Raw genomic sequence first — 56832 nt, forward strand, 5'->3', positions numbered from 1 at the left:
GCACAACAGGCCTGATACATGACCGCGCCCGATCACACGTCCAAAATCGTTCGAAGAACTGCTTGCATGAACGGGGGCATCCATACATGACCCGGTAGCACAGGATATTTCCATCGAGAATTGGCTCTGACGCACATTTGCTGACGTTCCGCTTCTACGATGCGCCAATCAGTCTTGCTTGCAGCAAATCGAGCTTCGCTCTTCCGTACATCTGGCGCTTGATGAGCTTCAAGCGGGTGATCTGTCCTTCCGTTTGCCCATTTGACCACGGTGAGATGATTGCATTCCGTACTGCGTCCAGGTCCTTTTGGACGCCGCCAGCGAACGATCCAACCAGGCTGTTCATAGCGGCGTCCAACCACTCGTCGAGCTTTCGTGCTGTCTTCGAGCGGATCATGGACTGGAAGTCGCCGATGGCCGTACGGGCGACTACAAGCTCCGGGACGTTTACTTCGATTGCCGCTACGAGGATCGCTTCGGATTTTGCAAGGTCATCACGCGCGGTTGTCATGAGCCGCGCGATAACCCGTGCGGACGGCGTTCTGGCCAGCCCGCTCTGATTGGCCTTTTCCGCAAGACGTCGGCGTTGTGCCCATTGCGAGACGACGCCACTCTGCCCCGAAAAACCCTTCGTCTTCATCTCACGCCAGAGTGCCGAAGCATTCCGTGCCCCTTCCTCCCAACGGCTGTTGAGCCAGGGCAGCCAGCTATCCAGAGAGCTGGGTCGCGTTCGGAATACGTCGAGACGCTGGCCCCTTAAAACGTCGCGAACAAGCTTCCGGCTATGGCCGGTTTGCCGCACGATCTGTCGAATGGATGTTCCCTTCTTCGACAGCTCCCGGACCGCCTCGTTCGTTTCCTGGCGGCGTAGGTATCCCTCATACTGCAGCTTCTCAGCGTATGTCAGAAGCTTGGGATCAACGACATTGCTGCCGACCGCCTGCCTGATCTGCCGCATCGATTTGCCGACAGCGTCGAGGAAGGCCCGACTGGAATTCTCCATCAGGTGCCACCGATCGGCGACCTGCGCAGCATCGGGCAAAGCCTTTGCGATGGCCTCACCATAGCCACCGCCGCGATCACGGGCGACAATCGATATCGACGGATGCTCTGCAAGCCATGTTCGAGATGTATCCAGCGCACGATCCGGCATAAGGGTAACGGGTCTGCGCCGTTCAAGGTCACAAACAATCGTGCCGTAGGTTTGCCCTCGCCTGAAGGCAAAGTCGTCGATGCCTATAACCTTGAGGTCTTCGTTCCGATGACCAATACGGCGGCGAACCACCCGCAATAACGTGTCGTTGCTCACCGGCACCATCAGGCGATTGGCAAATTCTGCGGCCGGTCTACCGCCGAGCGCCAGGCCGAGATGGTGAACAATCGTCTCCAGCCTCTGGGTGCGTCGACCATAGCGAGCCAGCACGTTGTCACCGAATTGTTCGCAGAAGATACGCCGGCCGCACAGTACGGCATCGCACCAGAACCGACGCGTCACGACCGTCAGCTCTACCCGCCGGCCACCGAGAGGTAAGTCAGTGGGTCGCCGCTCATATCGGCTTTGAATTCGCCGGCTTGCTCGCCCGCAGGCTGGACAAGCTGCTGATGGATTGCGCGATCGAAGCCGAACTTGAACACATTCCCCAACGATCTTCACTGCTTCCACTGCAAAGCCGAACGGCGCGAGACTCGCATGCGGCAATCGATGGCCCATTGCTGATCCTCCGGTGAATCAGCAGAAACCTCATTCACGACAGCAGCAAATTTGAGTCAGAGCCAGTTCTCAGCGAAAATCAACAGATTGAACCCGTCTCAGCACGTAGTCAGGCCCGACGGGAACATGAAAAGCGGGACTGTCGGCAAGATAGGATGTCGCACTGGTGAGCAAGACATTGGGACCGCGCCGGATGCCCTCGTGTTTCAGTATCTCGTGCAGCCGGTAGAGGAGAAGCCTTGGAGCACTTGCGAACGTCACATAGTGAAGGATCAGGCTGTTGCGCCTGTTCCTAACCTGGAACATGAACCTGACGCCAGCAAGTGTTCCGATTACGGCGTCCGGAACCATCCTGGAAAAATCAGCGCTCAAACCGTCGCGGAAAATCGGTGAACGGTGCACACCTTCCGCCATCATCACGTGCTGAGCGGGGAGCAGCGAAAGAAACTGCATGACGACGGACGAAACGTTGACGAGGAAGGAGAATAACGCATGCGATCTGGGAATGTTGAGATCCGCATTAGGTGGGGCAAAGCCGAACATCACTTCCCGGAGGCGTTCCACAGCTTCGCTTTTCTGAAGGCTCGAAGAATACGAAATCCAGTCGAGAAGATGTTCTACGCATTGGCTGAATGTATTTTGGACAACTTCATCCGTCCTAGAAAGAGCGATGGATGTGCGGCGAACGTCGAAGTCGCGTTCGTCCGTTGGAGCATCGCCGGAACGGAAGAGAGCCTGTCGCACGCATGCATCCCAGAATGCCATCAGAGCGCCGAGACGTTCGTCCTCCACAGCCCGCTGGGCATCGCTCATCGTGAGCCTGCTCGCGTTCCCGAACAGATCGGCCATAACCCTATTGCCCGTGACAAACGCATCGTCGTATTCAGCGAGAAAACGTGAGCCATTCGCGGCCCTGTCGTTCTGCAGTTGGCGGATGAGTGATCTGTTGAGGTCGATGAACCGCGTGGCTTTGTTGGCGTAGTCGCTGATATTGCTCCCTGTTCTATCGTTCTCGCCAAGGGCGAAAGGCTTCAGAAGGTCGTCTAACAGACGACTTTCATAGGATGACTTCGCTCCCGTGATACTGATCTCTGAAACTGCCTGTCTGTCCAGTACGGCTTGTATACCATCGACCTCGTCGGCTATGACAACATCGGCTGTTCGCGCAACCGCTTCTACGTGTCTGATGTGTTCCTCAACGAAGTGAGCCGGTATTTTGGTATCGAGGGACATGACGTGCCCGAGCCAGACATGGCGTTCGGCCAACTGTCTAGCCGCCTTCATACGGCCAGACCAGCCGGCGGCTGGGCAAAGGCAAGTACTTTCGGCGGCTTTCTCCTCGCCGCCTACCTTGAGCTGCCGCTGCAGGACAGTCGTGCAGGGAGGAGTCAAATGGGGGAACGGCTGCTCCTCGTCATGTGCATCATCGAACCCGGCCAATGCGCAGTTGACCGAGAGCAAATCGGCGAAATCCACCGATCTACCGAAGCCGCGCGCGTCATCGACAGCACCTATCCTTTCGGCGAGTTTACGGGCATGTCGCAAACGCGTTTCGGGCGCTTGCCCCATGAGCAGCCCGATCTGCACGCCATATGCAGAGAGTTCGGACATCAGATTGAAGCAGACTTCGATCGAAGGAAGAAGCACGACGGTCTTCAATCCCCGCTCATGAAGCCATGCTACCATGAGCGTGACGAGGGTCGTCTTACCCGTTCCCGGCAGCCCAATCAGATGTTTAAGACCGTCCAGGCGAATTTCGCTGACAGGGCCAAGTCGAGTTCGGTCAGTAGTGGGTGCCAGGACTTCGACCTTGCGGGAGCCCATGGCGTCCACAAACCGCCGGGCCCATCCCTTGGAAGCACGATTGGCATCTGCCGCATCGATCGCGTCGAAGCGCTCCGCGATCTCCTGGAGTTCTCGGAGCTGTATGATCACCGGAAGGCGCTCGACGCTCTCGGACGAGTGCCGCGGTCGTCGGAATATCCCCGCCGGGACCTCTGAAAGATCCAGATTGATCTTCCGGCCGTTCACGTCTTGCCCAAACGCGGCAATCGGTCTTTCGGGGTTGGCAACCTTCTGACCGTGCTTCCCGATTGGAAGATCAGTTGACAATGCCGCGGCCCATCGTGCGATCCGCGGATCATCTCCGGCTGCACGCGAAAATGTAATGCGGCGCGACCGTGGATCGATCAAAAACGGCTGGTCCACATAATGGTCGTCGCTTTCGCGCTTGTTCTCCTCCCACGTCAGGAAATCGTAGACCGCCTGCCGCAGGTCACTTTCCGATGTGTAGTGGACACCGAGCTGGCGCAAAGAATGGGCCGCCTTCGCGAAGCGCGAAATTCCCGGATGGTCATCGATCGAAGCAAATCCGGTTAACAGGGAAGGCACGTCCGCTAGGTCGGTGAGACCAAGAAACTGATCAACTGCTGCGCAAAGCCACTGCACCGCGATCACATTGGAGAATCCTTCCGGTTTCTCCTTCATGTAGTAAATTCCCTCAGTACGGAACTCACCGATAGAAACTCGATCGATTCCGGAAGCCCAGACACCCTGGATGCGGTTCGTATGTAGTCTCTGTCGATGGATATCCAAAAGTCCGGTATCGCAACGATCCGACGCTGGAATGCCCGCAGCCCTCCAATATCACGCGCGATCTTCTGTCCGAGAACGGCCGCGCTCGAATAAGACTTCAGATCGATTCCAACCGCGAGCCCTCCGATACCAATGTCTGCCATGTCAGACATTGGATACAGTTCAACGTCGCGTCGCTTCGCGCAAAGGTCGTCATACAGCTTTATCTCGGGTAAACCTGGGCCGACCCAGTAGGTCATTATAGCAGCGTCGGCGAGACGCCATTCCGCTGCGACATGCACTTCATGGGTGCTACCCGCGGCCGGTTCCGGGTTTGCCATCCGGCATTCCCGTAGAGCGCATCTGCCTATAGGATAGGTTCGACACTGCTTGGAGGGGAACAGCGGTGACCGGCAATACGCGCATAGCCTGAGCATATGGCCGTCCAGCGCCGATGCGGGCAACGGGCGATAGAAGCCCGGAAGATCGGTAGCCATCTCGGGAAACTCCTGCGCGAAGCGCAAGAGGTCAACGCGTGCGCGCACGGGGTTTCGGACAATGCTCTCGCGAATTTGCCGATAGAGAGCGGCTCCGTCCTCGGGGGCTAGGCTCGAAAGACCTGATCGCAATCGATCGTGGAAGATGTCCTCGGCTACGTCTGCTTCTGTCGCAAGCCCGGCCAACTCAAAGCAATCGGGCGTCGGTACGCCGTAGCCTAGATCCACTAAGATCGCCTCCCGCTCGTCGCAATCCGCAAACGAGCCCGGCCCCCACGACTTGACAGGCGACCCGGCCAATACGGTGAATGCGTTAGCCTGGGAAGCGATGTCAGTTGGATAGCCATCGCGCATCGCAACCGCAGAAACGAGCGCCATGCCGCGGCGGAGGGAAGGGGCCATTTCCGGCCCCTGTGATAGTACATCTCGCGAGAGCTGAAGATTTCGATATGTCTCGACTAGTCCGCGGGCGGTAAGCCGGACTGCAATACGTGCTCGATGCATGCCGGCTCCCCCACAGCCAGAAGCCTCTAAAAACTGTTTATATTCCCTTTAAAGTTTATAGAGCACATTCGAAACAAGAAAGAAAGACTTCGATCCAGACAGTTGATACCCCATAAGCTCGGTTCACGAGAAAATATGCTTAAACGCTTGATTTTGACAGGCAAAAAATGATGTGCAAGTAGAGGCACACTGGAGAGTTCCAAAATCTGCTTGCGCATTCGTATTTTATCTCGCCGCTGGGGTTTGTCTTGACGGCGAAAGTCAAGGTGACGATCTCGCAATGGATAAGTTCCTGAGAGCGAGACATCCCTAACTAAGGTAAACCACTGGCGCGATCTGCGGCATCCCTTGCGCAACCCAGACCTTCACGGGGTTTGAGAAACATCTGCCTCGCCGAAGGAACTGCACACTGGCGACTTTGTCCCAAGTCGCGCCCGAAAATCGTTGTTCGTTACCGGTCCCATGTCGGAAATTCAATCCGAGAAACCCATGTTTGCGATGGAGTTTTTTCAGATGGATAGCGTTCCTAATTATACGGTGGCCGGTTCATATCCCATCAAGGCGTAAAGGAGACGCGAGTGAGCGGCCACGGCCGAAACGCTATTGCCTCTGTCATTCATTTGCATTACCATTTCATGGAAACCGGAGATAGCTATGCCTGCAAACGCACTCGTCCAAACTCGCATTGATGCCGAAGTTCGGGATCGTGCTTCCGCTGTGCTCGAAAACATGGGCCTCACGGTATCAGATGCCGTCCGTATCTTGCTCACCCGTACGGCTAATGAGGGTGCTTTGCCCCTCGAACTCCTTTCAGGCAGCGAGGCCTATGATGCCTGGTTCCGAACCAAGGTACTTGAAGCTCTGAACGATACTCGACCGGACGTCTCGGATGATGAGGTCGAGGCGCATTTTGCTGGGCGTCGAGCGATGGCACGCCTCAAAACAGATGCAGGTAAAGCGTGAAGATTACCTGGTCTGCGTTCGCCTTATCGGATCGCGATGCCATATTCACATATATCGAAGCAGATAATCCTTCAGCCGCCGTTATGATCGATGAACGGATCATCGCTGCCGTCCGTCGCCTCAGTGACTTTCCCGTAAGCGGTCGTGTTGGCAGGATTGCTGGCACACGCGAACTGGTAATCGGCGGCACACCGTACGTCGCAGCATATGCGGTAACGGAAATATCGGTTCGAATTCTTCGTATCCTCCACGGCGCGCAGGAATGGCCAGACACTCTACCAGCTAGCTAACTCGACCTCGATCCTGAATCAGCGGGGACCGTGGTTCGAAATGGTTCAAGGCGGAACGACGATGTCGGCTCGGACGCAGACTGTCATCACTATCCGAGCCGAATATCTCATTCGACCTTACGCAGCTTCCCAAACTTGATTGAGGATTTTGGCAGCTAAGGCCGCCCTGTCTTGCGGTAGGAAGCGCCCGTAGTGCTGTTGCACGACATCGGGCGTATCTTGAATGGCATAGCTCGCCTGCTCGTAGGATCCGGTCTGCTTCAGAATATGGGTCGCAAGAATGTCCCGCAGGTTATGCGGTCCATGCGGTGCCAATACCACGCCGAAACACAAACACCTTGATATTTTAATCGCACATGGCAATGCGGCCGGCTGAAAACCAACACTAGACACCGATATTTTTAGCCTTCGCCCATTGAGGGGAAATATCGGCATTTACTAAATTGCGACCTGTTCGCCGATCTCGATAACGCGGTTGGGTGGAAGCTTGAAGTACGCCGATGGGTCAATTCCGAAACCCGCCAAAGCAATGTAGAGATCTTCCTGCCAACGTGGCAGTCCCATGTTCGGCGTAGCAATGAGGTTGCGGCGGCCAAGATAAAACGAGGTTTGCATGATCTCGAACTTGAACCCCTTTTTCTTGCAAAGTGGCAGGGCCTTGATGACGTTCGGCTCATCCATAAAACCGAAATTAATCTCAAGGCGCATGAAGTGTTTCGATATCCGGGTTATCTCCACGCGATCGATGTCCGCAACATAGGGTTTGTCGTGCGTCCAGATCGTCAGAATGACATTTTGCTCATGAAGCACGTGATTGTGCTTGAGATTGTGAAGCAGAACACCTGGGGCTTTGTCAGGCACGCTGGTTAGAAAGACTGCTGTTCCAGGAACCACCACCGGAGCGCTCCGAGAGCCGCCCGTGATGGAGCGTTCGATTGACGCGATGAACGTGTCAAGAGATATGTCATTTCGCGATATCTTGTCCCTTAGATAGTGGGATCCTTTTGTCCATGTCCACATCACAAGGATGATCACACCCGCGAGAGCCAGGGGTACCCAGCCTCCATCATGAACTTTGAGCAAGTTTGCTGCGAGGAAGACGGCTTCAATCGAAAACAGCGGCGTCAACAAGAGAGCGGCTGTGAGTGCCGATTTACCTCTAACCGACCGAAGGAATTGGAATGCCATCAAGGTCGTAACAACCATCGCGCCTGTGACGGAGATCCCGTATGCGGTGGCAAGAGATTCCGAATCCCCGAACGAGAAAATCAGCACAAGGACACCAATGAACAAAACCATGTTCACGGCAGGCACATAAATCTGTCCGGTATTGGTCTCCGATGTAAAACGGATCATCAACTTCGGCAAGAAACCGAGATGCACAGCCTGACGCGCCAGTGAAAAGGCTCCGGTGATAACAGCCTGACTGGCAATCACGGTTGCCATTGTCGCCAGGATGACCATCGGAAGTAACGCCCACTCCGGATAGAGCAGGTAAAAGGGATTCTCGATCGCTGCCGGGTTGCTTAGGACAAGAGCGCCTTGGCCGAGGTAGTTGAGCGCGAGCGCTGGGAACACCAGGATAAACCATGCGGCGCTGATTGGCTTTCGACCGAAGTGCCCCAGGTCAGCGTAAAGCGCTTCAGCCCCAGTCACAGTCAGGAAGACCGCTCCGAGCACGATGAGGCCAGCCCAACCTGCATGGGTTATAAACCACAAGGCGTTTATCGGATTGAGCGCTTCCAGAATTGTCCAGTCATCACCGATATGGATCAGGCCACCCCAGGCCATAGCAAGAAACCAGACGACTGTGATGGGGCCAAAGAAGACGGCTACGGCCCCAGTGCCCTTGGACTGAACAGCGAAGAGCCCGACCATGATCGCCGCCGAGAGCGGCAACACGTAGTCGGAAAAAGCAGGCGTGACCAGTTTCATACCTTCCAGAGCCGACATCACCGAAAGTGCAGGAGTGATCATCGCATCGCCGATGAAAAGTGCCGAGCCTATAAGGCCTGCAAAAAACAGGACGGGCATATAGCTGCCGGTCTTCTTCATGAGGAGTGCGAGCAGTGAGAGTGTACCGCCTTCACCATCATTGTCTGCTCGGAGTAGGAAAAGTACGTACTTGAACGTCACGATAATCGTCAGCGTCCAGATCATCAGCGAGATCAGGCCGACAACATGCTCGTGCTGGACGCCATTTGCCGTAAAAGGGCGCAACGATTCCCGGAAGGCGTATAAGGGGCTGGTGCCGATGTCTCCGTAGACGACCCCTATCGAACCAAGGAGAAGAACAAGAAGCTTTTTGGTTTCAGACCGGCTGTCGGAAACAGTTGAGCTCGAAGATGTCATCATGTCTCCAGTCGATTTGTCGCAGAGATATCACGACTGCGCTGCAGTACGTCAATATCCCAGGGAAGCGAAGACAAAGAGTAAAACAAAATCGCGTGAAATTTTTTCGTCAATCCTGGGCATTGCGGTCTAGGACGGCTGAGACGTTGAGGGCGTTTTGGAAATGCGCGTCCTTGACCTTGAATGCCAGTCGGTGACCGCCCAAATGATGGGTCTACCCGCTGGTCCGGGCCCCTCTGGTGAAAGTCGCGGTGCTTTTACGATGTCGGACCTTAAACCGACATTTTTGCCGTACCAGAAGGACCAACCATGATTGCAGACGTCGCTGCGTGGATTTTCACCCTGTTTGTTGTAGACCCGCTTCAGGCCGAGATGCAGAAGACGCTCGAGCGTGCAAATCTTCCCATCGAGGCTTTGCAACAATCTCAGCAGTGCCTGACGATGCAAGTGCCGCGCCTCATCGAGAAGGCCGGAAACGAGCCCGGCTGGGCCATCGCCACGGCTGTCGGCATCTCAGTTGGATGGACGCCTCCGGAACAACTGCTTGACGCAACCGACCCGACATGTGGCGCATTGCGCGGTCTGATGGGCGCGCAGAGCGCACGCGAAGCTGAGGGTTAAGCCGAGCACGAGCCCTTGGCAAGCATCTATGGACTTTGGCCGGTTGCGCTTGACCACACGCGTGGCTCCCTCGCAATCTGTGTGCGGTTTGCTCACTCGAAAGTCCGCCGTTTGGCCGGTTTTTACTCCGCCGTTGACACTTGTCGGCAGATCGATCATTTCGCACGCCCGTCGGACGGAACAAGACGAGGATCAGTGGTCCAGTCCGAGGTGTTCACTCCAAAACCGACTCATTCCGCTCGGAAACCAGCGTTATATCTTCTTAAAGTAGAATTTTATCGACTAGAAACTATCCTAACTCGGGTTGCAAGGGGACGGCGCGGGCGGATTGCAAACTGCTTCTTCGGCTTTAGCTTCCTCAGTTTTTTGTGAGATAGCGTCCGGTTTGTGCAAAAAGAATATATCATGCCGTCTCGTTGTAAGCAGAGGTTGGAGGCCCTGCTCTTTATTCGCGAGGGGGCGCCTCGTCGTATAGCTTCATGCGGCCATTTGGCTCAGCGCTACGCCGTTCAACCAGGTCATCTCTACCGAGGAGACTATGAACGTACTTCCATGATCATCGTCCTTCCAGACGATATACGCAGATAGCGAAGGTGCGGATGGAAGAAAACCAACATGTGGCTCGACAAGGAAATCGCCCTTGGATCCCATGCTTCGGGCCAGGTCGATTGCCTGCCCATAAAAGCTCTCGAAATCCTCGATATCCCTCAACCTAGCCGATCGTGCTGGTCGTTCCTCCGCCGTGCAGAACCGCGTGGACAACCAGGTACGGTATTGTCTGCAACTTGTAAGCAGAGGCCATTCGATCTCGCTGTTTTCAAGGCAGTAGCCAAAAAGACATGTCTTCATGACCAAGCTTCCTTACCTTACAGCGAGGTAAATCGTTGGCGCAGAAATCAAGATGATTGCGACAACCGTTATTATGTTGAGCAACAGCAACTCTAACAAGTTACGTGCTGGCGTTCTTTGACCTGGCAAGGTGTGCAACTTTCGAAACATGGCGTGGACCCTAATTTTGTTTGCCGAACGGAGTCTCATTGGGACCGATCCCGGACCGTTTTTCCGGCGGCAAATAAATCACCAAGTTCCAGTTGGCCTACTTCAACGAAAAGTCGCATTTCATCGGTGTGGCCTGCGCTTTCCGTTTTTGCAAAGCGTAGCGCTGCACTTCGATCAACGAACAGGCCACCTGCCAGGCCAAGGCTGTCGACTACGATCCAGCGACCGGTCCTACTTCGACCTATGGCGAACCGAAAGCGGTTCCGGAAACCTCGATTTACTATTCGCGGGAGACGATCCATGAAGGAATCCTCAAGTTAAAGATTTCAGCTATTTACGTGACTGGCCCTTCACTGGGCTGACTGCATGATCAATGACACCGCGATCAGCAATCCAGCCATAACCGCTATCAGGCGGATGAACATTATTGTGTCCGTTGCAGGTCTTGTTCTGGGCGGTGTGACCCTGGATGAAGCGCTATCGGATGCGATTTTCCTTCGTAGCTCTGCCTGAAGGCGATAGTAGAGTCCAAGTGGCTGGCTCATGTTTGACCTCTCAAGAATTATGAAAACGGTTGTGAATGGTGTGGTGAAACGAGATCATTGCGGAGGAGGGGAACTGGGAGACGTGTTTCGTGCCGCCTGCGCTTCCAGGATCAATGCGTTGCGCTGCGGGCACCGCGTGCAGGTCCTTGTTTTCTTCAATGCACGCCGGATGGTTTTTGCTGTTTCCGGGGAAACTGGCGTTCCGGGAAGTCGGACCTCATGACAAATGCCCCGCACACATGAGAGAGCATATTTCAGAGCAGCTGGATCGCTTTCGTCATTGAGCGCGGCTAGCAGGGCTTTTATCTTTGGGTACACGTGCTCAACGCCACTAAAATCCTCTGAGGCAATCGCCCGGTCCAAGGCTACGACGAGGTCGGGCACTATGTTTGCCAACGCCGATATAGAACCGTGGAACCGCTGGCCCAAGCATGGTTCCAAACGCTCGTTTCGCGATAACCGAACTCCTGTTTCTGCACCCACATCATCGGAATATTCCCGCGCTGGAATATTTGAGTTCCCCAAAACGCCTACGATGTTCGGCGTCTCCAACAGTGTCCGAAACGTCTCAGGTGTTATTGCAACGCCGGCATGTTGCGGGTCGTTATCAAGGATGATCGGCAGGTCGACGGATCGGGCGATCTGCTCGAAATGATGGATGATGCCCTTCTGCGTCGGGCGGTTGTAGTAGGGCTGCACGATCAGAGCAAAGTCAGCACCGAGTTCGCGCGCCTCCGCAGTCTGTCTGAGCGTCGTTTCGGTAGAGCAGGTGCCGGTTGCCACGATAATTGCCACGCGTCCACGAGAGATGTGCACCGTGCGGCTGATCAAACTACGTCTTTCAAGCGCGGACAGTGTTGGTCCTTCGCCGATCAGCGAATTGAGCACAATGCCGCTGACACCTTGCTCGATCTGCCACGTGACAAGATGGTCAAAAGCGCGATAATCGATCTCCCCATTGCGAAAAGGGGTAACGATTGCTGTCATCACGCCATGAAGCTTATCGGTCTTGTGTATCACTGGAAACCTGCCTGTTACTGCTGGTGCGGGAAGTAGCGCGTATGCCTGAAAGCTTAAGAAGCGTCAGCAGCACAGCACCTTCCAGATACTGATGGACGGCGGTGAAGGCACGGATAGAGTTTGGTCTCACTGCCGCGCATCTCCAGCCTGACTTGGTTCGATGGAAAGCGCGAAAGTTTGCGGGAGGGTTTTGCGACGCAGCAACAACGAGCAGAGCGTCAAGAATGGCGTTCGCTTCCAGCAGAGTCCGAAACCGTCTCGCTAGAGCATCGTCTGGAGAGCACAAGTGATCTGCAGCTTGTTTCACATATGACCACACATGATCTTCCCGGACTTTCGTTCCGCAAAGAACGCGCTCATAAAGACTATTCAAGGTAACGTTATCGTGGGTCATAAAGATCGCTTCGATTGAACCGATCACGATCTAAGTCCGGTCTGCATAGGATTTCAATTGGTGTTCAAACCATCAAAATAAGGAAATCATAAATGAGCAATATCAGCTAAGAGGGGCGTAACCTGCTTATGCGCTGTCACCGAAAGCTTACGTTCGGACACTATCCCGGATGTCCGCTTGGGCCGAAGGGGGGAGCAATCACTCGGCCGCCTCCATTCGAGCAAGAGCTTTTGGCCTCAAGCACGCGTTATAGCCAGCCGCTCTTCCTGAATCGATAGTAGAGGATGGAACACAGCATGAGGATTGCCCCGATGACGACATAGTAGCCGTATTCAGTTTGCAGTTCCGGCATATGTTCGAAGTTCATACCGTATATGCCTGCGATAGCAGTTGGGACCGCCAGGATTGCTGCCCATGCTGCGAGTTGCCGTGTGATTGTGCCTTGTCGTTGCTGTTCAAGCAGATTTGAAGCTTCGAATACGGAGGTTATGACTTCACGGAGCCCTGAAATCATGGATTCGATACGTCTGACGTGATCGAGAACATCTCGGAAGTAGGCTTTTGCGTTGTCATCGATGCAGGGAAGCTCCAGATTGGTCAACTTGCCGACAACTTCGGCCATCGGACCAACAATACGCTGAAAACGGATCACCTGGCGCCGCATCCTGAACAGTCGCCTGATTTGTTCGCGTTCCATGAACGAGATTAGCATGTGCTTTTCCATCTCAAGCACCGTATCTTCCAAGGTTGCGACCACCGGCAGATAGCCATCAACGACGAAGTCAAGTATGCCGTGCAGCACGTAGTCAGGGCCGTTAGCCAGCAAGCGCGGCGACTGCTCAAGCTGCTTTCTAAGCTCGATATGAGACACCGCGGATCCATGGCGAACGGAAACAACGTGGTGACGGCCAACAAAAATGCAGGTTTCGCCATAAGCAATCTTGTCGCCTTCAAGATGTGCAGTTTTGGCGACGACAAACAGCTGATCCCCATAGATCTCCACTTTTGGAACCTGTTTGCCGTTCAGCGCATCCTCGACCGCCAAGGGATGAAGGCCGAACATGGATTTGATTCTGGCCATTTCGTCCGCGGTGGGATCGGTGATGCCGATCCACGCGAATTCGCCATCGACAGGCGTGATGAGGCCATCGGCGAGAGGAAGTTCTTCCGCGCGTTTTCCGGCGCGGTAGATGTAGGATGCGACGACTGTCATGGAGATCTTTCTGAAGCTAGTTTGAAGAAAATCAAGGCAAGTAGCAGCTGATCAGTCGTTCCAGCAGTATGACCTGCACAGGTGTTTTACGTTTTTGATTGCTGTCAAGACTGGTGGACTGCGGCTGCGACATGAAGAACTCGGCTTTTGATCGCAGAGATCCGAATCGATTCGGATGCCAGGTCCAGCGATAGGAAGCGTCACCATCAGGAAGCGTCATCAGACGGACCTCTTTTCGATCACGAGAAATCATCCGGGGAGTCTAAGGCTGTCCGCCATTCTGACTAGATCAGCAACGGTCCCCGCTTGCATCTTGCGCATGACCTGGCCACGATGGACCTTCACGGTGATCTCGCTCAAGCCTAGTTCAGCGGCGACCTGCTTGTTAAGGCGCCCGCGAGCGACGAGCGCCATCACCTCCCGTTCCCGCGTCGACAGCGTCGCGAAGCGCTCCAGGAGATCGGCGGTGGAGGCATCCTGCCGGAGCCGGACCCGATCCTTCTCGAGAGCCTCGCGGATGGCGTCGAGGAGATCCTGCTCTCGGAAAGGTTTCAGGAGAAACTCAACCGCGCCGGCCTTCATCGCCCTGACGGACATCGGCACGTCGCCGTGGCCGGTGAGGAACACGATCGGAATGGAATTACCGGTCCGTGCCAGCTCGGCCTGAAGATCAAGTCCGCTGGCATCCGGCATCCTGACGTCGAGAACCAGGCAGGCAGGACCGGCTGACCGCGCCTGAAGCAGGAATTCCGGGGGAGACGCAAAGCAGCGGACCTCATATCCGACCGAGCGGAAAAGGCTGTCCAGCCCATCGCGGACGGACGGATCGTCATCGACGACATAAACGGTGGAGCGGTGTTCCTGCACGTCGCTATCCTCCTGTTCTGGCGTTCAATGGCAAGGTGAATCCGAACACTGTACCATGTGGGAAGTTAGGCGCCGCGTAGACCGTACCACCGTGGGCCTCGACGATCGAGCGGCTGATCGCCAGCCCCATGCCCATCCCTCCCGGCTTCGTGGTATAGAAGGTGTCGAATATCCGATCTGACGCAGCAGGCGGCACGCCGACGCCCGAATCGCGAACGCTAACCGTTATCTTTTTCTCGTCGACTGCCGCGCTGACAAGCAACTCCCGCGCTCCCGCATCGACGCCGGCCATCGCCTCGATTGCGTTGATGACAAAGTTCAAGATCACCTGCTGGAGTTGAACCCGGTCCCCCAAAACGCTTGGCAGGTCGCCTGCGAGTTCCATGCGCAGCAGGATGCCGTTTCTCCTGATTTCGTTGCGGACGAGCGCCAGCGCTTCTGCAATGGCGTCGGTAAGATCGACTTTGTCCCAAGAAGGAGAAGCGTGGGTCACAAGGCGGCGGACGCGGTCAATCACCTCGCCGGCGCGGCCTGCATCCTTTACAATCCTGTCGATGGCGCGCTGGGCTTCCTCTTGGTTGGGAGGTGATGCGGATAGCCAGCGAAGGGCGGCGTTTCCATTGGCTGTGATGGCCGTGATCGGCTGGCTGACCTCATGGGCGATCGACGTGCCCAACTCGCCGATGATCATGACACGCGACATGCGCGTCAGTTCTGACTGCGCCTGCCGCGCCTTTGCTTCGACAGCCTCGATCCTGATTGCGAGATAAGTCGTCGCTCCGATCGCAAGCAGGCTCAAGACGCAGTTCACCAGCCCGGATTCCGCATCCCCTCGTTGCGTCAGGACGTAGCTCGTTATCGTCAGAAGCGTGCAGAATATCCCTACGGCCATGACCGCCTGAGGCCGGTTGGTTCGCGCGGAAATCAGGATCACCGACACGTAGAGGACGGCGAACGCGATCTCCAGATCGGTCACCGTATCCGCGATGAAGATGGCGCAGGCCAGCCCGACCAGTCCCAGCCACAGGAGGGGTGTCTCCATCAGATACCGGAAAAACTCACGCCTCATATGGCATCTTCTCTTCCACACGGGTTTCATTGTAACTGCCGCAGGGTGCATCACGAAACGAATGGTGACAACATCGTTGTCACCATTCGCCACACCCAAGGGGCCGTCCCCGTGATACGTGGACGACCGTTCCTCGGTGACGATCTATTGTCGAGCCCCTTGTCGTTTCAGCTCGGGTTTTCCAGCGTGAACAAATCGGCGTGCTCATCGTAGGCGAAGTACTCCGCGTAGCGGGCCCAGTTCGTCACCGCCTTCAGCGTGGTGTCGGCGTAGTCCTCGGACATGTAGTCCTCGAGTTCGTCGCGGAAGCGACGTGCGGGCGCCTTGTGCATCGGGCGTTCGTCGAGGACACGGCGGATATGGGCGGCGAGCGGCACGTAAGTCGCAAGGTGCTGCTCGAACAGGCGCTTGCGATCGTCGACGTCGCTGTCGGCGAAGCGCAGCCCCGGCACCGTCAAACGGATGTCGCCTCCTTCCAGATCGGCGAAACGCAGGAGCTGAAGCGTCTCCGCCACAGGAAAGAGGTCGTCGATGCCGAGATGCAGATGCGTTGCAAGCGGCGGCAGGTCCGCCTGCCCGCGATAGGGATCGGCCGCGACCGTTTCGATCAGGCCGGACATCAGGTTGGTGGACACCCGCGGCAGCGCCATGGCAATGCCGGTGCCCGGAAACAGTCCGTCGCGTGCCGGTACGCCGGTTCTTGCCGTCATCCTCGCATAGATGTCTTCGACCAGCATCCGGAAGGCCGGGTCGAGACGGTTGCGCGGTTGCGGCAGGTCCACGCGGATCTCGGCGATCATCCGTCCAGGGTTCGACCCGAAGATCAGGATGCGGTCGCACATCAGCACCGCCTCCTCGATATTGTGCGTCACCATGAGGATGGATTCGATCGGCATGCGGCCTTCGCACCAGAGGTCGAGAAGATCTGTGCGCAGCGTCTCAGCCGTCAACACGTCGAGCGCGGAAAACGGCTCGTCCATCAGCAACACCTTGGGATGCACCACCAAGGCACGGGCAAGACCGACGCGCTGGCGCATGCCGCCCGACAGCTCCTTCGGATAGGCGCTTTCGAAACCGTCGAGGCCGATGAGGTCGATGGCGGCGAGTGCCCGTTTGCGCCGCTCCCGAGGTTCGACGCCCTTTGCCTCGAGACCGAGCTCGACATTCTGCAGGACGGTGAGCCAGGGGAACAGCGCGAAGCTCTGAAAGACGACGGCGATGCCGGAACTGGGGCCGGTGACCGGTGATCCTTCGAAGGTGATGTCGCCCTTGCTCGGGCGGATCAGGCCGGCGATGGCGCGCAGCAGTGTCGACTTACCGGAGCCGGACCTGCCGAGCAGGCCGACGATTTCGGCCGGACGCAGCTCGAGATCGACGTTCTCGAGCACGACAAGCGGCCCGGATGCGCCTTTGTCGTAGGTCTGGCAGATCTGCTTCGCGGAGACCAGGACCTTGTCGTTGGCAGGTCCGGACTTGTTGGTGACGATGGTGGTTTCCATACTTGGTCCTCCAGTGATCTGGTTAGTCGAGACGCAGGCGGCGTTCCGCGTAGACGTAGAGCGGACGCCAGAGCGTGCGGTTGAAGAGGGTGACGAAGAGCGACATGACGGCGATGCCGAGGATGACACGCGGGAAGTCGCCCGCCTCGGTCGCCTTGGCGATGTAGGAGCCGAGACCGAAGGCTTCGAGCTTCGTGTCGCCCCAGCTTACCATTTCCGCCACAATGCTGGCGTTCCAGGAGCCGCCGGAGGCAGTCAAAGCGCCGGTCACGTAATAGGGAAATATCCCCGGCAGGATGGCGCGCCGCCACCAGGTCCAGGAGCGTAGCTGGTAGACCGAGGAGACCTCTCTGAGATCGGTCGGAAAGGCGCTCGCCCCTGCGATGACGTTGAAGAGGATGTACCACTGCGTGCCGAGCACCATGAGGGGTGAAAGCCAGATGTTGGGGCTGGCTCCGGTCGCGACGATTGCCACCACCGCGACAGGAAACAGGACGTTCGCCGGAAAGGCTGCGAGGAACTGCGCCACAGGCTGGACGCGTTCGGCGACAGCCGGCCGGAGACCAATCCATACGCCGAGCGGCACCCAGATCAGGCTGGCGATCACGATAAGCACGGTGACGCGAATAAGAGTGACGAACCCGCCGCTGAAAGCTTCCCACACGTCATTCCCGGAGAGTGTCTGGCCGAGATAGGACACGACCGTCCATGCTCCCCAGATGCCGAGAGCGGCAACAAGCGCGAACCAGGCATAGTCGAAGGCCCGTGTCGAAGCCTGCCGAGCGGGCTGCCTCATGGCGACGGCGGGACGTGAAGACCGGAAGCGCATGAGGAGCAGTCTGCCCCAGATCGCTGCAAGCGGCGCGGTCAGACGCTTCAGGAGACGAGTATGCCGGATCAGGGAATAAACCCATGAGCGCGGCTTCTGCTGACCTGCGGTTTGCTCGAAGCGGAACTTGTCGGCCCAGGCGACGATCGGCCGGAACAGAAGCTGGTCGTAGAGAACGATGACCACGGCCATCGCCAGCACGGCCCAGGCCACCGCCGTCAGGTCCTGTCTGTCGATCGCGAGCGCAAGCCAGGAGCCGAGGCCGGGAAGCTGGACGGTCGTGTTGCCGACGGTGATCGCCTCCGAAGCGACGACGAAGAACCAGCCGCCGGACATCGACATCATCGTATTCCAGACCAGGCCGGGCGCCGCGAATGGCGCCTCCAGCCGCCAGAAGCGCTGCCAGGCAGAGAGACCGAACCCGCGGCTGACCTCATCGAGATCGCGCGGTACCGTCCGCAGCGACTGGTAGAAGGAGAAGGTCATGTTCCAGGCCTGGCTGGTGAAGATTGCGAAGATCGAGGCGCATTCGGCACCGAGCTGGCTTCCGGGAAACAGACCCATGAAGAAGGTGACCGTGAAGGTCAGGAAGCCGAGGACCGGTACGGACTGCAGGATGTCGAGCGCCGGAATGATGATTGTCTCCGCCCGACGGCTCTTTGCCGCAAGCGTCGCGACGACAAAGGTGAAGACGAGCGAGGCGATTATGGCGGCGAGCATGCGCAACGTCGTGCGCAATGCGTATTCCGGCAGCCGGGCGGGATCGAGCGAGAGCGGGCTACTTGCCAGTCCCTCAAGCGGTTGGTGCATCTCGGCTATGCCGTGCAACGTGAGAACGGTCGCGGCGGCGAGGAATGCGAATGCGGCGAGATCGTAGCCGTTAGGCAGAATGCGGGTGCGCACCAGTTCGGTAACGGAGCTATGCCCGCGGCGATCATTGGGAAGGAAAACCATCTGGAACCTCATCGGAAATGGGCCGTCCGGCGCCGCCCATGCGTGGCGCCGGTTGAAATGCGTTCAGGAAAGGTTCTGAAATGAAGGGCTAGGCCGCCCGGCGTTCGCAGGCATCACGACTGTGATCCTCGTCGGCGGTCGCCCGCGTGCCGGTGGTCCAGAGGCATTCCAATTTTCCACTGAAGGGATTGGTATGCCATACGGCGACAAGCGCCGGGCGCCGGGCGTCGGCCATGCGCTGCGCCTGAGCCGCGACGGATTCAATCCGAGCGGTGGAAATGGTGGCCGCGGTGGAGCGGCCGCGGAAAAAGACGATGTTGTTGTTCATGGCTCACCTCTTCGGCCCGCAATCGGCGGATCCGGGGCGGCGAGCCGGACAGGCTTAGGCCCGGCCGGCGCTCGCCCGACGAATTCTGCCGGGAGCGGTCCTGCTTGTTGCGATGACCATCCGGCAGCGGGCTGATGCCGCCACCGGACAGCGACTAGGGTAGCTGTCCATTTGCTTCCGGATCTATTGTTTCGATAGGCTCTGCGACGTTTGGCGTCGTAGAGACGATGCCGTCTTTTCACAGGCCAGACGGGCGGTCAACGAAGCATTGGTGCACTGCCGTTATACCTAGGTATAGCCTTTGTCCGGCACGGCTTTTTCATTCAGCAAGTTCTGAGTTTGCGCGTGGTTGGCAGGGGGCTACCGTGATCGCAATGGCGAATGAATCTTCGGTTCGGACGATTTACGCCAAGTCGTTCCTTCGTCAGCATACCCACTGCAAAAATTGACCGGTCTTTGGTTCAAGTCCCTTCAAGGAGAAGAACGCAGCGGCGTGGCGCGTACGGAAATCTTCTATAGACGTTGTAATTCATATGCATTACAACTGGTCTTTCAGTTGGAGATAACTATGGCTTTGAACGCACTCGTTCAAACTCGCATTGATGCTGAAGTTCGAGATCGTGCCTCTGCGGTGCTTGAAAGCATGGGTCTTACGGTGTCGGACGCAGTTCGTATCTTACTCACCCGGACGGCGAACGAGGGAGCATTACCGCTCGAACTTATATCAGGCAGCGAAGCTCATGATGCTTGGTTTCGCAGCAAGGTCTTTGAAGCGCTGAACGACAGGCGACCAGACGTTCCGGATGATGAAGTCGAGGCTCATTTCGAAAAACGGCGAGCGGCAGCGCGCCTTAAAGCAGCGGCGCGCAAGTCGTGAAGCTTACTTGGTCAGCGTTTGCGTTATCAGATCGAGATGCCATCTTCACCTTTATCGAGGCGGATAATCCCTCAGCTGCCATCATGATCGACGAACGGATCGTCGCGGCTGCTCGTAGCTTAGTTGATTTTCCGGCGAGTGGTCGTGTTGGCAGAATTGCCGGGACGCGCGAACTGGTGATCAACGGTACTCCATACGTCGCGGCTTATGCTGTAACGCAATCGGCGGTTCGTATTCTCCGCGTACTTCATGGCGCACAGGAATGGCCAGACACTATTCCTACCAGCTAGGCTTCGAACTTCATGTCTGGGATCAACGGGTCGCCAATTCGATTCCGTTCAAGAGCAATTGGATGAGAGCTCGTTCATCCCACCGGCGACTTGCTCTCTGACATGATGGGCACGCTGATGCTGTTCGGCATGCGCAGCGCCTACTACGAGATCATGGCCTCCGGCATCAAGCGGCAGCACGAACCGCCACGCATCGTCGGTGACCTGCTTCAGTCGGAGATCGCTGAGAAGCAGGCGCGCTCCATCAAATACCAGATCACCGTCGCCAAGCTGCCGCTGGCCAAGGACATCGTCTATCCGGACTATCCAAGCATCAATGGTAAACGGTATTACACTGTTCGATACCGCCGCTGTCGGACAAAGATCGGTGAGAGTGGGCCTGGGAATGCATCCGGGCCAGTGAGGCGAGAGCTCGTAGGACTGATTTGCAACAGATCCGCGTAGCTCTATACCGGCCAGCGGTCGTACTCGAGCCGCTTCGAAAGGCCTGATACACGACCGCACCCGATCGCACGTTTAAAAACGCTTGCATGAACGGGGCAATCCAAGCATGCCAGCCTTGAGAATGAGTGCCGCTAGCATGAGCGCGATGACGCCGATGGTCGTCCCAGAGACGCCCGATTCCATCCAATACGGCCGCAGCCACGATGTAAAGCATCTGAGATAGTGACACCGCAGTCGGACTTACAGTTCTGCAGTACGATGAAGCTTGAGTAACGTGGTCGCGCCGTCAGGGCTCGCGCTCCTAATCTGCCACCCGGACGCCTATGAGTTTATACTTATCGATCAGCGAGGTGATAACGCCGCTACTTTTCGAATCGCGCAGAAACGCATTCAATTCCGGTACTATCGCGGCACTCTGGAGGGGGACTCCAATTCCGTGGGGTATTGCCATCACATGTGGCTCCAGCACAACGCTGCCCTCCCAGCCTTTGCTGAACTCCAGTAGAGTCTTCTGACCCGCGGCCATTACATCGGCATCGCCTCGCCGCAATAACTCTAATATTTCTTGTTCACTTCGCAGATCCCGCACCAAGTGCGCCTTAAGCAGGTGGCGGGACAAGAAAAGATCGGTTGCGTTCTTACCCTGAACTACGACTCTTACGCCTTTTTGGTCAACATCCTCTACGCTGCGAATTGGCGATCCCGGTGGCACCAGGTAGCTATTGAGAATTTCAATGTATGGCTTGGTGAACGCGATGGTTGATGCTCTTGAGGCATCAACGGCCATGAAGCCGATGTCCCATTCACCGGCCACTGCTGCTTCCACTAGTTTGCCAGCCGATGGATAAGCCACTATTTCAACATCCTTGCCCAAAGAATGTGCGATAGCCTGGCCAAGTTCGACTGCGATTCCGCGCAGCTCGCCAGAAGCGGGGTCCTTCGTCACCGTGAGAACGTTTGTTAGGTTCACACCGACACGTAATTTGCCTTCCCCTGTAGGCGCCCCGCTTTTGCCCCCTGCGCCGTCTTGCGCGAATACAGGCGAACCAAGAAACATGAGAACAAAAAGAAGCATCGAAAAATTTTTGAGCAATACAAACATGCTGTTCCTATTGCTTTTCCTTACATTTCTCATGGAGATAGCTTTCATGTTGCTTTCGGAAATCCTTTCTGGATCAAAGCGTAATGCAAGTCAAGCGCAGCGCCCTCGTCCGGGGCCTATCGCATTTGGCCGATGAAGGAACGCGCGAAGGTGTCGGACCATCCGACTCGTTTTCCCGGAGAAGGGAGTCTTAGGTGGGCGGATCTGAGCAGGTTGAGGGTGCGGTCCTCGTCTACCGAAGTCGACGGCGCGGTGGGTGACATACATGTCCAACTCCTCAAAGGAGCCCTCGTCCAGCAGCACGTCGATACACTCGCGCGCCGTCAGTTTGCCTTTGGCACTTGCGCCGAAAGGGCGCCAGCGCGTTCAATGGTTCAAGAAATCGATCACCATGCGATTGAACTTCGCATGATGTTCCCACTGCGCCCAATGTCCGCAATTATTGAAGACGTGCAGTTCTGACTTGGGAATGCCCGATATGAGGCGCAGGCCGATATCGAGAGACACGAAGCGGTCGTTTCTGCCCCAGATAATGAGGGTCTCGGCTGAGATTTCCCCGAGCCGGTGGCCAACATCGGGGAATTGCCGCGGGTTGGCAGCGGTACTCTTGACGAAGTTCTCCAGGTGATCCCGACTCGCCAGGAGATTGTTGAGACGTGTCTCGAACAGGTCTTCCGTCAATTCGCTCGGATCGAAGACGAAGACGTTCATCATCCGCTTCAGGTTTTCGATCGTCGGGTCCCGGTAAAGCTCCTGCACAAGCTTGATGCCTTCGGTGGGCATCGGCACAAAAGCGCTGACGCCCCCGGTTCCTCCTCCCATCAGCACCAGCTTTCCAACATTGCCGGGGTTCGCCAGGGCAAAAGCCACGGTGCTGTGAGCACCCATGGAGTTGCCGATGATGTGGATCTTGTCGAGTCCAAGACCGTCGATCAACCCCTTGAGAATTCGGCCATTTAGCTCCGAACGCGAGCCCGTGCAGACGATCGTGTCGCTCTTGCTCCAGCCAGGGCAATCGAGCAGGATTACCCGGAAGCCGGCATCGGTCAGCGGCGTGACATTGCGGTTGAAGTTCGCCCAGCCGCTTGCTCCAGGGCCGGAGCCGTGCAGCATGACAACCACATCCCCGCCAACACCAGGGTCGCAATCGTTGTAGTGGATGTTCAGGTCGCTTTCACCTTCGCGGACGCTGATAAAGCGGCTCGTGCTGGACTCGCTGTATTCCTGGCTCATCATAGGCTCCCGCAGTTCTTCAATTGCACAAATAGCGGGAGGAGCAGCGCACGAGCTTCGACAAGCAGCGGGCGCAAAACTGAGCAATCCAACCATGCACCCTCAAGCCGTTCGCCTCCCTGCTTGAGATAGCGCGGGCCTGCTAACCTGCGCTTTGATAATTGCTACAGGTGGCGGATGCGTCGAAGCAAATATTCTCAGCGCAATGTGCGCTAGGTGAACAGATGGGCGATCATCACTTGGAGGCAAACCATGTTGGTATGGCCGACATACCGATCAGAGCTCTGTGCACACGGTGAACAGCCGCAAATTGTTCGTTGTAAGCCTGCCATCTCAATTGTTAGCAGTTTCCTCGTTCAGAAGCGTGAGGAATTTACGGGCAACGCACTGGTTGCATGCCATCTCTCGCGTCACGTTTGCAATTATTCTCTGGAGGAGACTGCATGTCCAAACTGTCAGACCGCTATGATCCGGGACCGCAGTTGGCCCAGTGTGGAACCATCAATCTCGGGACAAAGAATCTTGAAAAATCGCTGTTCTTCTTCCGTGACACACTTGGCATGGAAGAGGTGGAGCGCGACGGCAATGTTTCCTATCTGCGCTGCTATCAGGAGCTTGGCCACCATTCCCTGGTGTTGACCGAGCAGGAAGAAAATATCGTCAATTCCTACAGTTTTCGGGTGAAACGCCCGCAGGACGTCGAGCTCTTCTACGAAGAGTTGAAGCGACAGGAGATCGAGGTTCTCGAAATTCCGGCGGGTTCGGAAACCGGTCGCGGCACCGCAATCCGGTTTCTGCTGCCGGGCGGCGATCATCCCCTCGAACTCTATTACGACATCGAAAAACCGCTGGCGCCCGAACATATGCGTTCGCGCCTGCCATCGAACTCATCGAAGCGTCGTGGGCTTGGGGTGCGCCGGATCGACCATTTCAATCTCCAGACATCACCCGCGACGATCAATCAGGCGGAGCAGTGGGCGCGAGACACGCTCGGTTTCAAGCGGCGCGAGTTTGCCTATTTGCCTGACCGGCCGGATACGCTTCTCGCATCGTGGATGTCGGTCACGCCGCAGGTGCATGATCTTGCGATCGTCGCCAACGGAATGGACAAGACGGCCCAACTTCATCACGTCGCCTTCAATGCCCAGGATTTCTCGGATGTGCTGACCGCCGCCGATGTGCTGCGCGACCTCGACGTTTCCTATGGTGTCGGTCCCGGCAAACATGGCATCGGACAGGCCATGTACCTCTATATTTTCGATCCGGGATCAGACCACCGCGTGGAAATCTATGCGGGTGGATACATGATCTTCGATCCGGACTGGGAAGCAATAGAATGGAAGAAGGAAAACTTCCCCGACGGGCTGACTTGGTATGGCGATCCGATTGACGTGAAGCCGGGGAGTCGAGGGCGTGACACGACGGGGTCTGCTGGCCTCCATCGTTAAGGGATGCCGATATGTGAATCGGGAACGGGACCGATAGATCGGTCCCTTTTCAGCTCTACCGAGCGACAGAAGGACAATCCTGACCTTCTGTCGACCGAGATCGAGATGAGCAATTAGCTATGAACCCACAGCTCGGCCCGGCAAAGATGCCGACGCAATCGTGGCGGCAATCAACAAGGCTATCGGTGACTAATGGCCGGATGCCGCGGTTGCCGAAAAGCTGCACCACCCTGAGGACGTTCCCGCTCACCAGCACGCCGACGAAATATCGGGGCGTGGTCGCCATTGAGGTCACAACGAAGTGGGAAATCAACAAGACCGCAGCCATTCCTAAGATTTAGTTTGCGGGTGCCGCTTTGGGGCGTCCTGCATACGAGTACCATGATACCAGTTTGTTAGGCGGTGCATCATCGATGTGCCGCCTTTCTGTCTGGCGCAGCCACCACCTCAGCAGGCATTCATCTCCAAGGAGAATCCCGTTGCTCTTACTGCTAAATGTGATATTAATTCGAATAACGAACATATAAGTTCGTTATTCGAACTGGAGGAATTATGAAAACGCGTGTTTCTAAATTGGGTCACGTCGGTCTGACTGTCCGGGATATCGATCGTACCGTCGAGTTTTACAGCACGTATCTCGGGATGCGACTGACCGAGAAGTTCGAGTATCCGAAGGAAAAGGTAGGGCACGGCGTGGCTGTCGCCGCTGGCGCATTCATCCGCTGCGACGCGACTCATCACGAGCTTTCGATTTTCAGGATGCGCGACGATATCCTTGGGCCTGATGCACCAGATGCACCGCGTTTCGGCTTTGGCCTTCACCACATCGCATTCGAACTGGCCTCTCCCGAAGATCTCCTCAGCCTCTTCCGTGATATGCGCGACGGTGGCGTGGAGATCGTCAATTGCCGCAAGGGTGGGCCGGGTAACCAGCCGCGCTTCTACGCCCGCGACCCGGATGGCAACCTGCTCGAGTTCTACTGGGGCATCGATCAGATCGGCTGGCATGGCACGGCGCGTCCGTATGATCCGATCGAGGAGATCGACCTTCTCGCCTTTGACTTCGATGCATTCGAAGCCCGGCGCGAGGCGGACAGCGCGGTTGTCCAGACCAAGATCAACGCCTAACGCGCCACATTCACGGCCAGAAAATCTATCGTGATTTTCGGGCTGTGGTTTGAGACGGTGATGGATAAGAATAAAGCAAAACAGCAAACCCGCGAGCGATTGTGGGTTTGCTGTGTGCTGTAGGAAGCGGATGCCTCTTCAGGCCTTGTCGATCTCGGCAAAGACTTCGCGGGCAAGGCGGAAAGCCTCTACGCCCGCCGGGATGCCCGCATAGATCGCAAGCTGCATCAGCGTATCCTTGATTTCCTCACGGGTGCAGCCGTTCGTCAAAGCGCCCTTCAGGTGCAGCTTGAACTCGGAGCTGCGGTTTAGGGTTCCGAGCATGACGAGGTTGAGCAGGCTCTTTTCACGGAGGGTCAGCGCGGATCTTCCCCAACCTGCGCCCCAGCAATATTCGGTCACGAGGTTCTGAAAGTCGCGGGAGAAGTCATCTGCCGCGTGCAGCGACTTCTCCACGTATTCGGCGCCTAGGACTTCCTTGCGGATCTTCAGCCCGCGCTCGAACATCTCATCGGACATTAGTCTTTCCCTTCCTTGATGACGGGGTTGCTGAGTGAGCCGATACCGGGGATCTCGACAGTTATCGTATCGCCATCCTTCAGGAAGATCGGGGGCTTGCGCTTGAAGCCGACGCCTGCAGGCGTGCCGGTCGGGATGACGTCACCTGCTTCCAGATCGACGAATTCGGAGATGTTTTCCAGAATTGTCGGGATGTCGTAGATCATCGTATCTGTGTTGGCGAACTGCATCTGTTCATCGTTCAGCGTCGTCTTAATGTCGAGCTTGTGAGGATCGGCGATCTCGTCTGCGGTGACAATAACGGGGCCGAACGGACCCGAGGCGCGAAAGTTCTTGCCGGCAGTGTATTGCGTAACGCGGAATTGGTAGTCACGGACCGTGACATCGTTGAAGATCGAGTAGCCGAAGACATAGTCCATTGCCTCGTCCCTGGTGAGGCGCTTGCCATTCGTATTCTTGCCGATGATGACAGCCAGTTCGCCTTCCCAATCGAGGTCGTCCGAGACTGTCGGGACATATACCGGATCTCCATTGGCCACGAAGGTTGTGGAAAAACGCGCAAAGAGGATCGGGATCGGAGAGATTTCAAGACCGGCTTCCTTGGCGTGTTCGGCATAGTTGCGCGCCACGCAGATGGTCTTCGGCGGGCGGCGGATAGGAGCAAGAAGCTTGACTTCAGATAGTGGCTTGCTTGCCCGCGCACCCTTTTTGCCGCTTGCCGCAAATGCGCCGACGACGGCTTTAAGTGATGCCTGCAGGCGGTCGATCTCCTCAAAAAAATCCTCGATCTTGACCGGGAGTTCGAGAACGGAGGAGTCCGCCTTTGCGCACTCGGCGCTCCAAAGCGTGAGATCGATGACGCGATCGCCAACGATTGCACCGAAGTGTGGTTTGCCCTGTTGTTCATAACTGACAAGCTTCATGGTTATATCCCGTTTATCGAACTACCATGTTCGTATATAGACCACGCGGTGAGATCAAGGTCAACGTGAAGATGGAATGGAACTGGCATCTGCAGGCCGGTTCACGGTAAGAAGGCAGGCATTCGGAAATGGAGACGGACGTTGGTTGAAATATCGCAGACAGGTGACCAGATGCTGACCGTTCTGGAATGCGTGGCGCGCGACGGGCCGGTGAGTGCAGCCGATGTCGCGCGCATATGCGATATCAATCGGACGGTGGCCCATCGGCTTTTGACGACGCTGTCGCAACGCGCCTATATCCGCCGTAATGTGGGTGGCGGTTACATGGTTGGACCGGCGCTTTTGCAACTCACGCGCGGCATGGAAACCGACTTGCGCACCAAGGCCAAGCCAGTGATGCAGAAGCTGGCCGTCGAAACCGGCGAGACCGTCGTGCTGCATGGCATAGCCAATGCGGATGCAGTGGTTATCGATCAGGCGTTGGGCCAGAAGCATCTCGTAAGGGTAGAACACCGTCCCGGCTCCCGCCACTCTCTCCTGCAGGGTGCCAGCGGCTGGTCGATGCTTGCCTTTCAGAACCCGAAATATGTCGAGCGGGTCTTGAAAAATGCCAGCGACCCGGCCGGAGCACGGGAACGGATCGCGCTGACCCACGAAGCAGGATATGCGATTTCCTACGATGAGCTTCAGCTTGGGGTTCATGGAGTTGCCGTTCCGATCATTGAAGCACGAGGACGCTGCGAGGCGAGCCTCGCGATTCTGGTTCCCGCAGCCCGAAGCAGCCTCCTGCCATCCTTCGTCGGATTGCTGGTCAGCGCCTCGCGAGAGATTGCGAAGCAACTGGCTTGATGCATGAAACAGGGCCGCGTGCGCTGCGGCCCTGCCGGAGATTTCTCAATCCTCGACAAACACCCTGTCGCGCTTGCCGTAGAGCGATGGAAACGAGACTGCGACGAGGACGCAGGCCGAGAGCAGCAGCAGTGTCGCGCTGACCGGTTGACTGACGAATATCGTCAGATCACCGGCAGAAAGGATCATCGCCCTGCGGAAATGCTCTTCCAGAAGAGGACCGAGCACAAAACCCAAAAGCAAGGGTGCGGGTTCGAAATCCAGTTTGATAAGCAGATATCCCGCGAGTCCGAAGATCGCGACCAGCCAAAGATCCAGCGGAGCGCTGGAGATGCTGTATACACCGACCGAGCAGAAGACGATGATGACCGGGATCAACGCGTGATAGGGGACACGCAACAGCTTCACCCAGATGCCGACCAGCGGCAGGTTGAGTATGACCAGCATCGCATTGCCGACCCACATTGAAGCGATAATGCCCCAGAAAAGGTTCGGATGCTGGCTGATGACATTTGGCCCGGGCACGACGCCTTGCATGATCATCGCACCGATCATCAGCGCCATCACCGGGTTGGAAGGGATGCCCAGCGTCAGCATCGGAATAAAGGATGTCTGGGCACTCGCATTGTTGGCGCTTTCAGGAGCAGCCACGCCCTCGATCGCGCCCTTTCCAAACTCGGCTTTGTTTTTGGAAACACTCTTTTCGATCGTATAGGCGGCGAAGGATGAAAGTACTGCCATTCCTCCGGGAAGAGTTCCGAGTATTGACCCGATGGCAGTGCCGCGCATGACCGGTGCGATCATGCGTTTGAAATCATCCATCGACAACCATAGCTTGCCGATGGGAAAGACTTCGGCAGTTTTTCCGTTTTCGGCCTGAAGGTTGCGAAAGATTTCAGAAATCCCGAAGAAGCCGACGGCCACAGCGGTAAAATTGACACCGTCTGAGAGTTCGGTGAATCCCATCGTGAAGCGCGCAACGCCAGTGTACAGATCGCTGCCAACCAGCCCCAGCAGAAGTCCGATAAGGATCATCGCGATTGCCTTCGGCATTGAGCCGGACGCTAAGACGACCGAGGACACGAGGCCAAGAAGAACAAGCGAGAAATATTCAGCGGGTCCGAATTCAAGTGCTACGCGCGTCAGCGGTATTGCCACCACGGCAATCAAAACGGTGGCGGCGCAGCCGGCGAAAAAGGAGCCGAGGGCCGCCGCAGAAAGTGCAGGACCTGCCCTTCCGCGCTTGGCCATTTGATAGCCATCGATGGTCGTGACTGCGGCCGAGGATTCGCCAGGCATATTGATCAGGATCGCGGTGGTGGAGCCGCCATATTGAGCGCCATAGTAGATGCCGGCCAGCATGATCAGCGATGCGGTTGGGTCCAGATTAAATGTGATCGGCATCAGCATCGCCATGGTGGCGACGGGTCCGAGGCCGGGTAAAACGCCGATCGCCGTGCCGACGACGACACCAACGAAACAGTAAAGCAGGTTCTGAGCCGACAGGGCGACGGAGAAGCCCATGGCAAGGTGTGATAGAGTTTCCATGACACTTTTCCCTATACGCTAAGCCACGGACCGATGACGGGTATCGGAAGCTTCAGGATCATGCCGAAGATGAAGACGCAGAAAAGGGTGAGGGCGATGCTGACGAGGAAGGCCATCTTCACGGTCTGAGCCTTGCTGGCAAAAGCCGAAATCATCGCGGTCAGGAAAATAGAGGGAGCCAGTCCCATGCCGCGAATGGTCAGACTCAGAATGATCGGCGACACACAAATCAACAGCGTCCCTCGCCACGGTATGGCGCCGATATCGAAGTGAAAGCTGCCGTTTTCTTCCTTTGTGGATCGGACGGCGATGTAAACGCCGACACCGATCAGGATGATGGCCAAAGACAGCGGGAAGTAACCGGGACCCATATTGGTCGATGAGCCGATCTTGAGCGAGGTCAATGCGGACACGCTGAAAAAACCGCCTATCAAAATGCATACACCGCCCGAGACGATGGATTTGGTATTCATGAAATCCTCCCATAAGCCGGCCGTCAGCCGGACATCGAAAACGAACACCGTCTTTCTCCCGAAGACGGTTTCTGGTTCAAGACGAGGCCATATCCCGGAACTCCTGAAGATCGAGAAGACGAACGGCGTCGAGCAGCGCCTCGGTTTCCTGGTCCGAGATGCCCTTGCGGGGTTGCCGTAGCATGCCTCCCGGCAGGCCCAGTCGGTCGAGCAACGGCTTCATGCCGCGTCCACCGGAGCCACCATGACGGTTGAGCGCAAGATGCAGCGAGACTAATTCGCAATAACGATCCCGAAGGCCATGCATGTCGCCAGAACGGAATGCGTCCATCACGGATGTCACCAGTACCGGCGCGACGTTGGCCTCGGTCGTCATGACCGTGTCGGCGCCAAGAAGAAGAGCAGGAAGCATGGCGCGAACGCCGACTGCCGAGATTTCCACGCTCCCACCCAGGCTCGAGACGAGATCGGCGAGATAACCGAGATCACCGCTCGATTCGCGTATGCCAATGACTTGGGGGAACCGTTCGGCGAGTTTTGTGAGCAAGTCCACTGGCACAACATAACCGAGCTTCGGATAGTTGGAGAGGATTACCGGCAGATCGCAATGGTCCAAAATCTGGCAATAGAAGCGCTCGAGTTCGCCGGTATCCGGTTTGCTGCTGCCGTGCCCGACATCGAGCTGGAAGAGATGGATCGCTTCGACGCCGGCCTCCTGTGCAATGCGTATCGTGGCGAGTGCCTCACCTGCGCTCCGTGCCTCGCGTCCGCCAGCTCGTATGCCGGTCCGACCTTTGAGGGTCTCGGCTGAGATCGCGAGAACGTTACGAAGCTCCTTGTCATCCAGCGAGAAGCCTTCGCCGATATTGGTGCTGCCTGCGTAGACGTTCTGGCCCGCATCGGCGAGGCGCCGCAGATGCCTGCGCATCGCCGGTTCGTCCAGCGCGCCGTCGCGATCGAAATGCGTTAGGCTGACGACCCATGCGTTGTGAGATGTCTTACCCATTTGCTTTAGCCGAACCTCCTCGGTCGCCTTGTTGCAACCGGCAAAACTTCAACCCCTTGGTTCCGGACCTTGAGGCTGCGGCGTTGCATCAGGGCTTACGCACAGTGACGGACAAATATGTGACGGGTTTTCCACTCAGGTTTCGAATGGCATGTGTGACGCCATTGGTCATCGAAACCACCTGTCCCGGTCCATAGTGGGTCTCAACGCCTTCGCGACTGTCGGTAAAGACGCCGTCGAGGACGTAAATCAGTTCGGGGCGACCTTCATGGGAATGTGGCGCGTAACCTCCGTCCGGGGCAATCGTGGTCCTGCTCATCCGCAGGACGTGCCCATCGATCGCGCCGATTTCTGCAGCAAGATCAGCAAGGGCTAGGCGCTCCGTGGTGAAGCCGACGGGCTCTGATTCTTCTCCCAAACCAGTCATCGTTTCCTCCCGACGTTTGGTTTACCGTTTTGGTATCCAATATAAGATACCAAATATACTCGTACTTTCGGTCTGTCAACGATAATGCCGCCAAGTCTGAAAAGAGCTGGGCAAAACAACGTAAAAGTCACGGCAAATCTGCCGCAGGACAAAAAAATATCTGCGCCGATGAAAACATTGAAACTGGTCGGTCGGATGACTGGAGAGGCCGCTTCGAGGGCGTTAGCTGACGACCTTCAAACCTCTCATACGAAAGCCCTGAGCCTGCGATTTGATGGCGGAAAGCAGCCTGTCGCGAGAATGGGCCACATGCTTTTCCATCATCGCTACGGCTTGATCGATTTTTCCAGCTTCCACCAGGTCGATGATTGCATTGTGTTCGCGCGATCCCACGTCGTCCTTGTCCGCCTTGAGGTCAAGCCAACGCGCACGATAAACGACACGCATGATGTCGGCCAGTGCTCTGATGGTGAAGACGTTCCCGGCAATCCGGGCGAATTCCAGATGAAATTCCTCGGCTTTCGGCGCCCGCACCTCAACCTCGTGAGAACTTGCCGACGATTCCATCGCCAAAGCTCTCAGGCGGGAAATATCGTTCGGCGTTGCGACCGCCGCTGCTTCGCGTACGGCGGAACATTCAAGCAGCGCGCGGAACGCGAAAGCCTGTTCGAGTTCGTCAAGCTCGATAGGTGCGACCGAATAGCTGCGATCACCCTTGCGAACCAGGCCCTCTGTTTCCAGTTTCACCAGAGCGGCACGGATTGGCGTGCGCGACGAGTCCAAAAGGCTTTCGAGGCTTCGTTCCGCCAGAGACTGGCCGGGCAGGAGCTCAAGTGATAGGATCGCTTTCTTGAGGCGCTCATAGGTTATGGTAGTCGCTGATTTGCCAGCATCTGAGTCGTGTTGCATTTTGCCCTCGCGGTATCCAGCAATGAATACCAATTCATGACATTTCGGTCAATTATCCTGCGCAGCAGGTAGAACTCATTTTGCTATTGCGCGAACGTCCGTCATGAATATATACCAAATTGGTATCCAATGAGGTGGTATATGAAAGTCACAGCTCTATGCGGCAGTCTTCGCGACGGCTCGTTCAATATGCTTGCGTTGCAGGCGGCTCAAAAACTTGCGCCCGAAGGCATGGAAATATCGATCGAAAGCATAGCGGATATCCCGCTTTACAATGACGATGTCCGAAAGCGCGGTTTGCCTGCGGCCGTCGCACAGTTGAGGCAAAAAATTGCCGAAGCCGATGCGATCCTCATTTCGTCTCCCGAATATAATTATTCCGTATCCGGCGTGTTGAAGAACACGCTCGACTGGGTTTCTCGTGCGCCGGAACCGCCGATGGAAGACAAGCCCGTGGCCATCATTGGCGCAAGCATCGGCATGCTCGGAACGGCACGGGCCCAATATCATCTGCGCCAGATTCTGGTCTACATGAACTGTTTCGCCGTCAACAAGCCAGAGGTTTTCATCGGCATGGCGGATAAGAAGTTCGACGAAAACGGTGAACTGACGGATCCCGTCGCGATCAAGCTGATTGGCGACCAGTTGATCGCTCTGCAAAAACTCACTATTCGCCTTGCAGCCAAATAAACGATGGGGCCGGGTGATCCGGCCCCATCAAACTTGTCGTGACCATATCTCAGCGGATCCTTTGAAGCGCGGACATAAAGTGCCTGGCTTTTTCGGCATAATCTTCTGATGATTTGCGCAGAATGGCCTCGCCCTTTTCATCGATCTGGCGGATGATCTTGGCGGGAGAGCCGACAACCAGTGAATTGTCTGGAATTTGTTCCTTTTCGCGGACCAGCGCGCTCGCACCGATCACGCAGTTTCGGCCGATAACCGCCCCGTTGAGAACGATCGCACCCATGCCTATCAGGGTGTTGTCGCCAATCGAGCAGCCGTGCACGATTGCCCCGTGACCGATCGTACATCCTTCGCCGATGGTGGCCGGGAAACCCGGGTCGGAGTGGACGACGCAGTTTTCCTGTATATTGGTCATCCGACCGATGCTGATTGGCGTATTATCTCCACGCAGCACAGCGCCGAACCAGATGCCAACATCGTCACCCAGCGACACATCGCCAATGACCGCTGCGGTCTCCGCGATCCATGTTTTGTCGGCGGAAAATTCCGGCGCCTTACCGTTGAGAATATAGATTGCCATGGCGGACCGTCACTCGGCGGCGATTCTGGTATCGGAAAAACCGAGCGGTATGCCGGCCTTTGCCATTTTTCCGAAAAGCTCCTGCCCTGGAATGATCCGCCGCAGCGTCGGCTGCACCGCAATTAGGGCGGAAAGGTCGATTCCCGTATCGAACCCCATGGATTCGAGCATGTAGGCCAGGTCTTCCGTGGCGATATTTCCGCTGGCGCCAGGCGCGAAGGGGCAGCCGCCCAGGCCGCCGAGAGACGCGTCGAACGAGCGGATGCCCGCATCGAGAGCTGCAACGACATTGGCGAGGCCCGTGCCGCGCGTATCGTGGAAATGCGCGGACTTGCACTTGTCACCCACAGCGGCGCGAACCTTGCCAAACATGCGTTTCACCTGTGCGGGCGTCGCATAACCCACAGTGTCGGCCAAGCCGATCTCGTCGGCACCGGCTTCGACGGCGGCGACGGCGAGACGCACGACCTCATCTTCCGATACGTGGCCCTGCAGTGTGCAGCCAAAAGCCGTCGCTATGCCGGCTTCGATATGGATATTCCAGTTTTCGTCGCGGCGCATCTGCGCGACCCGACCGAGCTCTTCGACCATTTCGTCAGGCGTCTTGCGGACGTTCGACGTGGAATGGGCCGCGCTCGCCGAAACGGGCATGACAACGACCTGCGCGCCGGCCGCCACTGCGTTAATCGCACCGCGAAGGTTCGGTGCCAGTGCCGCGACGAGAAGGCCGGGCATGTTGCGAGCCGCCGCCACGACGTCCGCCGCGTCGGCCATCTGCGGCAGGTTCTTCGCGGGTACAAAGGAGGCGACTTCGAAACGCTTCACGCCCGTTGCCGCTTCCGCCGAAAGCCATTCCAGCTTTTCGGCGGTCGGAATGGTGACCGGCAGCATCTGGAGGCCGTCTCGCAGGCCGACTTCGACGATCTCTACTTTTTCTCTCGTCATATCTTTATCCTCAGGCCGATTGGGCCTTGCGCTGGGCGCCGTTCTCCACGGAGCGTTCGCCAGCCTTTTCGGCAACGATGCCTCTTGCGATCAGGCTGTTGATCTCGCTCGCATCGATGCCGCATTCGGTCAACACTTCGCGTGTATGTCCGCCGACGGATGGCAATCCGGTCGTTGGGTTGAGGCGCCTGCCGCCGAACGTGATCGGCAGGGCAGGGGTACGGGCGTCCACCCCGTTCGGCAGCGTGAGTTCGATCAGGCCGCCGGACGCAAGAAGATGCGGATCTTCCAGAAGTTCGCCGGGACGGCGAACCGGCGCGAACGGCAGGCCGATGGTCTCCAGCCTTTCGATGAGCTGGTCGAGCGGTATCGCCGTCAGCATTGTGCGGACCTCCGGCAGAAGCCACGAACGCTCGGCAGAGCGGTCGTTATTGCTTTGCAGGCGCGGATCGGACAGCCATTCCTGACGTCCGAACTCGTTGCAGAAATCGACCCATTGGCCATCGCCGATGATGCCGACAAAAAGCTGGGTACCTTCCGGCATGTCGAAGAGATCGTAGACGGGCCACGGCCGTTCCTTGACGGACCACGGCTCGGAGGCTTCGCCGGTTATGGCCTCGGCCAGCATGGCCTGCGCCATCAGGAAGACGTTGTTTTCAAACAGCGACGCCTGCACTTCCTGGCCCTTACCCGTCTTTTCGCGTTCGCGGATAGCGGCCTGGATCGCGATGACGCCAAACATGGCGCCCATGATGTCGTTGACAGAAGCGCCGGCGCGCATCGGCTTTCCGGGGAGGCCGGTCATATAGGCGAGCCCACCCATCATCTGAACGACTTCATCCAGCGCGGAACGCTTGTCGTAAGGGCCGGGCAGGAAGCCTTTCAGCGAACAAAAGACCAGCTTGTCGTTGATGTCCGAAAGCGTCTTGTAGGACAGTCCAAGGCTGTCCATGCGTCCGGGTCTGAAATTTTCTATCACGATATCAGAGCCTTCAACCAGCTTCTTGACAAGAGCCAATCCTTCCTGGCTTTTCATGTCTACGGCGATGCTCTTCTTGTTGCGGTTGAACGCCGCAAAGAACCCGGCGGCGAGGCCAGAGAGATGGCGGGTTCGATCGCCCCGGGGAGTCGGCTCGATCTTGATCACCTCTGCGCCGAGATCGGCGAGGATCAGGCCGCAGCATGGTCCCATGACCATCTGGGTGAATTCGAGCACACGAAGGCCCGCGAGCGGCAGATTTTTCATAATAGTCCTCGTCAAAAGAATTCATTGGTAGCGAATGGTGACCGTTTTGGTTTCCAGGTAGTGCTCAAGCCCTTCGCGCCCGTGCTCTCTTCCGAGACCGGATTGCTTCATGCCGCCGAAGGGAAGGTTGGCATCGAGAACATTATGGGTGTTGACCCACACCGTGCCCGCCTTCAGCGCACGGGTCAGCCGCATGGTGCGGTTGAGATCCGTGCTCCAGATCGAGGCCGCGAGCCCGAAGGATGTGTTGTTGGCAAGATGCAACGCATGCTCCTCGTCATCGAAAGGCATGGCCGCGATGACCGGGCCAAACACTTCGTCGCGGACGATTTCCATGTCGGGGTTCACGTTGCTGACGAGCGTCGGGGCGACGAAATAGCCGCGGTCCGGAACGGCGCGACGTCCGCTGGAAAGCCGTGCGCCGGCGGCTTCGGCACGGTCGATAAAGCCTTTCACGCGGTCGCGCTGCCGTGCCGAAACGACCGGGTTCAGCTCGGAATTCGGGTCCAGGCCCGGTCCGAAGGCAAGGCTATCGGCGACCTTTGCCAGTTTCTCAACCGTTTCCTCGTAGATGCTGCGCTCGACGAGCACGCGGGTTGCTGCGGTGCAGACCTGGCCCTGGTTGAAGAAGAGACCCAGGCGCGCCAGAAGCTGGTCTTGGTTGTCTTGCATGTCGGCAAACAGCAGCATTGGGGATTTCCCGCCAAGCTCCAGAGTAAAGCGCTTCATGCCGTCGATGGCGTTGTGGCCGATGATCTTGCCGACCTCGGTCGAGCCAGTGAACGCCAGCTTGTCGACACCCGGATGGGTCGCGAGTGCGGCACCTGCTGCATGGCCATAACCGGTCACGATGTTGACAACGCCCGCCGGCAGGCCGGCCTCGATGCAGAGACGGGCAAACCGCAGTGCGGTCAGCGGCGTTTCTTCGGAAGGCTTGACGACGATCGTGCAACCGGCCGCCAGCGCCGTGCCGACCTTCCAGACGAGCATCGACAACGGGAAGTTCCATGGAATGATGGCCCCGACGACGCCGACCGGCTCGCGCAGGGTATAGGTCATGTAGCGGCTGCCTTCCGGCGGCGCCTGAATGGAACTGTCGAGCGTATGGCCTTCGATCTTCGTTGCCCATCCCGCCATGTAGCGCAGATAGTCGACGGAGGCTCCGACCTCGATGGCGCGGGAAATGCCGATATTCTTGCCGTTGTTGAGGGATTCGAGCTGGGCGAATATCTCGCCGTCACGTTCGAGCAGGTCTGCCAGCTTGAGGATCGCCCGCTCGCGATCGGCCGGCCGCAACCGCGACCATTCTCCGGCAAGCGCTGTTCTGGCCGCCGAAACAGCCTCGTCGATCTCACTTGCACCGCAGGCTGGAATGGTTGCGATTGCATGGCCGCTCGATGGATCGAATACGTCGATGCGGGCGGCATCGGGCGTCGGTACAAACGCGCCGCCGACGAAAATTTGCTGGTCGCACTTCAGAAATTCCCGAGCGCCGGGATGCAGGTGTAACAATGTCTGTTCAAGAGTCATGTCTCTGTTTCCCTGCTTTAGCCGCGGACTTTGGGCATGAGGATGAGTGGCCATGGGCTCGGCATAGTCCCGCATGGCACGTGGACGAGGGTCGGACGTCCGCTTTGAAGCCCCGCCCGCACCGCCTGTTCGAGCTCGTCCGGGTTTTCCGCGCGCAGGCCGAGAACGCCGAAGGCCTCCGCGAGCTTGACAAAATCGGGACTCTGCAGATCGGCCGCAATGACACGATTACCGTAACGCTCCTGCTGAATGCGCTTGACGTTTCCGAACATCTTGTTGTCGAACACCACGAACACGATCGGAAGATCGTGCTTCACGGCGGTGGCCAGCTCGCCGACCTGATAGAGAAAGCCGCCATCGCCCGCGATCGAGACGACCGGACGCTCGGGCAGGGCAGCCTTGACCCCCAATGCCGTTCCCACGCCCCATCCGAGGTTGTCCTGATAACCGGGCGACAGGAAGGTACGGGGCGCCTGGACCGGGAATGCCAGTCGACTGACGAAGCCGACCTGAGTCACCTCATCCACGAAGATCCCGTTATCGGGCAGGGCGGCGCGAATGGCCTGGAGAAAGCCGACCTGCGGCTGAAGACCTTCGAGCTTGCCGGCCAGCCATGCGTTATGCTCGGCCAACTCGACAGCCCGGGACGAATTTTTGAAGAAAAGGGCTGAAAGCCGGTCTGCAAGCGCGCAAGCGTATTGCGCGGCATCGCCGACCAGCGCGACATCCGCCTTGCGGAAGCGATCGGGCTCCGATGGCTCAATGTCGATGCGAATGATCTTCAGGTCGTCGGAAACGCCCCACATGGATTGCTGCATGTGAAGCCGCGTTCCAATGCCTATCACCACGTCGGCTTCCGCCCAGAGCCGGTGTGAAACCGGCAGCCTGACGGCCAACCGGTGATCCGTCGGAATGACGCCCGTGCCGCGCCGATAGCCGGCGACAGGCGCTTCGAGCAGTTCGGCGAGTGCACAAACCTCCGCGCCGGCATCCTGTGCGCCTCCGCCGACGATGATCAGCGGGCGCTTTGCGGTTTGCAGAAGTGCCGCGGCCCGTTCCACGGCATCGTGATCGACGGGATACGACGGTGCTGGATAGTCGGGCACGTTGAGATCGACCGGGGCTATCTGAGCCAGAACGTCCATGGAGCATTCCAGTACAACTGGCCCCGGACGGCCCGACGTTGCCCTGGCGATGGCTTCGGCTATCGCTGCTGGCGCCTGCTGCGGATGCGTGATCCGTAGCGTGAACTTGCTGAAATGATCAGCGATTCCGAGTTGATCGTGCAACTCGTGCAGATGACCGTGGCCTCGGTCGATATCCACCTGCGGTATCTGACCGATAATAGCGATGACAGGAGCGTTCATGCTGAACGCTGTCAGCAGGGCGGCTGAGGCATTCAGGAAACCAGGCCCTGGCACGACGGAACATACCTGGGGCTTGCCTGTCGCAAGCGCAGCCCCAAGGGCCATATAAGCCGCCGTTTGCTCATGTCTCGGATGGATGACGCGAAGCGATGTGGATTCTTTGTAAAAGGCATCGAACAGTGGATCACTCTGAAGGCCGGGCAGGGCATAGACCGTATCGATACCCTTGCATATGAGGCTCCTCACCAGAGCATCCGCCGTTGTCATGCGGGGAAAATGAATGTCCTTTACAGATCTTTGCCCGCGATCAACAGTCCAGGCTTTGGAGATGCTTTCCATAAAATCTTCCACTTCTTTGATGACATGGAGCCGCTCCCGCTATGAAGCGGCTCTTCATAGCGGAGATGGCATGGGCATCAGATGCGCTCGATGTTGGCGTCCTTGACCACCTTGGTCCATTTGGCCACGTCCGACTGGACGCGGTCGTGGAACTCCTTTGACGAGGAGGCCATTGCAGTGGAGCCGAGACCTTTGATGCGGGAAATGCTCGCTTCCTGCTTTACAATGTTAGCCATGACACCCTGCATCTTGCTGACGATGTTGGCGGGCAGACCCTTCGGTCCTGCAATACCGTAATATGACGTAACTTCGTAGCCCGGCAGGACTTCGGCGATCGCCGGAACGTCAGGCAAATCGGCATAACGCTCCGGGCTGGTCACTGCGATCGCCTTGATTTCTTTGGACTGAATTTGCGGAAATACCGAGGCGGGGCCGTTGATGACAAAGTCGAGCCGCTTGGACAAGAGATCGACCATGGATTGGGAGTTTTGCTTGTAAGGGACGTGCTGTAGCTTGATACCCGCTTGCGACGCGAGAAGCTCCATCGCCAGATGCAATGTCGTGCCGATGCCCGAAGACGCATATGTGAAAGGACGGCTTGCCTTCTTTGCTTGCTCAATTAGATCCTTCGGATTGTTGACCGGATGGTCAGGATAGGTGGCGATCGTGAAGGGCGTGCCACCTGCGATCAAGCTGACAAAGGTGAAGTCGTCGACGGTATTGTAGGGCAACGTGGCATAGATGGCAGCTGCCACCGCATGAGCTCCGGTAAACATGATCAGGCTGTAGCCATCGGGAACTGCACGGGCGATTTGATCGGAAGCCGTCGTTCCGCCAGCCCCAGGCCGTGGATCGACCACAAAGCTCTGCTTGAGCTCGGCTGTCAGGCCTTCCGCTGCGACGCGGGCAATGCCATCGCTATTGCCTCCCGGCCCGAAACCATGCGCCAGCGTCACCGCGCGCTCCGGCCATTCCGCTGCTCTCAAGATGGAAGGCATAGCGAGGGACGCCGCCGTACCGATGAGCAGTGCTCTGCGGTTGAGTTCGAATTTCATGTTGTGTCCTCCCCGATAAAGTCTTGTTGATACAATGCCGGTCGCTCTCCTCCACGTCTTGCGATCGACTGTTATCCCGGGCAGCGCGTCGTACAGGAGTAGGCGCTAAACGGTATTCGATACCTACAACCAATTTGGTATCCAATGCAAGATACCATTATAGACAAGGCGATCTTTTACGCAGAATCAAGTGCCATTGACGAGGTTGGTCGCGCGCTGGAAAAGCCAATCAGCGGCGATGCCTGTGGCATGCCGGCTTGACCGGATGAGATAAAGCGGCATGGGTGCGGACCAGCGCGACGCCAGTTCCGCGGACATGGGAAGTCGCTTGAGCTTGTCGGAGGCAAGGTCATCGTCGATGACATGCAGGGGCATGTTTCCCCAGCCGAGCCCGGCCAGCAGCATTTCCCGCTTTGCACCAATATCGCTTGTTCGCCACGATTGGTCAGCGACGGCAGCCGATGCACGGCTGGAGCTTGTCCGATCGCGATCGAGCATGATGATCTGCCTGTGGCGTCGAGCAATTTCGAAGCCGATGGGACCATCCATATCCGCCAGCGGGTGGAAAGGTGCCGCAACGGCAATTCGCTGTATCTCTATTAGCGGAACGGCAGTGACCTCGGTGGATCGCAGCGCCATCGGGCCGGCGATACCCAATGAACAGGTGCCGTTCAACACGGCGACAAGCGGCGAGGTCATGGCGTCGACCACGACCTCCAGATCGACGGCGGGAAACTGCTGTCCGAAGGACGCCACCGCGGGGATGAGCGATGCCATCGGCATCAATGTATCGACGATGAGGCTTACCTGGCTCTCTATGCCGCCGCGCAGATTGGTGGCCTTGGCCTGAAGGCGGGAAATATGCTCCACGACGTCGCGTGCGGCAGCCGCGAGAATGAGCCCATCCTCGGTCGGCGAAAGCGGGCGGGCCGTGCGGTTAAAAAGGGTGACCCCCAACTCACGCTCAAGTGACTGTATCGAATAGGAAACCGCAGCCTGAGCCCGCCCCAAGGCACGCGCACCGGAAGAAAGGCCGCCGTGATCGATAACCGCAAGAAAATCAATGAGATGGGCGGTGGCAGGAACATGCATGTAAAAATAATATCAAAATATTCGATCATGGACAACAAAGTTTTCCTGACTTTTTCGAATAAGTCTACCGTGATAGCTGTGTAACATAACAACGACACTACAGGAGACACCACATGTTTACCCGCCGCACCATGGCAAAATTCGCGGCGTTTGCCCCGCTTCTGGCGTCCAACGCCTACGCGGCAACGCCTGGCAGAACTGCCGGTTCGGCTCCCGCGCTGGAGGTCGAGAGGCGCTCGCTGGACGAATTGCACAAGGCGGCAATCGCGGAGGGCGGCAAGCTGGTCGTTTACGGCGGCGGCGACATTCCGAATGGCGCAGCGGGCATGGAGCAGGCCTTCGCGAAACGCTTCCCCGGGGTAACGGCCCGAATTCTGATCGACCGCAGCAAGTACCAGGGTGTTCGTATAGACAACCAGCTCGAACTCGACGCCCTGCAATGTGACGTCGCGCATGTTCTGGCATGGCAATATTATGATCGCTGGAAAGCCAATGGCGAGCTCCTTGCTTACAAGCCTCTTGGCTGGGATGCCGTCTACCCTGACTTCAAGGATCCGGACGGAATGATCACCAGCGTGGCGATCTATGCGTTCAGCAGCCTGATCAACAAGTCGAAGATTGCAGAGAACGAAGCTCCCTTTGATGCGCTCGACTTCCTTAATCCGAAGCTGAAGGGCCAGATCGCGCTTACCTATCCGCAGGACGACGATTCTATCCTCTATCAGTTCGAACGCATCGTCGCTGAGCACGGCTGGGACTATATCGAGAAGCTGATAGAGCAGGATGTTATATGGAACCGCGGTTCGGGCATCACCCGTCGCCGCGTCGAGAACGGCGAAGCCGCGGTGTCCTTCACGACGTCCGGCCCGATCGTTGCAAATCCGAAAGGACCGACGCAGTTCCTTCTGCCGAAGACGGGTTCCTTCCTCTCCTGGGCGCATCCCGGCGCGATCTTCAGGCGTGCCAAGCATCCAGCAGCAGCCAAGTTATATATGTCCTGGTTGCTGTCGGAAGAAAACCAGGGCACCAAGCGTTCCTGGTCGGTTCGCGAGGACATGCCGCCGCCGGAAGGCATGGAGCCGATCTTCGCCTACAAGACCTACCCCATCCACTTCCGCGAGTTCCTGCGTGACAGGGCCCGGATCGAAACATTCCGCGACCAGCTCGAGCAATACATCGGCCCCATGCAAGGCGAGAATCCCACAAAGGTAGAAGGCGTATTCCCAGAAGGACGCGCCTGACGCATGAATGACATTGCGAAGGCCGGCTCTACGCCGGCCTTCGCCTTAAGGCTGCCTCCATGCCTTGGCGAGCGACCCCATGAAAAAGTCCGACCCCGGCCTGCGCGCATTCGGTATCCGCGCCGGTGTGCTGGAACTCACCCCGATACCACCCACTGCATCATCATCAACAATGACGGGAAGGCCACCGGCAACGATAGGGGTCGCCCACCGACCCCGCGGAATTGATGCCATAGGCGGGCCTTCCAGGCTGGCTTGTCACCCCATAGCTTTTCATCGTCCGCTTTGCGCCGGCAGAGGAATAGGCCTTGTCCTGCGCAATGATAGATCTTGTGATCCTACCCCGTCCATACGCTCGAACGCGATAAGCTGGCCGGACTCATCGGTAGTCGCTATTCACATCGGCACGCCGATATCCTCGGCCTTTTGTCTTGCGACCAGCAATCAGCTCGCGGGCGCCTTCAAGGCTCAAGAGCTTGATAGTCAACATTTCAGCGCGGCCTCTGCTGGGTATGCTTCTCCGCAAACCTTGCTGTCGATACTCATTTGCCACCACTATAAATTTATGATTTTGCGCTCCGCTTTTTGGTATCCATAAGAATATGCCATTTGCCTATCAAGGTCGTTTCGGGCAAAGGCTCCCTATTCATGTTCGGCGAAACGCTTTGATGCGCCCTAAGAGTAGAGAAAAGACATCGAACGGAAATTCATGACAGTCGAAGCGAGCATAGAGCTTGCAACAAGAGTAAGGATGCGCTTGGCTGCGACGAGTAGCAGCTTCATCACCCACCCAGATCGGAATATCTTCGTAGTATGTTGTTAATATAAGCAACAAACCGTGCTTGCAGAGTGGCGCCAGTGCTCATTTGAACTTGCCATCCATACCAGCGCCCTAAGGAACTTGTGGCTATCCGTGCTTTAGGCCGCGCTTGCCCTTCGTGCTGGCCCGCGCGAAGTTTCCGATCTGCCGCTGTGCACTCTGCGCACATAACGGATATGGTGATTGTTTTTCCTGCGTTGCGCCGTGATGCTGCATCGGCACTGGACGGATGGAGACTGTCCTGTGGTCGCTTTGAGGAGGAGTTCACCATGACTGAATTTTGTTCGCCCCGATCGTCGGTTACCTGCCTGTTGATGGTTGTCGAGGACTGACCTCGGCGTGTCGTGGCCGAGCGAGAAAACGCCACGTTGATTTTTCAGACCTGTGGCGGGCCGATGGATGCTGTCTTCGAAGGCAGCATCCCGGCGTTGCGAGGCCGCAAGTCGCCACACTTTGTTTCAGGATGATATCATGGCTGCTTCGGCGAGGGACATTATTGCGGAGAACAAGGCGGCCGGTGCTTCGCAGCACAAGGCGAAAGTGCTGATCGTCGGTGCCGGGCCTGTCGGCTTGACGCTAGCCAACTATCTTGGTGGCTATGGCGTTGAGACGATCGTGATCGAAGCGCTGCCGCAACTCATCGATTATCCGCGCGCTATCGGCATCGATGACGAGGCCTTGCGCACGATGCAGGGCATCGGTCTTGCCGACAAGATTGAGCCGCACACGACGCCGTTTCACTGGATGCGTTTCCTGACGGCATCCGGTCGCTGCTTTGCTTCGATCGAGCCACGCACCGACGAATTCGGCTGGTCGCGCCGCAATGCTTTCATCCAGCCACAGGTCGATCGCATCCTGTTCGAGGGGCTTTCCCGCTTCGACAATGTGCAGGTGCGGTTCTCCACCAGCTTCGTGAAACTGGAGCAGAACGCCGACCGAGTATTGGCCCAGGTAGAGGGGCCGGATGGACCTTACACGATCGAAGCCGATTATCTGGTCGCTGCCGATGGCGGACGCAGCCCGGTGCGAGAGACGCTCGGTCTGGCTTTTGAAGGTGAGACCGCCGCCAACCAGTGGATGGTCATCGATATCGAGAACGACCCGGTCGGGACGCCCAATCTGTATCTTCACTGCGACCCGAAGCGTCCCTATGTTTCGGCGGCATTGCCGCACGGCGTCCGTCGTTTCGAGTTCATGGTGATGAAGGATGAGGACGAGGCACATTTCAGCCGGCCGGAGGTCGTGCGGTCGCTTCTGTCCAAGGTTCTCGAAAAGCCGGAAGAGGCGAAGCTGATCCGCCAGCGTATCTATAATCACAACGCCCGCCTCGCCAATCGGTTTCGCGTTCAGCGCGTTCTTCTGGCGGGTGATGCCGCCCACATCATGCCGGTGTGGCAGGGGCAGGGGTACAATTCCGGTATCCGCGATGCGGCCAATTTGGGCTGGAAGCTCGCCATGGTGGCCACAGACAGGCTCGAACCTGCCTTGCTCGACACCTATCAGTCCGAACGTCGCGACCATGCCAAGGCCATGATCGATCTGTCGGTCATGGTCGGAAAGGTCTTCAACCCGCCATACGCTTTCCTCAGTACGGTACGTGATGTGGTGACGCGGGTGCTGAACTATGTTCCCTCCGCCAAGCGCTACCTGCTGGAAATGCGATTCAAGCCGATGCCGCGTTTCACGGAAGGTGTAGTGGTGCCGAGCCGTGCCGGCGATGCGCGCAAAAGTCCCGTTGGACGGCTGTTCATTCAGCCGCGGGTTCGCACGGCATCCAACCAGATCGTTCGTATGGACGAGGTGATCGGTCCCAATTTCGCGATCCTGTCTTGGGGCAACAATCCCGTCCAGTACATGGATCCGGAACAGGTGGCGATGTGGCGCTCTCTTGGAGCAGTCTTTGTCAGCGTCAAGCCGGACGTCCAGCTTGGCAGCCGGCCCGCCGAAGGCCTCGGTTTCCGCTCTGATCCGCTTGAAGGTATTGTGGAGATTGGTGACGTGCAAGGCCGCCTCAAGGAATGGTTCGGCAATTGGCCGGAATCTGTCGTGTTCCTGCGGCCGGACCGCATCGTCGCTGCGACGTCAACTCCCCTGCAAGTGACGGACGTTTCCAAGGCTCTGGCCCGTGTCCTCTCTTATACGCCTCGCCCGATCCGGACAGAGACCCGGACTGGTGAAGCATCGCATGGGTCGGTAGCCGCTGAGTAGGCTGACAACTGAAGCAAGATCACGCACAGGAATGGAAAATGGCATCACAGGAACTCGTGAACGAACTCGCCGCAGAGTTAAGAAGGGCTGACGAGACCCGGACGGCGGTTGCGCCCATTCGACCGCGCATGCCTGATGACGGCGGTGAAACCGCTTATGCGGTCCAGCGGGCGAATGTCGAATATTGGCAAGGCAAGGGGCGTCGTGTCGTCGGCAGGAAGATCGGTCTCACCGCCAAGGCCGTACAGGCGCAACTGGGTGTCTATCAACCGGATTTTGGAACGCTTTTTGCCGATATGATCTTCGGCGACGACGAGGAGATCCCCGCTGACCGCTTGATCCAGCCGAAGGTGGAAGCCGAAGTTGCGCTGGTGCTGAAGCGCGATCTGACCGCCGTCGACGTGACGTTGACAGAACTGTTGCAGGCCGTCGATTTTGCCTTGCCGGCAATCGAAATTGTCGACAGCCGCATTGCGGGATGGGACATCCGCTTCAACGACACCGTCGCCGATAACGCCTCGTCCGGCCTCGTCGTGCTGGGGGCCGTGCCGGTCCCGCTGGCTGGTCTCGATCTCAAGCTTCTGCCGATGACCATGACGCGTGGAGACGAGACGGTTTCGACCGGGAGCGGCGCTGCCTGCCTTGGCCATCCCCTGAATGCCGCGCTCTGGCTTGCCCGCAAGATGGCTGGCTTCGGGGCACCGCTGGTTGCCGGCGACCTCATTCTCAGTGGAGCGCTCGGTCCGATGGTGGCAGCCCATCCCGGCGAGCATTTCGAGGCCAGCATTGAGGGACTGGGCGTGGTTCGCGCTGCCTTCGGGGAAGAGCGGAACTGACGCGTTCGCGGCACTCAGGCTTCGGCGTCCGACCGATGAGGGCATCGGCGGCAGTTGCGAGTCCGCGCGGAAAAGGAAGTCAAGGGGAGGAGATTGAGATGATAAGGCGTCAGTTCCTGTTGGGAACCGTTTCCACGATAGCTGCAATCGCGGTCGGGGGCGCATCCGCCAATGCTGCCGAGACCGTGAAAGTCGGCCTCGTTCTTTCCATGTCCGGGCCGTTCAGTCAGTACGGACGCCAGATGGAGAACGGTATCCGCCTGTTCATGAAAGAGCACGGCGATACGATCGCGGGCAAGAAAATCGAGCTCGTCATCAAGGATGACGGCGGCCTTGCTCCCGACCGTGCCCGGCGGGCGGTGCAGGATCTTCTCGTTCGCGACAAGGTCGACATCCTTGCCGGGTTTACCTTTACCGCTTCCGCCATGGCGGCCGCACCGCTTGCGAAGGAGGCAGGTGTGGCGATGATCGTCATGAACGCGTCGTCTTCGGGTATCACTGCGGCAAGTCCCTACATGATCCGCGTCGGGCAGACCTTGCCGCAGATCACCGAGCCGGCCGCCCGGTACGCGGCCGAGCAGGGCTACAAGAAGATCTACACGCTGGTTTCCGATATTACCGCCGGGCACGACGCCGAGGCCGCCTTCGTCCGAGGCCTGAAGGCTGCGGGCGGCGAGGTTTTCGGGTCGCTGCGCGTTCCGGCCCAGAACCCGGATTTCGCTCCCTTCGTCCAGCGCATCAAGGACGCCAAACCTGACGCGGTCTTTGTCTGGTTGCTGCCGGGCGAAGCGACGATCAACTTCATCAAGGAGTTCAATCAGCGAGGGCTAAGAGCGGAGGGTGTGACCATGCTCGGCACCGGGGATCTCACCGACGAACTGACCATCGAAGCGACCGGCGAACCGGGCGTCGGCGTGGTTACGACCGGCCACTACTCCATGGCTCACGCCTCTCCAAAGAACGAAGCGTTCGTGAAAGCCTACCTCGCCGACTATCCCCAGGACAAATGGCCCAACTTCCTTTCCGTCTCGGCCTATGACGGTATGGCGGCGCTTTATCGCGGATTGGAAAAGACCGGAGGTGATGCGGCAGGCCCGGCGATCACCGACGCCCTCAAGGGGGAACCATTCGAAAGTCCACGTGGCCCGATCGAGATCGACGCAGTGACCCGCGACATCGTGCAGACCGTTTATGTCCGCAAGGTCGAGCGTGTGAACGGGCGGCTCTCGAATGTGGAATTTCATGAGTTCCCCAAAAGTCGCGACACCACACAGTAACGCACGATCGAAAGGCGCTCCGGTTTCCGTGACCGCCATGATGTGCTTCCGGAGAACCGAATGACAGCTAGCTTCCTCGGCATCCTCTTCGACGGTCTGGCCTACGGCAGCCTGTTGTTCCTGATCGGTGTCGGCCTGTCGATCACCCTGGGTTTGATGAACTTCATCAATCTCGCTCATGGTGTCTTCGCCATGGTGGGTGGTTATCTGAGCGTCTATCTGTCGCAGAGAATGGGCATGCCATTTCTGGCGACGCTGCCGCTTGCCTTTGTCGGCGCGGCACTGGCCGGGCTTGTTGCCGAACGGGTCCTGTTTCAACGCCTCTACAAGGCATCGCATCTGGATCAGGTCCTGTTCACGGTCGGGTTCGTTTTCTCCTCGATCGCGGTGGCGCACTATTTTTTCGGGGCAGGCCAGCAATTCGCTGCGATACCTTCTTTTCTTCAAGGGCAGGTCAGGGTTGCCGGAATCGACCTTGGCAAATATCGGCTGCTATTGATTGCAGTCGTCGCATTGCTGACTGTCGGTCTGCATCTGATGCTGTCCAGAACCCGTTTCGGGGCGTCCGTTCGCGCCGCCGTCGACAATCAGGATGTCGCCGACGGCCTCGGCATCAATGTCGGCGTGGTTTTCAGCCTTTGTTTCGCGCTCGGTAGCGGGCTTGCCGGTCTCGGCGGCGCCCTTGGCGTGGAGATACTTGGCCTCGATCCGGGCTTCCCAATGAAATATATGGTCTATTTCCTGCTCGTCGTCGTGGTCGGGGGGGCTGGCACCATCCGGGGACCGTTGATTGCGGCCATGGTCCTCGGGATCTTCGACGTCGCCGGCAAATACTATGTGCCCCAGGTCGGCGCCTTCGTCATCTACGTGCTGATGATCGTCCTGCTCCTGGCCTTTCCGTCGGGGCTCGGAGGGAAGCGCGCATGAACGTTACCGCCGGTTTTCCCCAATCACGCCAATCACTATCCGAACTCTCGGGGAGATCCCGCATGACGCATCGATCGAGCGCGGTCGAACGCTTGGCCAGCCCGCGCCCACGCCTGTTCGAGTTGTTGGTATGGTTGATGCCGGCGGCTGCCTATTTTCTTTTCCCGGACAATCTCCTGCTCGGGATTTCGATCATGACCTATGCGGTCGCCGTGCTGGGGCTCGATCTGCTGCTGGGCTATGCGGGTATAGTCTCGCTTGGCCACGCCGCTTTTTTCGGAGTTGGCGCCTACACGGCCGGTCTGCTTGCGGTCAACGGCTGGCAGGAGCCACTGTCCGGCTTGTTGCTCGCCGGCGCAGCCTCGCTGGCGCTTGGCTATCTCGCCAGTCTGCTTGTGGTGCGTGGCAAGGATTTGTCGCGGCTGATGGTGACGCTCGGCATTGGGCTCGTGGTCTATGAAGTCGCCAACCGTATGAGCGGCATTACCGGTGGTGTCGACGGACTGTCTGGCATCGAAATCGCACCAATATTCGGAACCTTCACGTTCGACCTCTATGGCCGCACCTCCTGGTGGTATGCCTACGGCGTTTCGCTCCTGGTTTTCGTGTTCCTGCGGTTGATCGTTTCCTCCCCTTTTGGCCTGTCCCTCAGAGGCATCCGCGACGGCGCAAACCGTATGCCGGCGCTCGGTGCCTCGGTGAACAGCCGCCTGCGCATCGCCTTTACGCTCTCGGCGGGTATCGCCGGCATCGCTGGCGGGCTTCTTGCCCAGACGACACAGTTCGTCGGCGTCGACTCCCTTTCTGTGCCACGTGCGGCCGAGTTCCTCGTCATGCTGGTGCTTGGTGGCACCGGCCGTCTTTACGGCGCACTTGCCGGCACAGCGATCTTCATGATTGCCCGTGAGTATCTCGCCGATGTCGACCCGGTTTATTGGGAATTCTGGATGGGTATCCTGTTGATGGCGGTCGTGCTCTTCGCGCGCGGTGGCGTCGTCGGAGCGCTCTTTACCTACCTCCCCGTGCTTCGCACAAGGTTCGGGAGGGGCGCGCAATGAAGGCCGATACGAGCATTCTTTCGGCTGATGCGAAGATCGCTCTTGCGACCGAGGGGCTCACCAAGGCCTGGGGTGGTTTCGTCGCCAACAGCGATGTCAATTTTTCGCTGCCCGTCGGCGCCCGCCATGCACTGATCGGCCCGAATGGTGCGGGCAAGACCACCTTCATCAACATGCTGACCGGCGTTTTGTCGCCGACTTCCGGCCGCGTCCTGCTCGGCGGTGAGGATGTCACGAACGACCCGCAGGAAAAAAGGGTCCGCAAAGGCATCGCCCGGACGTTTCAGATCAATAATCTCTTTCCGGGGCTGACGGTTCTGGAAAGCGTCCTGCTGGCCATCCTTGAGCGCAGAAACGAAGCTGGCCATTGGTTCCGGCCGCTAAGGACGCATGTGCCAGAACTCGAAGAAGCGCTCGATCTTATCTGCGAGCTTGGCCTTGAGGCGCAGGCGGGCGAGGAAGTGCGCACCTTGGCATACGGCAAGCAGCGTCTCGTCGAGATCGCGCTGGCGCTGGCGACCCGTCCACGCATCCTTCTGCTCGATGAACCGGCGGCGGGCATTCCGGCGGGAGAAAGCACCGAGGTTTTTTCCGTCATCGCGAAGCTGCCGTCGGAGGTCAGCATCCTGTTCATCGAGCACGACATGGACCTGGTGCGCCGTTTTTCCGAACGCATCACGGTGCTCGTCGGCGGCAAGGTTCTGACTGAGGGGACGCCCGACGACGTCATGAGCGACCCGCGCGTTCGCGAGGTATATCTCGGGGAGGGCGGTCATGACTGAGTTGCTGACAGTCGAGGGACTTTCTGCCGGTTACGGCCAGGCACGCGTGCTCGACGGTATCTCCTTTTCGATGCGGCCAGGTGAAAGCCTGGCACTTCTCGGGCGCAATGGCGTTGGGAAGTCGACGCTGATGCGCACCCTGATGGGGTTGACCCGTCGTCACGGCGGTGCAATCCGGTTCGCCGGCGTCGACGTCACCGCTACGGCACCGCATCGCCGGGCACGTGCCGGGCTTGGCTGGGTACCGCAAGAGCGCGCCATGTTCCCCTCGCTGACCGTTGAGGAGCATCTGACGACGGTTGCACGGCGAGGGTCGTGGGATCTGGCTGCGATCTACGAGGCGTTTCCGCGGCTGAAAGAGCGACGGGCCAACATGGGGAACCAGCTCTCCGGCGGCGAGCAGCAGATGGTGGCGATCGCCCGCGCCCTGATAACCAATCCCCGTCTTTTGTTGCTGGATGAGCCTATGGAGGGGCTGGCGCCTATTATCGTCCAGGAGCTGTCGACGATCATCGCTCGTCTGATCGGCGAGCGAGGCCTGTCAGTCATCGTCGTCGAGCAGCACGCCCGCCTTGCACTCTCCATGACGGCGGACGCCATGGTGCTGGATCGTGGCCGCATCGTGCACAGATCATCCAGCAAGGAACTCCTGAACGATGGCGAAAAACTCGCCCATCTCCTGGCGGTTGCCGCCTGAAACCAAATCGAAAGGACCAGACAATGGCGAAATTAAAATGCGCGATCATTGGTTCGGGCAATATCGGCTCGGACCTGATGATCAAGATCATGCGGACGTCGAAGAACATCGAGATGGGAGCGATGGTCGGCATCGATCCGGCATCCGACGGGCTTGCACGGGCCGCCCGTCTCGGCGTGGCGACGACGCATGAAGGGATCGACGGACTTTTGAAGCTGCCGGAATACAAGGATATCCAGGTCGTTTTCGATGCGACGTCGGCCAAGGCCCACATCTCTAACAACGCGATCCTGCAGAAGGACGGCAAGAAGGTCATCGACCTGACGCCGGCGGCGATCGGTCCCTTCACCATTCCGGCGATCAACGGCGATGCCAATCTCGGCGAGCCGAACGTCAACATGGTGACCTGCGGCGGCCAGGCGACGATCCCCATGGTCCATGCCGTCGCCCGCGTGTCGAAGCGCACGATCTACGGCGAGATCGTCGCCTCGATCTCGTCGAAGTCGGCGGGACCGGGCACGCGCGCCAACATCGACGAGTTCACCGAGACGACCTCCAGGGCCATCGAGCTGCTTGGCGGCGCCGAGCGCGGCAAGGCGATCATCATCCTCAATCCGGCCGAGCCGCCGATGATCATGCGCGACACGGTCTTCGTGCTGTCGCAGGGGGCCGATCCGGCCGCGATCGAGAAATCCGTCGAGGACATGGTGAAGACCGTCCAGGCTTACGTCCCCGGCTACCGGCTGAAGCAGAAGGTGCAGTTCGAGACGATCGGCGACAACGCACCGGTGCGGGTGCCGGGCATCGGGCCATCAACCGGCCTGAAGACCACCATCTTCCTGGAGGTGGAGGGCGCCGCCCATTACCTGCCGGCCTATGCCGGAAATCTCGACATCATGACATCCGCCGCGCTGGTCAGTGCCGATCACTGGGCGGCAAAGGTTCTTGCCAGGGAGGCCGCAGAATGACCCGTCCCAATCCGAACAAGCTCTACGTGCAGGACGTGACGCTGCGAGACGGCATGCACGCCATCCGCCACCAGTACAGCCTCGACGCGGTGACGAAGATCGCCGCCGCGCTCGATGCCGCCAAGGTGGATGCCATTGAAATCACCCATGGCGACGGGCTTGTCGGCTCGACCTTCAATTACGGTTTCGGCCGTCACGACGATGTCGAGTGGATCGCGGCTGTCGCCGGCGTCTGCAAGCACGCCGTGGTGACGGTGCTGCTCCTGCCCGGGATCGGCACCGTGCACGATCTCAAGCAGGCTTACGACGCCGGCGCCCGTTCCGTTCGCATCGCCACGCACTGCACGGAGGCCGATGTCTCCCGCCAGCATATCGAGGCGGCCCGCGCGCTCGGCATGGACACGGTCGGCTTCCTGATGATGGCCCACATGGCCGAGCCGGCAAAACTACTGGAACAGGCAAGGCTGATGGAGAGCTACGGCGCGGAATGCGTCTATGTGACAGATTCCGCCGGTGCGCTTCTGCCCGATCAGTACACGGAGCGGGTGAAGACGCTGCGCGGGGGGCTGAAACCGGAGACCGAGGTCGGGGTCCACACGCACCATAACCTGACGCTGGGCGTCGCCAATGCGGTAGCCGGCATCGTGGCCGGTGCGGTGCGCGTCGATGCCTCGCTGGCCGGCATGGGCGCGGGCGCGGGCAATGCGCCGCTCGAAGCGCTGATCGCGGTTCTGAACCGCATGGGCATCGAGACCGGCTGCGACCTCTACAAGCTGATGGATGCGGCCGACGATCTGGTGCGTCCGCTTCAGGACCGTCCGGTGCGCGTCGACCGCGAAAGCCTGTCGCTCGGTTACGCCGGCGTCTATTCCAGCTTCCTGCGGCATGCGGAAGCCGCCTCGAAGATCTATGGCGTCGATGCGCGCGAAATCCTGATCGAGCTCGGAAACCGCCGCATGATCGGCGGCCAGGAAGACATGATCGTCGATGTCGCCCTCGATCTCGTCAACGCAAAACCGGCGGCTTGATAGAGGCCGCCGATATACCGAGGGATCTGGCTGGTGGCGATCGTCAATTTGATGATGCCAGCTTCGGCGAACACCCTCTCGTAGACGATGTAGAACGCTGCCCGCTGATGGGTGGCGTTCTCTTCGGCCCGGTAGGCCTGCGACGGGAAGGTTCACTGCGCTTGAAGACCTGAAATACGTGGTCAGCCCCTGTTCTCTTGGAGAACGTTCGGGTGAAGCTGATTGTCACCGGTCGAACGGTTTTTCCTTCTGATGAAGGGAGAACGGTTTCGATCAATCGCGGCTGCGGCTGGTGCCAGGCAAATGCGGTCCTGGCTGCCAGTAATAGAAATATTGTTGAAGGGAGGCACGACATGGCTGGCATGGACATCAAGGGAAAGTCCATTCTCATCACCGGGGGTGGTTCGGGCATCGGAGCGGCGGCGGTTCAACTCGCTGCCCAACTTGGAGCCAAGGTCACCATCGCTGACCGGGATCGAGCTGGCGGTGAGGCAGTCCTTGCCAGGGTACTCGCGGACGGTGGCGACGCCCAATTCACGATGGCCGACATTGCGGACGAGGCCCAGGTTCAGGACATGATCAACAAGGCCCTCGACAAATATGGCCGGCTTGACTGCGCCTTCAACAATGCCGGTGTGGCCGGGTACAGTCATCAGCCCGGCGCGGAAACCGTCCTGCTCGGAGAGCTCTCCACCAGTGCCTTCGAACGCAATCTCTCCATCAATGCGTTCGGGACGTTCCTGTGCATGAAATACGAGATCCAGGCGATGCTTGCCTCGGGCGGCGGCTCGATCGTCAATACCGCTTCGATCGCCGGAATTCTCGCCGTCGAGGCTGCGGCCGACTATGTCGCCTCAAAGCATGCCGTGGTTGGCCTTACCAAAACAGCCGCCCTCGATTATGCCAAGAAGAACATACGGGTAAACGCCGTCTTGCCGGGCGTAATCATGACCAGGATGATAGAGGAATCTTTCGGCAACAATCCCGAGTTAGTCAGTTGGACCGAGGCGATGCAGCCGGTTGGCCGGCTTGGCAAGCCCACCGAGGTTGCCGAGGCCGCATTATGGCTGCTGTCCGACGCCGCTTCGTTCGTAACTGGAGTGTCTTTACCTGTCGATGGCGGCTTCTCGATGGTCTGATGTCGCGACCGTCAATGAACAGGCGCCGTACCGCTGTTTGCGCGGTTGGGTCGAGCGACGGAAAAGGTTGGCGCACAAGAGCGTGGGGCATGTATTGACTGCCCCAATAGCCCAAAAACAATTTTGCATTGAATGGCAGAGGAGGCCACATAAGATGCCCGAGAAGACAGGATTTTCCAAGGCGCAGGAATTGCGCATGAGCCAGGTCCTTGCCGGCGCGCCGTCGAACTGGGGGCGCTGGGGGACCGATGACGAGGTTGGCGCGCTCAATTTTCTGACGAACACCGAAGTTCTGCGCGCGGCGCGCGCAATCCGTCAGGGCAAGGTGTTCACCTGCGGGGAGGTGATCGGCAATCCCAAAGGCGATCCGATGTGGCCGGGCCGCAGCCCGACAAAGCGTGAAACCGTGATCGACAAGAACAGCTACATCAAGGGAGATATGCCGACCTTGCCGGGCGGCGCCGAGTTCACCGACGACCGGATCGAAATGTTCCTCCAGGCATCGACCCAGTTCGATGCGCTCGGTCACGTCTGGTACGATGACCAGCTCTATAACGGGTATCCGGCGAGCGAGACGAATGGCGGGCTGAAGAAGGCGTCGATCCTGCCAATCGCCGAGCGCGGCGTCGTCGGTCGCGGCGTCCTCCTGGACATGGCCGCTTACAAGGGCAAGTTCGCGCTGGACAAGGGCGATCTCCTGGGCCTCGAGGACATCCTCGGCTGCGCGGAAAAACAGGGCGTGACTATCGAGAAGCACGACATCCTGTGCCTGCGCATCGGCTTCCTGCAGCTTCTCTACGTCCAGGGACCCGAGGTCTTCTACAAGGACTTCATGGAGCCGGGATTGACCTACTCGGCTGAGCTTGTGGACTGGTTCTACCAGATGGAGATCCCCTGCCTCGCCACGGATACCATCTCCAACGAGACGGAACTCGATCCGGAGATCGGTGTCCAGATTCCGCTGCACTGCGCCCTGATGCGGAATCTCGGCATCGTGTTCAACGAGATCTGCAACTTCGAGGCCCTGGCGAAGGACTGCCATGCCGATGGGCAGTGGGATTTCCTCTACGCTGCTGCCCCCCTCAAGGTGCGCGAAGCGACGGGCGCGCCCCTCAACATACTGGCGGTCAAATAGGTCGAGGAAAAAGTCCGATCATGTGCCGCTTTTGCGAACAGCGCTCTCTCGGCAGCGAGGAGCAATATAACCCACAGCTTCGTTATGGCGGGTTCGTTCCGGGGGCAAACATGGCGCCGGATCTTATCTTATGCGACGGGCCTATCCTGACGATGGACCCGTCGCGTCCGGAGGCGACGGCAGTTGCTATCAGGCAAGGGATCATCCAGACCGTGGGCGACACTGACGAGGTGTTGGCCTGTCGCGGGCGTGCAACGCGCGTTGTCCGGCTTGACGGGAAAGCGCTCGTCCCCGGTTTCGTGGCGTCCGGGATACGTCTGCCCGACGCCAGCGATGTTGACAAGCTGCAACGCTGGGCAACGGCCTATGCGCGAGCGGGCTTTACGACCGTCGATATCGCTGATCTGGGCACACGATGGGAAATCTATGATGCCCTTTTGCTTGTGATCGGTCGTCGTCATAGACTGCGCCTGCGCGGTGCGGTCCGTGACGGTCTGATGCCGGACTGGCCGGACGGAGTTCTGTCGCCCGGTAAAGGCAATGATCTGATTTGCATTGAAGCCGTGCGCCTGCGCCCCTCGGAAGAGGCGGCTCATCTGGTGCTGGCCCGTGCGCTCAAACGTCGTTCTGAAGGCTGGAATGTCGTTCTGGACTGTGTTTGTCCAGACGATCTGGAATGCGCGTTGCAAGTCGCCTCGCTGACACCGAACGGCGAGCTCGCGGGAATGCGTCTCTTGATGCCTTGGTCGATCGATGAAGAAAGGGAACACAGACTGACCGTCGCTGGATTGCATCTCGTGCCGACCTGGGGACCGGATCCGGCGGAGCGGTTGTCGGGTTCCGCTGACCAATCATTGGCAGCGATGCATTCGCTTACGGTGGAGATGGCGCATCTGGCCGGTGTGGAAGGCATTGCCGGCCAGATACGGTGCGGGTTGTACGCGGATTTCACGGTGTTGAATCGCTCTCCGTATTCGGTCGGCGAGGGACCGATAGAGGTTCTGGCAACGTGGGTCGAAGGGGTTCCGGTTCGGTTGGACGACAATCGTGCCTTGCGGACCGAGGATGATCTGGCGGCTGTCGGGGATTACTCGAAGCAGGCATTTCAACATGGAGGGATGCGTTGGAACTCCATATTCCAAAGCTGATCTATTTGATCAGCAAGAAGCCATCGCTCACGGCGGCGGAGTTCGCCGCCCGGTGGAGAGCGCATGGCGACCTTGCGACGAGAAATCCGCGGTGGAGGCACGTGGCGCTGTATTCACAATGCGATGTCGTTGATGATGTCCGTCACGACGGTGTTGGTGTGGTCTGGTACAAGAGCTTCGCGGCTCGTGCGGAGGGCCTGGCTGAGACCACATCGCAGCAGATAATGGAAGCCGACGAGCGGGAGATATTCTCTTCGCTGACCAGCGAGGTTTCATTCATCTCCGAGGAGCCTGCTGACTTCCAGCACCCGGATGCCAGGGC

At 58.2% G+C, this 56832-nt stretch carries 53 protein-coding genes and 3 pseudogenes (1 of these 56 only partly in view); 25 read left to right on the forward strand and 31 right to left on the reverse strand.

All coding sequences use genetic code 11. The annotated features are described in order from the left end of the window. Positions 1 to 154: 154 nt before the first annotated feature. The 3 genes from ACIQUH_RS10795 to ACIQUH_RS10805 all read right to left on the reverse strand — a co-directional run bounded on the left by ACIQUH_RS10795 (position 155) and on the right by ACIQUH_RS10805 (position 5184). On the reverse strand, positions 155 to 1711 hold the full coding sequence (locus ACIQUH_RS10795; RefSeq protein WP_400814682.1) for an ISL3 family transposase: 1557 nt from the start codon (positions 1709 to 1711) through the stop codon (positions 155 to 157). A gap of 69 nt (positions 1712 to 1780) precedes the next feature. Further along, positions 1781 to 4198: a hypothetical protein gene (locus tag ACIQUH_RS10800; RefSeq protein ID WP_400814684.1), complete on the reverse strand. Its 2418-nt coding sequence runs from the start codon at positions 4196 to 4198 to the stop codon at positions 1781 to 1783. Further along, complete coding sequence (locus ACIQUH_RS10805) at positions 4195 to 5184, reverse strand: hypothetical protein (protein WP_400814686.1); 990 nt, start codon at positions 5182 to 5184, stop codon at positions 4195 to 4197. The genes ACIQUH_RS10800 and ACIQUH_RS10805 overlap by 4 nt, the downstream gene beginning before the upstream one ends. A gap of 756 nt (positions 5185 to 5940) precedes the next feature. On the opposite strand from ACIQUH_RS10805, the gene ACIQUH_RS10810 reads away from it, so the two are divergent. Further along, on the forward strand, positions 5941 to 6249 hold the full coding sequence (locus tag ACIQUH_RS10810; protein WP_400814689.1) for a type II toxin-antitoxin system RelB/DinJ family antitoxin: 309 nt from the start codon (positions 5941 to 5943) through the stop codon (positions 6247 to 6249). Continuing rightward, positions 6246 to 6539 (forward strand): type II toxin-antitoxin system RelE/ParE family toxin, encoded by a 294-nt coding sequence (locus ACIQUH_RS10815; protein ID WP_400814691.1) that lies wholly within the window; start codon positions 6246 to 6248, stop codon positions 6537 to 6539. Before ACIQUH_RS10810 ends, ACIQUH_RS10815 begins: the two co-directional genes overlap by 4 nt. A gap of 117 nt (positions 6540 to 6656) precedes the next feature. Here ACIQUH_RS10815 and ACIQUH_RS10820 read toward each other — a convergent pair. After that, positions 6657 to 6854, reverse strand: a pseudogene (locus ACIQUH_RS10820) (hypothetical protein); the annotation flags it as partial. A 123-nt stretch (positions 6855 to 6977) separates the two neighbouring features. Beyond that, entirely contained in the window at positions 6978 to 8891 is a 1914-nt protein-coding gene (locus tag ACIQUH_RS10825) for a potassium transporter Kup (RefSeq protein ID WP_400814693.1), read from the reverse strand. A 309-nt stretch (positions 8892 to 9200) separates the two neighbouring features. Between ACIQUH_RS10825 and ACIQUH_RS10830 the strand changes: the two genes are divergently transcribed. Next, positions 9201 to 9512 (forward strand): hypothetical protein, encoded by a 312-nt coding sequence (locus ACIQUH_RS10830; protein ID WP_400814695.1) that lies wholly within the window; start codon positions 9201 to 9203, stop codon positions 9510 to 9512. A 477-nt stretch (positions 9513 to 9989) separates the two neighbouring features. Here the strand turns inward: ACIQUH_RS10830 and ACIQUH_RS10835 are convergent, their stop codons facing one another. Then, positions 9990 to 10361 (reverse strand): hypothetical protein, encoded by a 372-nt coding sequence (locus ACIQUH_RS10835; RefSeq protein WP_400814697.1) that lies wholly within the window; start codon positions 10359 to 10361, stop codon positions 9990 to 9992. Positions 10362 to 10877: 516 nt separating this feature from the next. Here ACIQUH_RS10835 and ACIQUH_RS10840 point away from each other — a divergent pair. Beyond that, a complete protein-coding gene (locus ACIQUH_RS10840) occupies positions 10878 to 11024 on the forward strand; it encodes a hypothetical protein (protein ID WP_400814698.1) in 147 nt (48 codons plus the stop codon). 86 nt (positions 11025 to 11110) lie between these two features. Here ACIQUH_RS10840 and ACIQUH_RS10845 read toward each other — a convergent pair whose 3' ends face one another. The 8 genes from ACIQUH_RS10845 to ACIQUH_RS10880 all read right to left on the reverse strand — a co-directional run bounded on the left by ACIQUH_RS10845 (position 11111) and on the right by ACIQUH_RS10880 (position 19229). After that, positions 11111 to 12076 (reverse strand): dihydrodipicolinate synthase family protein, encoded by a 966-nt coding sequence (locus ACIQUH_RS10845; protein ID WP_400814700.1) that lies wholly within the window; start codon positions 12074 to 12076, stop codon positions 11111 to 11113. A 641-nt stretch (positions 12077 to 12717) separates the two neighbouring features. Beyond that, complete coding sequence (locus ACIQUH_RS10850; protein WP_400814702.1) at positions 12718 to 13683, reverse strand: magnesium and cobalt transport protein CorA; 966 nt, start codon at positions 13681 to 13683, stop codon at positions 12718 to 12720. A 31-nt stretch (positions 13684 to 13714) separates the two neighbouring features. Beyond that, positions 13715 to 13903: a hypothetical protein gene (locus tag ACIQUH_RS10855; RefSeq protein ID WP_400814704.1), complete on the reverse strand. Its 189-nt coding sequence runs from the start codon at positions 13901 to 13903 to the stop codon at positions 13715 to 13717. Positions 13904 to 13932: 29 nt separating this feature from the next. Continuing rightward, the gene (locus tag ACIQUH_RS10860; RefSeq protein WP_400814706.1) at positions 13933 to 14550 is read right to left on the reverse strand and encodes a response regulator transcription factor; all 618 of its coding nucleotides are present in this window, start codon (positions 14548 to 14550) and stop codon (positions 13933 to 13935) included. 4 nt (positions 14551 to 14554) lie between these two features. Then, positions 14555 to 15619 carry a sensor histidine kinase gene (locus ACIQUH_RS10865; RefSeq protein WP_400814708.1) on the reverse strand — a complete coding sequence of 355 codons (1065 nt, stop codon included), beginning with the start codon at positions 15617 to 15619 and terminating at the stop codon, positions 14555 to 14557. Between the two features lie 167 nt (positions 15620 to 15786). After that, positions 15787 to 17118 carry an AAA-associated domain-containing protein gene (locus tag ACIQUH_RS10870; protein WP_400814711.1) on the reverse strand — a complete coding sequence of 444 codons (1332 nt, stop codon included), beginning with the start codon at positions 17116 to 17118 and terminating at the stop codon, positions 15787 to 15789. 22 nt (positions 17119 to 17140) lie between these two features. After that, a complete protein-coding gene (locus ACIQUH_RS10875) occupies positions 17141 to 18901 on the reverse strand; it encodes an ABC transporter permease (protein ID WP_400814713.1) in 1761 nt (586 codons plus the stop codon). Positions 18902 to 18989: 88 nt separating this feature from the next. Then, positions 18990 to 19229, reverse strand: a complete 240-nt coding sequence (locus tag ACIQUH_RS10880) for a hypothetical protein (RefSeq protein WP_400814715.1) — start codon at positions 19227 to 19229, stop codon at positions 18990 to 18992. A gap of 568 nt (positions 19230 to 19797) precedes the next feature. Here ACIQUH_RS10880 and ACIQUH_RS10885 point away from each other — a divergent pair. The 3 genes and pseudogenes from ACIQUH_RS10885 to ACIQUH_RS10895 form a co-directional block, all read left to right on the forward strand. After that, the gene (locus ACIQUH_RS10885) at positions 19798 to 20106 is read left to right on the forward strand and encodes a type II toxin-antitoxin system RelB/DinJ family antitoxin (RefSeq protein ID WP_400814717.1); all 309 of its coding nucleotides are present in this window, start codon (positions 19798 to 19800) and stop codon (positions 20104 to 20106) included. After that, positions 20103 to 20396 carry a type II toxin-antitoxin system RelE/ParE family toxin gene (locus tag ACIQUH_RS10890; protein ID WP_400814719.1) on the forward strand — a complete coding sequence of 98 codons (294 nt, stop codon included), beginning with the start codon at positions 20103 to 20105 and terminating at the stop codon, positions 20394 to 20396. The genes ACIQUH_RS10885 and ACIQUH_RS10890 overlap by 4 nt, the downstream gene beginning before the upstream one ends. 102 nt (positions 20397 to 20498) lie before the next feature. After that, a pseudogene (locus ACIQUH_RS10895) lies at positions 20499 to 20687 on the forward strand (IS21-like element helper ATPase IstB); the annotation flags it as partial. A gap of 454 nt (positions 20688 to 21141) precedes the next feature. Here the strand turns inward: ACIQUH_RS10895 and ACIQUH_RS10900 are convergent. The 3 genes and pseudogenes from ACIQUH_RS10900 to ACIQUH_RS10910 all read right to left on the reverse strand — a co-directional run bounded on the left by ACIQUH_RS10900 (position 21142) and on the right by ACIQUH_RS10910 (position 23175). Next, positions 21142 to 21990, reverse strand: coding sequence for a transporter substrate-binding domain-containing protein (locus tag ACIQUH_RS10900; RefSeq protein ID WP_400814721.1), 849 nt, complete (start codon positions 21988 to 21990; stop codon positions 21142 to 21144). A gap of 177 nt (positions 21991 to 22167) precedes the next feature. Then, positions 22168 to 22281, reverse strand: a pseudogene (locus ACIQUH_RS10905) (carboxyl transferase domain-containing protein); the annotation flags it as partial. 27 nt (positions 22282 to 22308) lie between these two features. Continuing rightward, the gene (locus tag ACIQUH_RS10910; protein WP_400814723.1) at positions 22309 to 23175 is read right to left on the reverse strand and encodes an alpha/beta fold hydrolase; all 867 of its coding nucleotides are present in this window, start codon (positions 23173 to 23175) and stop codon (positions 22309 to 22311) included. Between the two features lie 443 nt (positions 23176 to 23618). Between ACIQUH_RS10910 and ACIQUH_RS10915 the strand changes: the two genes are divergently transcribed. Next, positions 23619 to 24623: a VOC family protein gene (locus ACIQUH_RS10915; protein ID WP_400814726.1), complete on the forward strand. Its 1005-nt coding sequence runs from the start codon at positions 23619 to 23621 to the stop codon at positions 24621 to 24623. Between the two features lie 552 nt (positions 24624 to 25175). Then, a complete protein-coding gene (locus tag ACIQUH_RS10920) occupies positions 25176 to 25751 on the forward strand; it encodes a VOC family protein (RefSeq protein WP_400814728.1) in 576 nt (191 codons plus the stop codon). Positions 25752 to 25889: 138 nt separating this feature from the next. Here the strand turns inward: ACIQUH_RS10920 and ACIQUH_RS10925 are convergent, their stop codons facing one another. Beyond that, the gene (locus tag ACIQUH_RS10925) at positions 25890 to 26270 is read right to left on the reverse strand and encodes a carboxymuconolactone decarboxylase family protein (RefSeq protein ID WP_400814731.1); all 381 of its coding nucleotides are present in this window, start codon (positions 26268 to 26270) and stop codon (positions 25890 to 25892) included. Next, positions 26270 to 27193, reverse strand: coding sequence for a fumarylacetoacetate hydrolase family protein (locus ACIQUH_RS10930; RefSeq protein WP_400814733.1), 924 nt, complete (start codon positions 27191 to 27193; stop codon positions 26270 to 26272). Before ACIQUH_RS10930 ends, ACIQUH_RS10925 begins: the two co-directional genes overlap by 1 nt. Before the next feature lie 141 nt (positions 27194 to 27334). On the opposite strand from ACIQUH_RS10930, the gene ACIQUH_RS10935 reads away from it, so the two are divergent. Next, positions 27335 to 28042 (forward strand): IclR family transcriptional regulator, encoded by a 708-nt coding sequence (locus tag ACIQUH_RS10935; RefSeq protein WP_400814735.1) that lies wholly within the window; start codon positions 27335 to 27337, stop codon positions 28040 to 28042. 45 nt (positions 28043 to 28087) lie between these two features. Here ACIQUH_RS10935 and ACIQUH_RS10940 read toward each other — a convergent pair whose 3' ends face one another. The 5 genes from ACIQUH_RS10940 to ACIQUH_RS10960 form a co-directional block, all read right to left on the reverse strand. Then, complete coding sequence (locus ACIQUH_RS10940) at positions 28088 to 29590, reverse strand: tripartite tricarboxylate transporter permease (protein WP_400814737.1); 1503 nt, start codon at positions 29588 to 29590, stop codon at positions 28088 to 28090. A gap of 11 nt (positions 29591 to 29601) precedes the next feature. Continuing rightward, positions 29602 to 30063 carry a tripartite tricarboxylate transporter TctB family protein gene (locus ACIQUH_RS10945; RefSeq protein ID WP_400814739.1) on the reverse strand — a complete coding sequence of 154 codons (462 nt, stop codon included), beginning with the start codon at positions 30061 to 30063 and terminating at the stop codon, positions 29602 to 29604. A gap of 76 nt (positions 30064 to 30139) precedes the next feature. Continuing rightward, entirely contained in the window at positions 30140 to 31069 is a 930-nt protein-coding gene (locus ACIQUH_RS10950; RefSeq protein WP_400814741.1) for a dihydrodipicolinate synthase family protein, read from the reverse strand. An 88-nt stretch (positions 31070 to 31157) separates the two neighbouring features. Beyond that, the gene (locus ACIQUH_RS10955) at positions 31158 to 31496 is read right to left on the reverse strand and encodes a cupin domain-containing protein (RefSeq protein WP_400814743.1); all 339 of its coding nucleotides are present in this window, start codon (positions 31494 to 31496) and stop codon (positions 31158 to 31160) included. Positions 31497 to 31718: 222 nt separating this feature from the next. Further along, complete coding sequence (locus ACIQUH_RS10960; RefSeq protein WP_400814745.1) at positions 31719 to 32438, reverse strand: GntR family transcriptional regulator; 720 nt, start codon at positions 32436 to 32438, stop codon at positions 31719 to 31721. 108 nt (positions 32439 to 32546) lie between these two features. Between ACIQUH_RS10960 and ACIQUH_RS10965 the strand changes: the two genes are divergently transcribed. Next, a complete protein-coding gene (locus ACIQUH_RS10965) occupies positions 32547 to 33095 on the forward strand; it encodes an NADPH-dependent FMN reductase (RefSeq protein WP_400814748.1) in 549 nt (182 codons plus the stop codon). A gap of 49 nt (positions 33096 to 33144) precedes the next feature. Here ACIQUH_RS10965 and ACIQUH_RS10970 read toward each other — a convergent pair whose 3' ends face one another. The 7 genes from ACIQUH_RS10970 to ACIQUH_RS11000 form a co-directional block, all read right to left on the reverse strand. Beyond that, positions 33145 to 33672 (reverse strand): gamma carbonic anhydrase family protein, encoded by a 528-nt coding sequence (locus tag ACIQUH_RS10970; protein WP_400814750.1) that lies wholly within the window; start codon positions 33670 to 33672, stop codon positions 33145 to 33147. Between the two features lie 9 nt (positions 33673 to 33681). After that, complete coding sequence (locus tag ACIQUH_RS10975; protein ID WP_400814752.1) at positions 33682 to 34617, reverse strand: hydroxymethylglutaryl-CoA lyase; 936 nt, start codon at positions 34615 to 34617, stop codon at positions 33682 to 33684. A 10-nt stretch (positions 34618 to 34627) separates the two neighbouring features. Continuing rightward, complete coding sequence (locus tag ACIQUH_RS10980) at positions 34628 to 35863, reverse strand: CaiB/BaiF CoA transferase family protein (RefSeq protein ID WP_400814754.1); 1236 nt, start codon at positions 35861 to 35863, stop codon at positions 34628 to 34630. Positions 35864 to 35884: 21 nt separating this feature from the next. Then, complete coding sequence (locus tag ACIQUH_RS10985) at positions 35885 to 37393, reverse strand: aldehyde dehydrogenase family protein (RefSeq protein ID WP_400814757.1); 1509 nt, start codon at positions 37391 to 37393, stop codon at positions 35885 to 35887. A 17-nt stretch (positions 37394 to 37410) separates the two neighbouring features. Then, positions 37411 to 39099, reverse strand: a complete 1689-nt coding sequence (locus tag ACIQUH_RS10990) for a thiamine pyrophosphate-dependent enzyme (protein WP_400814759.1) — start codon at positions 39097 to 39099, stop codon at positions 37411 to 37413. A gap of 77 nt (positions 39100 to 39176) precedes the next feature. Beyond that, a complete protein-coding gene (locus tag ACIQUH_RS10995; RefSeq protein ID WP_400814761.1) occupies positions 39177 to 40154 on the reverse strand; it encodes a Bug family tripartite tricarboxylate transporter substrate binding protein in 978 nt (325 codons plus the stop codon). Between the two features lie 186 nt (positions 40155 to 40340). Further along, positions 40341 to 41246 carry a LysR family transcriptional regulator gene (locus ACIQUH_RS11000; RefSeq protein ID WP_400814763.1) on the reverse strand — a complete coding sequence of 302 codons (906 nt, stop codon included), beginning with the start codon at positions 41244 to 41246 and terminating at the stop codon, positions 40341 to 40343. A 113-nt stretch (positions 41247 to 41359) separates the two neighbouring features. Between ACIQUH_RS11000 and ACIQUH_RS11005 the strand changes: the two genes are divergently transcribed. From ACIQUH_RS11005 to ACIQUH_RS11070, 14 genes are all read left to right on the forward strand, one after another. Continuing rightward, complete coding sequence (locus tag ACIQUH_RS11005) at positions 41360 to 42487, forward strand: ABC transporter substrate-binding protein (RefSeq protein ID WP_400814766.1); 1128 nt, start codon at positions 41360 to 41362, stop codon at positions 42485 to 42487. Between the two features lie 1291 nt (positions 42488 to 43778). After that, on the forward strand, positions 43779 to 45515 hold the full coding sequence (locus ACIQUH_RS11010; protein ID WP_400814769.1) for a bifunctional 3-(3-hydroxy-phenyl)propionate/3-hydroxycinnamic acid hydroxylase: 1737 nt from the start codon (positions 43779 to 43781) through the stop codon (positions 45513 to 45515). 38 nt (positions 45516 to 45553) lie between these two features. Then, positions 45554 to 46351 (forward strand): 2-keto-4-pentenoate hydratase, encoded by a 798-nt coding sequence (mhpD, locus tag ACIQUH_RS11015; RefSeq protein WP_400814771.1) that lies wholly within the window; start codon positions 45554 to 45556, stop codon positions 46349 to 46351. A 98-nt stretch (positions 46352 to 46449) separates the two neighbouring features. Further along, the gene (locus tag ACIQUH_RS11020) at positions 46450 to 47628 is read left to right on the forward strand and encodes an ABC transporter substrate-binding protein (protein ID WP_400814773.1); all 1179 of its coding nucleotides are present in this window, start codon (positions 46450 to 46452) and stop codon (positions 47626 to 47628) included. Between the two features lie 60 nt (positions 47629 to 47688). After that, the gene (locus tag ACIQUH_RS11025; protein WP_400814776.1) at positions 47689 to 48555 is read left to right on the forward strand and encodes a branched-chain amino acid ABC transporter permease; all 867 of its coding nucleotides are present in this window, start codon (positions 47689 to 47691) and stop codon (positions 48553 to 48555) included. A gap of 62 nt (positions 48556 to 48617) precedes the next feature. Continuing rightward, entirely contained in the window at positions 48618 to 49613 is a 996-nt protein-coding gene (locus ACIQUH_RS11030; protein ID WP_400814779.1) for a branched-chain amino acid ABC transporter permease, read from the forward strand. Continuing rightward, positions 49610 to 50395 (forward strand): ABC transporter ATP-binding protein, encoded by a 786-nt coding sequence (locus ACIQUH_RS11035; protein ID WP_400814781.1) that lies wholly within the window; start codon positions 49610 to 49612, stop codon positions 50393 to 50395. Before ACIQUH_RS11030 ends, ACIQUH_RS11035 begins: the two co-directional genes overlap by 4 nt. Continuing rightward, on the forward strand, positions 50388 to 51092 hold the full coding sequence (locus ACIQUH_RS11040) for an ABC transporter ATP-binding protein (RefSeq protein ID WP_400814783.1): 705 nt from the start codon (positions 50388 to 50390) through the stop codon (positions 51090 to 51092). Before ACIQUH_RS11035 ends, ACIQUH_RS11040 begins: the two co-directional genes overlap by 8 nt. 23 nt (positions 51093 to 51115) lie before the next feature. Further along, complete coding sequence (locus ACIQUH_RS11045) at positions 51116 to 52060, forward strand: acetaldehyde dehydrogenase (acetylating) (RefSeq protein WP_400814785.1); 945 nt, start codon at positions 51116 to 51118, stop codon at positions 52058 to 52060. Next, positions 52057 to 53088, forward strand: a complete 1032-nt coding sequence (gene dmpG / locus ACIQUH_RS11050; protein ID WP_400814787.1) for a 4-hydroxy-2-oxovalerate aldolase — start codon at positions 52057 to 52059, stop codon at positions 53086 to 53088. The genes ACIQUH_RS11045 and dmpG overlap by 4 nt, the downstream gene beginning before the upstream one ends. 212 nt (positions 53089 to 53300) lie before the next feature. After that, positions 53301 to 54227: a glucose 1-dehydrogenase gene (locus ACIQUH_RS11055; RefSeq protein ID WP_400814790.1), complete on the forward strand. Its 927-nt coding sequence runs from the start codon at positions 53301 to 53303 to the stop codon at positions 54225 to 54227. Positions 54228 to 54381: 154 nt separating this feature from the next. After that, positions 54382 to 55362 (forward strand): cyclase family protein, encoded by a 981-nt coding sequence (locus tag ACIQUH_RS11060; RefSeq protein WP_400814792.1) that lies wholly within the window; start codon positions 54382 to 54384, stop codon positions 55360 to 55362. 110 nt (positions 55363 to 55472) lie between these two features. Next, complete coding sequence (locus ACIQUH_RS11065; protein ID WP_400814794.1) at positions 55473 to 56510, forward strand: hypothetical protein; 1038 nt, start codon at positions 55473 to 55475, stop codon at positions 56508 to 56510. Beyond that, positions 56486 to 56832 carry the 5' portion of a hypothetical protein gene (locus ACIQUH_RS11070; protein WP_400814796.1) on the forward strand. 295 nt of this gene lie beyond the right edge of the window, so the window shows 347 of its 642 coding nt (coding positions 1-347); its start codon is at positions 56486 to 56488; its stop codon lies off the right edge, out of view. Before ACIQUH_RS11065 ends, ACIQUH_RS11070 begins: the two co-directional genes overlap by 25 nt.

The organism is Agrobacterium sp. NPDC090283, from assembly GCF_044769685.1.
Classification (GTDB): Bacteria; Pseudomonadota; Alphaproteobacteria; order Rhizobiales; family Rhizobiaceae; genus Agrobacterium.

Excerpts from the sequence above, each read along its gene's own strand:
- ACIQUH_RS10870 (WP_400814711.1), bottom strand. The coding sequence starts at position 17,118 with ATGGAAACCACCATCGTCACCAACAAGTCCGGACCTGCCAACGACAAG.
- ACIQUH_RS11040 (WP_400814783.1), top strand. The coding sequence starts at position 50,388 with ATGACTGAGTTGCTGACAGTCGAGGGACTTTCTGCCGGTTACGGCCAG.
- ACIQUH_RS10990 (WP_400814759.1), bottom strand. The coding sequence starts at position 39,099 with ATGGAAAGCATCTCCAAAGCCTGGACTGTTGATCGCGGGCAAAGATCT.
- ACIQUH_RS10925 (WP_400814731.1), bottom strand. The coding sequence starts at position 26,270 with ATGTCCGATGAGATGTTCGAGCGCGGGCTGAAGATCCGCAAGGAAGTC.
- ACIQUH_RS11005 (WP_400814766.1), top strand. The coding sequence starts at position 41,360 with ATGTTTACCCGCCGCACCATGGCAAAATTCGCGGCGTTTGCCCCGCTT.
- ACIQUH_RS10855 (WP_400814704.1), bottom strand. The coding sequence starts at position 13,903 with ATGACGCTTCCTGATGGTGACGCTTCCTATCGCTGGACCTGGCATCCG.
- ACIQUH_RS11025 (WP_400814776.1), top strand. The coding sequence starts at position 47,689 with ATGACAGCTAGCTTCCTCGGCATCCTCTTCGACGGTCTGGCCTACGGC.
- ACIQUH_RS11020 (WP_400814773.1), top strand. The coding sequence starts at position 46,450 with ATGATAAGGCGTCAGTTCCTGTTGGGAACCGTTTCCACGATAGCTGCA.
- ACIQUH_RS10995 (WP_400814761.1), bottom strand. The coding sequence starts at position 40,154 with ATGAAATTCGAACTCAACCGCAGAGCACTGCTCATCGGTACGGCGGCG.
- ACIQUH_RS10945 (WP_400814739.1), bottom strand. The coding sequence starts at position 30,063 with ATGAATACCAAATCCATCGTCTCGGGCGGTGTATGCATTTTGATAGGC.
- ACIQUH_RS10930 (WP_400814733.1), bottom strand. The coding sequence starts at position 27,193 with ATGAAGCTTGTCAGTTATGAACAACAGGGCAAACCACACTTCGGTGCA.
- ACIQUH_RS10900 (WP_400814721.1), bottom strand. The coding sequence starts at position 21,990 with ATGAAAGCTATCTCCATGAGAAATGTAAGGAAAAGCAATAGGAACAGC.
- ACIQUH_RS10875 (WP_400814713.1), bottom strand. The coding sequence starts at position 18,901 with ATGGTTTTCCTTCCCAATGATCGCCGCGGGCATAGCTCCGTTACCGAA.
- ACIQUH_RS10835 (WP_400814697.1), bottom strand. The coding sequence starts at position 10,361 with ATGAAGACATGTCTTTTTGGCTACTGCCTTGAAAACAGCGAGATCGAA.
- ACIQUH_RS10830 (WP_400814695.1), top strand. The coding sequence starts at position 9,201 with ATGATTGCAGACGTCGCTGCGTGGATTTTCACCCTGTTTGTTGTAGAC.
- ACIQUH_RS10795 (WP_400814682.1), bottom strand. The coding sequence starts at position 1,711 with ATGGGCCATCGATTGCCGCATGCGAGTCTCGCGCCGTTCGGCTTTGCA.
- ACIQUH_RS10975 (WP_400814752.1), bottom strand. The coding sequence starts at position 34,617 with ATGACGAGAGAAAAAGTAGAGATCGTCGAAGTCGGCCTGCGAGACGGC.
- ACIQUH_RS10880 (WP_400814715.1), bottom strand. The coding sequence starts at position 19,229 with ATGAACAACAACATCGTCTTTTTCCGCGGCCGCTCCACCGCGGCCACC.
- dmpG (WP_400814787.1), top strand. The coding sequence starts at position 52,057 with ATGACCCGTCCCAATCCGAACAAGCTCTACGTGCAGGACGTGACGCTG.
- ACIQUH_RS11035 (WP_400814781.1), top strand. The coding sequence starts at position 49,610 with ATGAAGGCCGATACGAGCATTCTTTCGGCTGATGCGAAGATCGCTCTT.
- ACIQUH_RS11045 (WP_400814785.1), top strand. The coding sequence starts at position 51,116 with ATGGCGAAATTAAAATGCGCGATCATTGGTTCGGGCAATATCGGCTCG.
- ACIQUH_RS10915 (WP_400814726.1), top strand. The coding sequence starts at position 23,619 with ATGTCCAAACTGTCAGACCGCTATGATCCGGGACCGCAGTTGGCCCAG.
- ACIQUH_RS10985 (WP_400814757.1), bottom strand. The coding sequence starts at position 37,393 with ATGACTCTTGAACAGACATTGTTACACCTGCATCCCGGCGCTCGGGAA.
- ACIQUH_RS11000 (WP_400814763.1), bottom strand. The coding sequence starts at position 41,246 with ATGCATGTTCCTGCCACCGCCCATCTCATTGATTTTCTTGCGGTTATC.
- ACIQUH_RS10955 (WP_400814743.1), bottom strand. The coding sequence starts at position 31,496 with ATGACTGGTTTGGGAGAAGAATCAGAGCCCGTCGGCTTCACCACGGAG.
- ACIQUH_RS10970 (WP_400814750.1), bottom strand. The coding sequence starts at position 33,672 with ATGGCAATCTATATTCTCAACGGTAAGGCGCCGGAATTTTCCGCCGAC.
- ACIQUH_RS10850 (WP_400814702.1), bottom strand. The coding sequence starts at position 13,683 with ATGACAGTCGTCGCATCCTACATCTACCGCGCCGGAAAACGCGCGGAA.
- ACIQUH_RS10980 (WP_400814754.1), bottom strand. The coding sequence starts at position 35,863 with ATGAAAAATCTGCCGCTCGCGGGCCTTCGTGTGCTCGAATTCACCCAG.
- ACIQUH_RS10810 (WP_400814689.1), top strand. The coding sequence starts at position 5,941 with ATGCCTGCAAACGCACTCGTCCAAACTCGCATTGATGCCGAAGTTCGG.
- ACIQUH_RS10920 (WP_400814728.1), top strand. The coding sequence starts at position 25,176 with ATGAAAACGCGTGTTTCTAAATTGGGTCACGTCGGTCTGACTGTCCGG.
- ACIQUH_RS11065 (WP_400814794.1), top strand. The coding sequence starts at position 55,473 with ATGGCGCCGGATCTTATCTTATGCGACGGGCCTATCCTGACGATGGAC.
- ACIQUH_RS10950 (WP_400814741.1), bottom strand. The coding sequence starts at position 31,069 with ATGGGTAAGACATCTCACAACGCATGGGTCGTCAGCCTAACGCATTTC.
- ACIQUH_RS10825 (WP_400814693.1), bottom strand. The coding sequence starts at position 8,891 with ATGACATCTTCGAGCTCAACTGTTTCCGACAGCCGGTCTGAAACCAAA.
- ACIQUH_RS10805 (WP_400814686.1), bottom strand. The coding sequence starts at position 5,184 with ATGGCCCCTTCCCTCCGCCGCGGCATGGCGCTCGTTTCTGCGGTTGCG.
- ACIQUH_RS10865 (WP_400814708.1), bottom strand. The coding sequence starts at position 15,619 with ATGAGGCGTGAGTTTTTCCGGTATCTGATGGAGACACCCCTCCTGTGG.
- ACIQUH_RS10965 (WP_400814748.1), top strand. The coding sequence starts at position 32,547 with ATGAAAGTCACAGCTCTATGCGGCAGTCTTCGCGACGGCTCGTTCAAT.
- ACIQUH_RS10940 (WP_400814737.1), bottom strand. The coding sequence starts at position 29,590 with ATGGAAACTCTATCACACCTTGCCATGGGCTTCTCCGTCGCCCTGTCG.
- ACIQUH_RS11030 (WP_400814779.1), top strand. The coding sequence starts at position 48,618 with ATGACGCATCGATCGAGCGCGGTCGAACGCTTGGCCAGCCCGCGCCCA.
- ACIQUH_RS11060 (WP_400814792.1), top strand. The coding sequence starts at position 54,382 with ATGCCCGAGAAGACAGGATTTTCCAAGGCGCAGGAATTGCGCATGAGC.
- ACIQUH_RS10840 (WP_400814698.1), top strand. The coding sequence starts at position 10,878 with ATGATCAATGACACCGCGATCAGCAATCCAGCCATAACCGCTATCAGG.
- ACIQUH_RS10800 (WP_400814684.1), bottom strand. The coding sequence starts at position 4,198 with ATGAAGGAGAAACCGGAAGGATTCTCCAATGTGATCGCGGTGCAGTGG.
- mhpD (WP_400814771.1), top strand. The coding sequence starts at position 45,554 with ATGGCATCACAGGAACTCGTGAACGAACTCGCCGCAGAGTTAAGAAGG.
- ACIQUH_RS10885 (WP_400814717.1), top strand. The coding sequence starts at position 19,798 with ATGGCTTTGAACGCACTCGTTCAAACTCGCATTGATGCTGAAGTTCGA.
- ACIQUH_RS11010 (WP_400814769.1), top strand. The coding sequence starts at position 43,779 with ATGGCTGCTTCGGCGAGGGACATTATTGCGGAGAACAAGGCGGCCGGT.
- ACIQUH_RS10910 (WP_400814723.1), bottom strand. The coding sequence starts at position 23,175 with ATGAGCCAGGAATACAGCGAGTCCAGCACGAGCCGCTTTATCAGCGTC.